The sequence below is a fragment of the Microseira sp. BLCC-F43 genome (genome assembly GCF_041929235.1).
GTDB lineage: Bacteria > Cyanobacteriota > Cyanobacteriia > Cyanobacteriales > Aerosakkonemataceae > Microseira.
This window is the reverse complement of sequence record NZ_JBHFNP010000251.1, coordinates 1-42,689: the sequence shown is the minus strand read 5'-3', so window position 1 is coordinate 42,689 and position 42,689 is coordinate 1. Positions and strand designations below refer to the sequence as shown.

Here is a 42,689-nt window from a genome sequence, read left to right as displayed (position 1 = left end):
TATGAGTAAGGGAATAACTATGAAAGCTTTTAGCGATAAAAACGCCACAGGGCAACCAACTGGAGATGCTCGGATAAAAAAACCCCTACTTCGACGCGGTGCTTCTGGTCCAGCGGTTATAGAACTACAAAAACTCTTACTGGGTTTTGCAGCCGTACTTCATACGGTTTTTTTGTTGTTGCGCCACACTAATGGTTCCCGCTACACAAACAAAGCCGAGTGGCTCTACCTCAATCATTTGCAATCTGCTATATCATTTCCCATCTCTGGCGGCGCTCAGTTGTGTTTCTTCTACGGTGCTGAGTCTAGTTTTACTCACTACTCCCATTGCTGTTTTAGCCCACGCCGGACATGGAGATGAGTTTCATAGCGGTAGCGAAGCAACTCAGGTATCTGAGGCAATTCAGGTAGATACTGAAACCGCCAAAAGACTGGGGATTAAAGTTGAGCCAGTCACTCGTCAGCAACTGGCAATTGGGATTAAAACTACCGGGCAAATTGAAACTCTCCCCAGTCAAAAAGTTGAAGTTACTGCACCGATTCCAGGGAAAGTTGTTGATTTATTGGTAGAACCGGGTGCTAATGTAAAAGCGGGTCAAACCATTGCGGTTATCGCTGCACCCGAGTTGGTGGAATTGCGGGTTAATTCCGAGGAGAAAAGGGCAGAAGCTCGCGCAGCTTTACAACAAGCACAAACCAACTTAAAACTCGCTCAAGAAAACTACGGGCGTCAGCAAACAATCGCCGCGTCGGAAATAGCGCAAGCGAGAATTCAACTCGCAGTCGCTCAAAAACAATATGACCGAGAGCGAGAGCTAGTAAATCAAAAAGCTGTTTTAAAAGTTGCCCAAGAAAACTATCAGCGTCAGTTGCAGATTTCGGAAGCAGAAATCGCCAGAGCGAGAACAGAATTAGCTGTGGCTCAGGAACAGTACGATCGAGATCGAGAATTAGTGGCACAAGGAGCGTTACCGCGCAGGCAAATGCTGGAATCTGGGGCGCATTTAGCAGCAGCGAAAGCATCTCTTGCTAAGGCAGTCGGACGCCCAGAAGTTATCCAAGCTGAAACTGAAGTCAAACGCGCTGAAGTAGATTTACCTTGGCGGGATTTGCGGGAATCAGAAAGTAAATTGGCAGAAGCAAAAGCTTTATTAACAAAAGCGCTGAGTCGGCGAGAAGTTTTAGAAGCAGAAGCGGAATTAAAACGCGCTACCTCTGCGGTTGAAGTGGCAAAATCTCGGCTCAATTTAAGTAACGAGATTTATCAAACTCGGCTGCAACAATTAGGAACCCGCGCCAATAATAAAGGAATGGTAACCGTAACGGCTCCCATTTATGGCAAAGTTGCCGCTCGAGAAGTGACTTTGGGTCAATCATTTCAAGATGCAGGGGGCAAGTTAATGACAATTGTCAATGACAGTCGGGTTTTTGCCACTGCGAATATTTATGAAAAAGATTTAGGCAAAGTTAACCCGGGTCAAAAAGTAAGCGTGAAGGTTGGTAGTTTTCCCAATCAAACATTTAGCGGAAAAATAACTGTTATTGGTTCGGTTGTAGAAGGCGAAACACGAGTCGTGCCGGTAAAAGCAGAAGTGGAAAACTATAGCAACGTACTAAAACCGGGGATGTTTGCCGAATTAGAAGTTTTGACGGATAAGACAAGTGCAATTTTGGCGATTCCTAGCTCAGCAATTATTGATGGGAATGGCAAAAAAATTGTTTATCTTCAAAATGGCAATGCTTATCAACCAGTTGAATTAAATTTGGGTCAAACTTCCGGGGATATGGTTGAAGTTAAAACTGGGTTATTTGAGGGAGATTTAATTGTTACCCAGCGTGGGATTCAACTTTATGCCCAATCGTTGCGCGGTGGTAGTAAAGCAGGAGAGAAGGGGAGCAAGGGAGCAGGGGAGAAAAAAGTTAATTTTTCCCTGCAAAATGGTCTACCTTGGTGGTCTTTTATACCAATTGGGGGAGCGATCGCATCTGCCACATTTTGGGCGGGTACTGTTTGGGCGCATCGTAAAATTAAGCCAAATCCGGTGGCGATCGCTTATATTGAATCGGACATTCCTAGCTATCAAATACCCAATTCTAAACATCCAACTTTGTCTCGTTCAAGTGTAGGAGGCGAACATCAAGAACCTCACCAACCTAACTAATTTCAGATGGCAAATTGCCGATTTGAGATTTTTTAAATCTCAAATCTTAAATCTTAAATCTCAAATCTTAAATTCCCATGCTTAGTGCCATTATTAAGTGGGCGATTGCGCGTCGCTGGCTAGTTATATTCGCTACCATTATCCTGACGATTTGGATATTTCGCACGATTATCCAAATGCCCCTAGATGTGTTTCCCAGCTTTGCACCTCCCCAAGTAGAAATTCAAACCGAATCCCCTGGACTCGCTCCCGAAGAAGTCGAATCTTTGGTGACTTTACCGATAGAAAGTTCGATAAACGGCACTCCTGGAGTAACAGCAGTCCGCTCTTCCAGTGCATCGGGAATTTCTGTTGTCAAAGTTATCTTTAACTGGGGAACCGATATTTATCAAGCTCGTCAGTTAGTAACCGAAAGATTGCAACAAGCTCAAACTAAACTTCCAGAAGGCGTAGAAACCCCGCAAATTTCCCCCACCAGTTCGCCAATTGGAACCGTATTACAATACGCTTTCACATCAGAAAGTACTTCTTTAATGGAAGTGCGGCGCATTGTTGATTGGCAAGTTACAAACCGCATCTTAGCCGTTCCTGGCGTGAGTCAAGTTGTAGCCTATGGCGGCGATGTTCGTCAGTATCAAGTATTAGTAGATCCGGAAAAATTGCAAGCTTTTAATATCACCTTAGAAGATGTTGTAGAAGCAGCAAAAGCGGCAAATGTCAATGCTCCAGGTGGATATTTAATAACTCCAGATCGAGAAAAGTTAATTCGGGGAATTGGGCGGATTGAATCGATCGAAGAATTGCAACGATCGGTTATTACTGCGCGCAATGGCACGCCTGTAAAAATATCCGATGTTGCTGATGTCCAAATTGGTGGCGCGATTAAACGCGGGGATGGAAGTTTTAACGGTCAAAAAGCTGTTATTGTGATGATTAATAAACAGCCTTCTGCTGACACTCCCACCGTTACCCGCGCCATCGAAGCGGCAATGGAAGAAGTGAAAGCAGGTTTACCTAAAGATATTAAAGTAACTCCAACTTTCCGGCAAGAAAACTATATCGACTCTTCGATTGAAAATGTTAGAGAAGCTTTATTTGAAGGCAGCATTATCGTTGCAATTATTTTAATTCCGTTTTTAATGAATTGGCGCAACTTGGCGATTTGTTTAACCGCGCTGCCTTTATCTTTACTCGTCGGCGTTATATTACTTAATTGGGTAGGACAAGGATTAAATACGATGACATTGGGAGGATTAGCTGTCGCCATTGGTTCAGCGGTTGACGATGCGATTGTTGATGCTGAAAATGTCTATCGATGTTTGCGAGAAAATAAATATTCTAAGCATCCGCGTCCGGTTTTAGATGTGGTATTTGATGGTTGCCAAGAAGTGCGAGATTCGGTATTTGGAGCGACAATTATTACTATTGTTGTCTTTTCTCCAGTGTTTGCTTTAACTGGCGTAGAAGGAAGTATTTTTATCCCAATGGGATTGGGATATATGGCGGCAGTAATCGCTTCTAGCATCACGGCATTGACGGTAACTCCAGCTTTATGTGCGATTTTATTACCCCACGGTCACTTGCCAGCAAAAGAACCTTGGGTAGCAAGATTTTTTAAGCGGCTTTATTATCCTTTATTAAAGTTTTCCATGCGCTGGTCTGGAATTATTTTAGTTGTAGCTGCTGCGAGTTTAGTAGCAGCAACTGTCATGGTTCCTGCGTTTGGCAGAGTGTTTTTACCAGAGTTTCAGGAGCAAACTTTAGTTAATACTTTAATGCTTTATCCGGGGGTATCTTTAGAAGCAACAAATGCAGCAGGTGAAGCAATACAAGCGGCGCTGAAAGATGACCCTAGATTTCCTTACGTGCAGTTGCGATCTGGACGCGCGCCTGGAGATGGAGATGCAGCGGGAGTGAATGCGGCACATTTGGATATTGAGTTAAGTGAAAGCGGGATGAAAGATAGGGAAAAAACTATTGAAAAGCTGCGGGAGGAATTTAATAAATTACCAGGAGTTGCACCGAATATTGGCGGTTTTATCTCGCACCGGATGGATGAGGTATTATCTGGAGTACGGAGTGCGATTGCTATCAAAATCTTTGGTGCTGAATTAGACCAACTTCGCACCTTGGGAAGTCAAGTTAATCAAGTCATGAAAACCGTTGATGGCATTGTCGATTTACAACTCGAACCTCAAGTTCCTGTCGAACAAATCCAAATTAAGTTTAACCGATTGGCGGCTTCTCGATACGGTTTAACCGTTGGGAAATTATCCGAAATTATCGAAACGGCACTCAACGGACGAGTAGTATCTCAAGTGTTGGAAAAACAGCAAACTTTCGATTTAATTGTCTGGTTAAAACCCGATGCGCGTCAAAACTTAGATGCCATTCGCAATTTATTAGTTGATACTCATAACGGAAATAAAATTCCTTTAGCACAAGTTGCGACGATTGACAACAGTACAGGCCCCAATACGATTAATCGAGAAAATGTTTCCCGTTTGATTGTGGTTTCGGCGAATGCTAGCGGTAGAGATTTGCGCTCTATTGTGAATGAAATTCGAGATAAGGTAAAGCAGCAAGTGGAAATTCCTGCTGGGTACTATATCGAGTATGCGGGGCAATTTGAGGCGCAAGAACGGGCGACTCAGAATATCTTGATTTATAGCGCGATCGCATGTGTCGCGATTACGGTAATTATGTACCTTTCTGTTAAATCGATTCCCTCAACTGCAACGATTATGATTAACTTACCTCTGGCATTAGTTGGGGGAGTTATCGCAGTAGCTTTGACGGGAAAAATTATTTCGATTGCTTCCTTAGTTGGCTTTGTTACTTTGTTTGGCGTCGCCACTCGAAACGGGTTGTTATTGGTAGATAATTACAACACAAAATTGGCCGAAGGAATGCCGTTTAAAGATGTCATTATTAAAGGTTCGATGGAAAGATTGAACGCTATTTTGATGACTGCTTTTACTTCAGCTTTGGGTTTAGCACCCTTAGTAGTAGAAAGTGGCGCCGGGAAGGAAATATTGCAACCGCTATCGGTTGTTGTGTTGGGAGGTTTGTTTACTTCTACGGCTTTAACATTGCTGGTTTTACCGGCATTGTATGCCAAGTTTGGCAAGTTTTTAGTGCCAAAGCGGGTGACTGCTGAACCTGTCATGGAAAGCGTTGAATTATACGTCGCGCCCAGCAATTAGCCGCCAGAGAATAAATTTTCTGGCTGATAGGGGAAGTTTTCTCAAGAGGACTATAAAACAAAGTGCGATTTTCAATAGATACAAGGAGAAAAAATCATGCGATCGCTCAAATCAAACTTGCTCGTTATCGGTGTCCTATTCTTATCAGCTTGTAGTAGCAACACCCCCACCACAACTTCAACTAACACCCCAGCAGCAACTAAGACAGAAACTGCTACAAAATCAGAACATTCCAAACCTAAAAAAGGCGGTCAAGTAGTTGAAACAGGTGCTTACCATTTAGAGTTTGTGCCTGAAAAAGAAGACAGTGGTACGCACCTAGATTTTTATTTACTAAAAGGCGAAGCTCACGAAACAGTTCCTAATGCTAAAGTAACAGCTCAAGTTCAATTGCCAGATGGAACGCAGAAAAATTTAGATATGAAATACGATGCAGAGGGCAAACATTACGCAGTTTTACTTCCAGAAAAAGCAGCCGGTCAATATCAGGTTAAAATCCTGGCGGATATTGCCGGAGAAAAAGTTAACGGTCGTTTTTATTTCAATAAGTAAAGTGGGGCAATTATGAATAAGAAATTGGCGATTTACGGTATTATTGGCTTACTGGCAGGTAGCGCCGTTACCGCAGTAGCGATCGCCCTTAGCCCAAAAATGCAACCCAAACAGGAAACTCATCATTCCCAGGAACATCACATGGGAATGGGAGAAAATAGTCACAACCACCACCATCGCGAACAAGGGCAAATAATCGAAAGTTACCAGGCTAAACTTACCGTTCCAAAAGCAATTGCTGCAAATCAAAATGTGACGTTGGGGATTGATATTCAAGACAATAGCGGGAATGGGATCTCTAAATTTGACACCTTTCAAGAAAAGCTGATGCACCTAATAGTCGTCAGCGATGATTTGCAAGTTTTCGCTCACCTTCATCCCACTTACAAAAACAACGGACATTTTGAAGTCGATGCTAAGTTTCCCCAACCAGGAAATTACACTCTTTTCAGCGACTATAAACCCTCTGGACAATCCGAACAAATTTCGCTTCTAAAAGCACAAGTCCCTGGAAACAGTCCAGCCACACCCATTATTAACTTTAATCGCCGCCAAATTTTTGGGGATACTAAAGTCAATTTTTTCCTTTCTCAACCGCAACCTAAAGTGGGTAAAGAAGTCACTCTAATATTTAACTTACAACAGACTTCCAACAACCAATCCATTGCAGATTTACAACCTTACTTGGGTGAAAAAGGACATTTAGTTATCATCAAACAGTCATCGCCATTGACTAAAGCCGATTATATTCACGCCCATGCTGTAAAAGATAGTCCTTCCCATCAAGTGCAGTTTATCACCAGATTTCCTCGCGCGGGGATATATAAACTCTGGGGACAATTCAACCGCAATGACAAAATTATCACCGCTGATTTTTGGGTAAATGTTGTTGAGTAGCAATTGTCTAACCTCGCCAGGACTTACGCCAAGTTTCTATATGTAGGGTGCGTTAGCGAAGCGCGTAACGCACCGATTTGATCCACCATATTTAGTGTCGTTGCGTAAGTCCTGCTCGCTCAGAGACCGGGTTTCTATCAAAATTTACACAGAAACCCGATTTCTAAAATCTAAAATCCAAAATCTAAAATCTAAAATCCTATTATGCGAGTGCTGCTAGTTGAAGATGAACCCGATTTAGGAAAAGCGATTAAGCGAACTTTGGAACGGGAAAAATATATCGTTGATTGGGTAAGTGATGGAAATGAAGCTTGGGAGTTTCTAGAAAACCAGTGGACGCAGTATACAGTTGCTATTTTCGATTGGTTATTGCCAGGAATATCCGGATTAGAATTATTGCGTAGATTGCGAGCCAAAAATAATCCGCTACCCGTATTGATGCTAACTGCAAAAGACCGAATGGAAGATAAAGTAACCGGACTGGATGCAGGTGCAGATGATTATTTAGTCAAGCCTTTTGGCATGGCAGAATTGCTGGCGAGATTGAGGGCATTGCAGCGGCGATCGCCTCAAATTCAACCCCCACAATTACAGGTAGGTAACCTGACTCTAGACTACGGCACTCGCACGGTTTATTTTGATCGTAAAAATGGCGAAAAAGAAGATATTTCATTAACTACTAAAGAATTCCAGTTGCTAGAATATTTAATGAAACATCCTAATCAAATTATCACCAGCGACCAAATTAGAAATCAAATTTGGTCAGCGAGTTCAGATACTTTTAGTAATGTAGTAGCCGCTCAAATGCGTCTGTTACGCCGCAAATTAGAACCGATTGGCTGTGCCAATATAATTGAAACAGTGCATGGTGTCGGCTATCGTTTAAATTCGGTAATGGGTAATTGGTAATAGGTAATAGAAAAAACCAATGACCAATTAGCAATTAGCAATTAGCAATTAGCCAAATAATATGAATCAAAATAAGCTATTTAATCAAACTCGGTGGCGATTGGCTTTCTCCTATGCTGGGGTGATGGGTTTGATTTTAAGCTTGTTGGGGTTTGGGGTTTATCACGCGATCGCCCACGCCCATTGGGTAGCTATAGACAATGAATTAAAATCAGTCGCGGGGACGCTACACGACAGTTTGGAACTAAAATTAAAACAACCAGGACGCTTAGAACCAACAGTCAACGAACTGTTACCAAATCTCTGTATAGTTGGGGTTAGCTGCGTTAAATCACCATCCAATTCTTCCCGCCATACCCTCAGCGCAATTAACCAAGGACACTACTATATTCGATTATTTGATATATCGGGACGATTGATGGCGATCGCCGGCGCTTATCCAGAAGGAATACCCCAAAAATTTAACCCAGAAACTTGGCAAACTCTCACCGATAGCCAAGGCAACATCTATCACCAAATTTCTGTTTCTCTGCACACTAAAACTTCCCAAGATTGGGGTTACTTCCAAGTCGGGCGCAGTCTCAAAGACTTTGAAGATTATCTCAATATCGTAAAATGGTCTTTAAAACTTGGCTTGCCAATCTCTTTAATTTTGGTAGGTGTTGCTAGTTGGTGGTTAGCTGGTTTAGCGATGCAACCAATTTACAAATCTTACCGACAAATCGAACAATTTACCGCCGATGCTGCTCACGAATTGCGAACGCCTTTAGCAGCAACTCAGGCAACTGTAGAATCGGCATTAATGCATAAGGTAGATGAACAAGAAGCGCGGGAAATACTAGAAACAATCGAACGCCAAAATAAACGCCTGACCCAGTTAGTCGCCGATTTATTGTTGCTATCGCGGATGGATAAACAATCTGCCTCCGCGCGACGCCAAATCTGTTGTTTGAACGATTTGGTAAGCGATTTAATCGAAGAATTAGCAGCATTAGCTATCCCACACCAAATCGACCTCAAATCCAACATCCGGTTATCAACGCCACTCAAGGTTTTAGGCAATGCCGATCAGCTTTATCGTTTGGTTGCCAATCTAATCGTAAATGCCATTCAATATACCCCATCAGGTGGAAAAGTTATCGTGATTTTAGAGCGCAGCGAACGCGAGGCAATTATTCAAGTTCAAGACACAGGAATTGGCATCCCCATTGCAGATCAAAAACGAATTTTCGATCGGTTTTATCGCGTCAATAGCGATCGATCTCGCCACACCGGCGGCGCGGGATTGGGATTAGCGATCGCAAAAGCGATCGTTGAATCGCATAAAGGTAGCATCCAAGTGCAAAGTGAATTAGGCAAAGGTAGCACATTCACAATTCGATTGCCTTGTGTTTCTCCTACTAACCCAAGTTGCTAATTGCTAATTGCTAATTGCTGCTAATTGGGAGATGTGAAGATCGCAACACTAATATCCTGACATTAGCCATTAGCCATTAGCTATTACCATTTCTTCAAACAATTCCCTTTCGCAGCGCTACAACAGCAGCTTGCACTCGGTCATCCACCGATAATTTATTCATAATCCCCCGCACGTGGGTTTTAACTGTATTGGTACTCAAATAAAGTTCAGCAGCAATTTCCGGATTACTTTTGCCTTCTACCATGAGTTTTAAAACTTCTAATTCCCGCTGGGATAATTGACCGATATTATCACTAGCTGCGGGTGGTTTTAAATGTTCAATTACTCGCCGCGCAATTTGCGGATCGAGGTAGGTAGCGCCTTCAATTGCAGCGGAGATCGCATTCAACAACCGATCTATACTCGCACCTTTCACACAATAAGCATCCGCACCGCTAGAAAGCGCCGCAATAATTTCCGTTTCCGCCGTGTGGGAAGTTAGCATTACTACTCGCACATCCGGAAGCGCTGCCTTAATTTCCTGGGTCGCCGCTATTCCATCTTGGCGCGGCAAACCAATATCCATCACCACCACATCTGGTTTGAGTCTCAACGCCGCTTGTACACCCAAATAACCATCTTCCGCTTGTCCGACAAGGGTGTATTGGGGTTGCGCGCTTAACGACTGTTCTAACCCCAATTGCATCATTGGATCGTCTTCCACGATTAAAATCCGAATTGATTTTGACTCGGTTTCGGGTGCCATAAGTTGCGATCGCAGATAGCTTGGCTTGCATCCAGTATAGGCAAACGCGCGATCGCCTGGGATAGTTTATCGCTCCAGCGTCAAATTCCATATCATATTACTGTTTCAATGTCAATATCTTTAGTCGCCTACCACTGTTGATAGATGACAAAAACCTTGTTTTAGCTATCTTTCGACTTTTGATAGAAAGTCCTATCATAAATAACGGTATTATGAGCTGGTGAGCTTGTGCATGAGTTCGCCAGCGAAAAGCTTTTAGAGAGGATCGAACACAATGGCATTTACACTTCCCGATTTACCCTACGCCACCGACGCCTTAGAACCCTACATGTCGGCGAATACCTTTTCATTCCACCACGCCAAGCACCACGCGGCTTACGTGACCAATCTCAACAACTTGATCAAGGATACGGAACTCGCCGATAAGTCCTTGGAAGAAATTGTCACCACCAGCTTCAAAGATCCAGCCAAAGCAGGCATATTTAACAACGCGGCGCAAGTCTGGAACCACACCTTCTTCTGGAACTCGATGAAACCGGGTGGCGGTGGCGCTCCTACAGGTGCGATCGCTGATAAAATTAACGCCGACTTCGGCAGCTACGACAAATTCAAAGAAGCCTTCAAAACCGCTGCTGCTACTCAATTTGGTAGCGGTTGGGCTTGGTTGGTATTAGAAAATGGCACCCTCAAAGTCACCAAAACCCCCAACGCCGAAAACCCAGTGGTTCACGGACAAACCCCCCTGCTGACTTTGGATGTTTGGGAACACGCCTACTATCTGGACTACCAGAACAAGCGCCCAGACTTCATCGCCACCTACCTCGACAACTTGGTTAACTGGGACTTCGCCAACCAAAATATGGCAGCTGCGTAAGTAGCTTTCCATCCCGTTTGTGCTAGTAGCACGGCGTCAGTAAGTTTTGTCGCCAGCACAAAGTTCTTCCTAACTCAACAGAAACCGGGTTTCTTTAAGAAACCCGGTTTCTTGTCTAATTGTGTAACAATTTGTAAAAAAGCTGAGAAACATGCGATCGTGAATAGCAAACAACTTGCACAATACCTAGAAGCGACCGACAGCATTCACAAGCCTTGGCTGTTGGTGCAACTCCGTCTGAAGAAACTGCAAGAACGTCGCGCCACCCTTTCCCCTGAAGAATATGCCAACGAGTTAGCCGACATTCACCAAGATTTGATGAGCTTAGGTGAATGGTGGATTGGCATCGAAGATGAAGTATTTGGTTCGTGAACGCTTGCACCAGGGACTGGGAATGCGATCGCATCCCCGGATTTATCTTGGGAAAATCCAAAACTTACTGACAGCGATGTTCCCTACAGTGTGGTGGTGCAATTTTTTGACCACACAAAACAGGCGATCGCACCCGTAGGGGCACGGCATTCAAGATCTTCGCCCTCAAACCGAAATCCTACCGCCGCCGTGCCCCTACGGTCGGGTGATGCAATTTTTTGGCGATGGCATAAAGCCAGTAGGGGCACGGCATCCAAGATCTTCGCCCTCAAACCGAAATCTTATCGACGCCGTGCCCCTACGATGCTATTCAGCCTCCTCCTCTATTTGATCGAGCTGTTCAATAATCTGCTGTAAGCTTTCCAGCTCTTGTTGCAACTCAGCAATTTTTTTATCGTAAGTAAGAATACGCTCAACTGCTTTTTCACGCGATAAAGTATATTCAGCCAACTGAGACTCTAAAGTTGTTCTCAGTTGGCGAGCGAGTTTCCCATTAAGTGCGATGCCGACAGGGGAGGAATTTGACCCCTTAAAAGCTGTTCTGGCGCCTCCGCGTCGCTGGTTGCTTGCACTGTTTGCTTCATCTTCTTGAGCGCTGCATAGGCAGTCGGAGTAATCCGAATCGCTATCTGAACCGTTTTCTTTTCCCCGTGGGCTGCGTGTTTCGCTTTCGCCATATATTTTTATTGCCATGCAATTAATCTCCTATTTTGTCATGCAATATCTTGACCAAACATTGTAATGCAATTTAGATTGTGAAAATATTGCATGACAAATTGCTGGTTTCCCTGTTACCAAGGGGCTGCCCCGAACTCAGTGGCGGTGAATCAGGAGTAATCCACGTTGCAAAGGAGGTGATGCCTAAAGAAAGGCGTTTTGTTTGTGTAAACCATTGAACTCTAAAGGCTTTATGTTTCTATAGCGATCGCGAATTGTAATGGCTTTGGCGATCGCTATTACTTGCGATTGAGAGCAAACAATAAATATGAACCAAAAAATCGAGGAAATCATCGCCCGCTTTGGGCAAGAAGGTTGGCTGGTACAGAAAACAAAAGAAAGCATTTGGGCGCTGCGACCCAAGGGAGTTTTTAACTACAAAGTCTTCGTTTTGACCTACAATCCCTTTGATGACAAATTCACAATTGTTAAACCCCCCAATCCCAACGATCCCCATTACAAGCAAGCGGTGAATATTTTAGAAGCGATCGCAACCAAACCCTCCTGCTTGCAGCGTGCGATTGCTCGCCCAAAAAATAGCAAATCCTTCAATTATGATAGAGGTAACATGGCTAGTATTTTCCAGATTTCTGCCGAGATATTTCTGAATTTTGACGACATTCGCCAAGTGACAGCTAACATCGACAATCGGGAATTCAAAGTGACAGTTTGCTGGCGAGATGGAGAAAGCAGCGACGTTTTCCACGACGAGCAAGCTAAAAAGGTTATTCAACTTGTAGAGCTTTATGCCGTGGCGAACTTAAAACGATTGCAACCCGATGGTGGCGAAGATTGACCGCCTGACTCGCTGGCTTGACTAGGTTAGGGAAATCCCACTCGTCTTGGGTGCGATCCAAGTGAAATAGCAGATTGTAAAATTCAGCTTCAATTCAACTGAAAAACTACAACTTTCCATCTACAATCGAGAATGGCTGACTACCTACTCCCTAAGCATACGCCGATCATGCCTAAAACTAAAAAAACCCTCACCGATGTTAACCTCAGGGATTCCCAATATTACTTTAGCCGCGAATTAAGCTGGTTAGAGTTCAATCACCGGGTTTTGCAGGAAGCACTCGACCCCAAGACGCCGCTTTTAGAACGTCTGAAGTTTCTGGCAATTTTTAGCGCCAACCTGGATGAATTTTTCATGGTGCGCGTTGCTGGTGTGAAGAAACAGGTCGAAGCCAGAGTAACCCAGGTGACACCGGATGGTAGGACGCCCCAAGAACAGCTAGAAGCCATCTGCCATAAACTGCGCCCTTCTGTAGCGCTTCAGCATCAACATTTTGATAAAGTCCTGCGGTTTGAGTTGGCACAAGTAGGAGTTTATATCCTAGATTACATGGACTTGAACCAGGAACAGAAAAATTATCTGCAACAGTATTTTGAAGATCAGGTTTTTCCCGTACTCACGCCTTTAGCTGTTGACCCCAGTCATCCTTTTCCTTATATTTCCAATCGCAGCCTAAATTTGGCGGTGGTAATTCAAGACCCGGAAACAAAAGAAGAATTTTTTGCCAGAGTTAAAGTTCCAAAAGTCTTACCACGATTTATATCATTGCCGCTAGAAAATTATCAATTGTCAGGGAATAACAACAGCAATAACGAAGAGAATTACTTGTTAGAAACGGCTCTAAAAAATCAAAATTCAAAGCAGAAAACGATTTGGCAGGGCGTGCCGATAGAACAGGCGATCGCTCACAATTTGGCAGCCTTATTTCCAGGAATGAATATTCGGGAATGCCATCCGTTTCGGATTACGCGCGATGCGGATTTATCGGTGCAAGAAGATGAAGCCGATGACCTACTGTTGGCAATTGAACAGGAACTCCGCAAGCGTCGTTTGGGGGGTTCAGTTGTGCGGCTGGAAATTCAAGGGACGACTTCTGAAACGGTACGCCAAACGCTGATACAAGAGTTGTCTTTGAACCAAAACGATGTTTATGAATTGGAGGGGATGCTGGGACTGGGGGATTTAATGTATTTTATGGGCTTGCCTTTGCCAGAATTAAAAGATGTCCCGTGGAGTCCGGTCGTACCGCCGCGCTTGCGACGACTGGCGGGAATTAATCCTAGCGCTTTTGACTCGCAAGAAGAAGGAGAAGATTTTTTCAGCATCATTCGCAACGGGGATTTGTTGGTACACCATCCTTATCACTCATTTTCGGCAACGGTGCAGCGGTTTATTATGCAAGCAGCTTGCGATCGCGATGTCCTGGCAATTAAAATGACGCTCTACCGCACCTCAGGAGATTCGCCGATTGTCAACGCTTTGATTGCAGCAGCGGAAAATGGCAAGCAGGTTGTAGTTTTGGTAGAACTAAAAGCCCGTTTTGATGAAGAAAATAATATCCAATGGGCGCGCAAGTTGGAACAAGCAGGCGTACACGTGGTTTATGGTTTAGTAGGTTTAAAGACTCACACCAAGGTCGTGTTAGTAGTGCGCCGAGAAGACGACCGCATCCGCCGCTACTTTCACATCGGCACGGGAAATTACAATCCAAAGACCGCTCGTCTTTATACTGATTTGGGAATTTTAAGTTGTCGTGAAGATTTGGGGGCGGATTTGACGGATTTGTTTAACTATCTAACGGGTTACTCGCGGCAGCGGTCTTATCGTAAGCTGATGGTAGCTCCGGTGAATTTACGCGATCGCTTTCTCTCCCTGATCCGCCGCGAAATTCAACATTGCCACAACGGCGCTTCCGGGCGCATTGTCGCTAAAATGAATTCCCTGGTAGACCCGCAAATCATTGCCGCCCTCTACGAAGCCTCGCGGGCAGGGGTTAAAATTGACCTGATCGTGCGCGGTGTTTGCTGTCTGCGTCCGGGACTCGAAGATATAAGCCAAAATATCCGCGTTATCAGCATTGTGGGTCGGTTTTTGGAACATTCTCGCATTTATTATTTCCAAAATGGCGGTTTAGAGGAAGTTTATATCGGCAGTGCCGATTGGATGACGCGCAACTTGGATCGCCGCGTCGAAGCGATCGCTCCCGTAGAAGACACAAATTCAGCCAAAGATTTGCAAGAAATTCTGGGAATTATGCTCGCAGATAACTGCAAAGCTTGGGAATTACAACCGGATGGCAGTTACATCCAACGCCGTCCTCCTGAGAATGCCAAAGAACAAAGCGCCCAGAAAATATTGATGGATATGGCACTACAATCAGCCGGTTTGGCTTGAAAAACCCAGACGCACATCTGATATCATGTCCTTAGGTATCGGTAGTGTATGGATGGCTAATTGCTAATTGCTCGCAATTCAATTGCCTCCAGAGCAGCCATTAGCGATTAGCTATTAGCAGTTACACAACCGTTGCCTAAGGACATGATATGAGCAACAAGATGGGGAAAATGAGGCAGAAAAAACGATTGAAGTCTGCCTCATCCTTCCCGATGTAAGCTTACCCCCAGCTAGAAGCGCGGGATCTTTCGCCACACCCCATATCCTAGAGCGTGGTCATCACCAGTCTGATTACTACCAGTGACGCAGAAAAACTAGCTAATCCCAAGCATTTTAATCGCGTTCGTAAGAAGCTTAAACGAGTCCAGAAAGCTTTGTATCGTACTCAAAAAGGCTCTAATAATCGAGAAAAAGCGCGGGCTAAAGTAGCTAGAGTTCACGCTAAAATTGCTGATTCTAGAAAAGATACCAAACGATAGTAGTCGAGGATCTGTCGGTGCGGAATCTGGTCAAAAATCCCAAGTTTGCCAGGGCAATTTCTGACTGTGGTTGGTCGGAATTCGTCGGACAATTGGAATATAAATGCCAGTGGTAAGGCGTTTGAACTGGTAAAGATTGACCGCTTGTAAACCTTGTGGGAATTGTGGTCACGTTGTTGAGAAACTGCCTTTGAGTGTTAGGGAGTGGACTTGTCCTGAGTGTAGGACAACCCATGACCGTGACATCAACGCCAGTAAGCAGGACTTACGCAGGACGAACCTATCACCTTTGTTTCAAGCTGCGATCTATGGTTCCAAAGCGACGATTTTTCATAGAAACTTTGGTGTTTGCGTAAGTCCTGTAAGAATATTTTGGCCGCAGGACTTGCGGTGACAGACTCCGTCGCGAACATAAGACCTGATAGGCATGAGTCTAAAGGGCAGTTGCGAAAAACCCGTAAGGGAAAAAATCAGAAACCCCGCATCGTGAGGTTTGGGAATCCCCCGTCTTTCAAGCGGGGGAGGATGTCATATTAAACGCTTACCACGAACCAAAGCCGACAGGGATTTTAATCGCTCGTTCAGTGTTTCATCCCCCGGATAAATCGCGGTTGCTCTCCAACTCCCAGAGGTTGATGGTGAAATGGGCAGAAATTTAAAGATTGTGTGAAGCTGGCGATCTCGCAGCCTGTCCGCCGCAGGCTTGCAGTATAATCGCTTTTTGCCATCAATCAACTGAGAATTTACTGAATCGACTCAAGTTTGTACTTAAATATTTTTCTGATAAATTTCTGTAAATAAAAAATATTTTATGTTTATATCCGGCATCAGCCCGAATTTACTTGCATCTTTGGTTAACTAATCGCTCTGATGGTAGAGGCGAACCGCATTTAATTTTACTAAATTAGATGGATCAATTACTGCTGGGAATCATCTGAGGACATAATGTTATCTTGCGAGCGTTCTAATTTACGTGTGCTGGTGGCAGATGACCACGAGTTAACCCGTTTAAGCTTAAAGTTAGCTTTAACTAGCCAGAGCAATATCCAGCTAGTTGGCGTGGCGAAAAACGGTAAAGAAGCCGTAGAAATGGTAAAAAATCACGTTCCTGATGTAATTATTCTAGATTTACAGATGCCGGTGATGGACGGTTGGCTTGCCTCCAGCCAAATCAAACAGATTAATCCTCAAACTCAAATCATCGCTTACTCGGCAATGGAAGAAGCGCAGGCTGCCGCAATGAACCCCGCCGCCTGCGTAGATGCATTCTGCCGCAAAGACACCAATACCCAAGATCTGATTTCGCTGGTCAAGGAGTTAGGCACTAAGAGCAGCAGTGAATGTTAATTCAACGGCTTTTGGAGTAAACAGGCAAGCTTGATGTTTTATTGGGTGTCGCTTTCACCAAAAGTGCGTTTAAACTCCTCGATCAGATCGTCCATTTCTTCCAGTGCCTGGTTTACGTCTATTCTCAGGGTGCCCAAGTCTGGTTGCTCCAACAGCCGCAACAAAGTATCGCGCTTGCTTTCGATCGCGGCAACTCGTTCGCGTATCGTTTTTGGGTCTATCATATTTTTGCTCAACTACACTAACCATCAGTGTAATTGACTAGCTCTGGTTGAGCGCAACATATATCATTTTTAAGTTTATTTGTCAAGATTTGGCTCCCAGGAAGCTTTTAGCGTAAAAATGGCGGTCTTTGAGTTTCTTGAGGTTTATTCTTCACAGATTCGGCGATAAATCGCTTCAGCGCCTTTTCGCGATTTTTCATGAAAGCAGTCCAAAACCCTGGTTGAAACTCATCCATCGTTTTGGCTAAAGCCCAAACATCGACAGCCAGGATGTTATACAGCGTTTCATCTTCCCTCTTAAGCGAGTTGATCTGCTCGATTAAGGCACGCGCCCCATTAGGTTGCCGATCTTCATTAGAAGTCATGTGTAGGCCCTTTGATAATAATTAAAGTTAGCGCTGCTTTGGCTTGCTACCAGTATTTTTCCCAATTTTTCCCAACACAGACATAGTACCCTTCCACCAAGGATAAAATTTATGACCAAAGTCAGCGTACAGGAGAATCGCGTTCGCGCCAGCGTTGCGGAGGCATATCGCACCGTCGCCGCCAGTATTGGGCACTGTTTGAATCGCTACGGGTGCGTGTTGCCTATATCTTGTCACCGATACAGGGAAAATAATAAAGATTGCTAATTTTTGTATCTATCCAACATGTTACGTCAAATTTCTTTGGCAACTTTAGGCTTGGGGCTGGGTTTCGTTTTAACCTCCGTGGGAGTGTACGCCTACGTTGCCGATTACGCCACCCTGAACTTGGCAGGATTCTTCTACGGGATTCCACTGATTTTGGGAGGACTGGCGCTGAAAACAGCGGAACTCAAGCCAGTGCCATTTTCTCAACCTACCACTCCAGAGGTGCTGGCGCTGAGGGAGCAACAAGCAACTACAACTCAAAATAAAATCCGCAAAGACATTACCCGCTTTTGCTACGGTCAAGTCGCTCATTTAGATCGAGCGCTTGCCTACTTGGGTTTGGGTTCCTCAAACGAAGAACTACCCCTGGTTGTGGGCATACGCGAAACCGCAACTGAAGGTGCTTACACTGTGGTGCTGGAATTTGAATCCCCGCAGGTTCCCTTTGAAAGCTGGCAAGAAAAGCAGGAGAAAATGGAAAAATACTTTGGCCCCAATATCAAAGTAGAGTTGACCCAACCGGATACCGATCGGGTGGAAATGGCGCTAATTAAAACCGAGGCTTAAAGAATTACTAGCCCAAGTTGCTGTTACTAGCATTGTGGGTACGTAGTTGCGCTAGAGCGCTCTTATCCAAAGTTGCTATAAGAGCGCTTTAGCGCAACTACGTACCTAATACAAAACTAGGGTTGTATAACTAGCAACTTGAGTTAGTTATTCAAAAGCCCGGTTTCTTTGCGTCATTCCTGTTGATATTAGAAACCGGGTTTCTGCGTAGATTTCTGTCATAGAAACCCGGTTTCTTTGCGCCAGTCCCGATCTTACCGTCCCGACTTCGGAGTCGATGAATCGGTAGATCCTGGTTTCCGATAGCGAATTAAGATGCTCATCATCCGATCCGAATTGGGTAATGGCGTCACCGGACTCCATTCATCTACTTCCGCAAATCCCTTTCTGTAAAACTTGCGGATTTCTGCCATCACCCCCTCGCGAGTACCGATAATCAAAAACTCGATGCGTTCTCGTTCCGGTTCTCCTGCGTCAGAATTTGGACGCACAGATCCGCTAGAGTCCGACAAAAACTCTTCTGCCATGAGATATTCTCCTGTTTTTTGGATGGAAAACCAAAAAATATAGCCTCCCCGCAGGCAGCGCAAAGCAGGGCGGCTACAGAGAAATGTTAAAATTCTCCATTAGCCTCCAGGCTGCGTTCACAGTTTGGGGGTCAAGCTGTCCATTGCCGTTGGCTGCGGCTTTGGGCAGCGTAACTAGATTTTTGGGTGGACAAGGGTTGCTGTCGTTGAACTCGAGCAACCTTAAAGAGAGACAATAGCGGCATTGGGGACAAATGTCAAGATCTCGATGGCGTTGCGTTACCAAACTTGATTAATTTTAGATTTGAGATTTGAGATTTGAGATTTGAGATTAAATCTGCAATCTGCAAGTCTCTTATCTGCAATTACCAATTACTTTTCCAATCGCACCGCATACCACTGCAAATACTGTCCTGGACCGACATCGAGTTCGCAGGAAGTTTCGAGTAAATACTGAGCTTGTGCTTCAACCGAAGTATATTTTTGCAGATCGCGGGGTAAATCATCCTGCCTCTGCGCCAAAATCTGCTTGAGCTTTTCTAACAATTCCTCCGGCATCAGGAATTGTTCGGTTTGGTTGGGTTCGAGGACGACAAAGGCATCCTGGTTATACATTAACGGGTCTGGCATTTTTGGTTTTTATTACTTGGGATAGTCGCGAAGGGTGACGAGCCGCTGTTAGTTTAGTGGCAGTAAACGTCAGATGCAAGGGTTATAGGCTGCTGACATTAACCGCAGCGCTTGAGAAAAAACAGCGCTGTCACTTTTTATCATCTAATATCTGAAATTGATTATGACCCGTTCTGCTTGCCTAATCTTTAATCCTGTAGCAGGTCAAAGCGACCCAGACCAAGATTTAGCCCAAATTCGCAAAATTTTGGCGCCAGAGATCGATTTAGAAATACTTCTGACCACAGAAGAAGTGGACGCTGACGAATTGGCAAAAGCTGCGATCGGGCGCGAAGTGGAGGCGCTGATCGCGTCTGGCGGGGATGGCACCCTTTCTGCCGTTGCTGCTGCTTTGGTGGGAACCAATATTCCTTTAGGAGTAATTCCACGAGGCACTGCCAATGCTTTTGCCTCTGCTTTAGGTCTTCCCGATACGATCGAAGCTGCCTGCGAGACTATTTTAGGCGGAGCGACGCGCCAAGTCGATGCCGCTTTCTGTAATGGCAAACCGATGGTATTGTTAGCTGGGATTGGGTTTGAAGCAGAAACGGTGGAAAAAGCGGACCGAGAAGCCAAAAATCGCTTTGGTTTGCTCGCTTATATTTTGGCTGGTTTTAAACAGCTGCAAGAAATGAAAGCATTTGAGGCCGAGATCGAAACCGAGGATAGAATTATCACAGTAAACGCCGTTGCCGTCACGGTTGCCAATGCTGCACCGGCTACCTCGATTTTGGCGCAAGGCCCTGCTGGTGTTATTTTTGATGATGGTTTGCTCGATTTGACCGTCGTAGCACCAGCGAATGTAGCAGGAGCGATCGCAGCTTCGTATCATTTATTCCGCACCGCACTTACCGGCAATGCTACCAATCGAGATGATATCGGTTATCTGCGCGCCAAACGCTGCAAAATTACCGCAAATCCGCCCCAAAAAGTTGTTTTAGATGGAGAAATTATCGGTACGACTCCCCTGGAAGTTGAGTGCATTCCTAGAGGATTAACTATTTTAGTGCCGCCAGTAACCGTAGAAATGCCACTTGAAGAAAAACTAGAGGGACTGCCAGGATTAACGGTTGAATATAAACTCGAATCGTTTGAACAAGCTTTATAACCATAGTTGCTAATTGGTAATTGCTAATTGCTAATTGCTAATTGCTAATTGCTAATTGGTGATGGGAATATTTGGCAGTTATACCATTAGCCATTAGCTATTAGCCATTAGCTAAACATAACTTGGGAAAGAGGAATCGCGCCAGAATATTGTCTACATTGAAAAGCGATGAATCAAGAAACACGAAGGGGTTTTGCATGAATATAATCCGGCTAATTCGCCAAGTTTTAATCGTGACTACCTTGATAAATGGGCTTAGTGCGATGGCGTTGGCGCCAATTGCAACAGCTAATACCAATCTGGGCGAGCAAATCAAGGCAACTACTGAAAAGGCATCTGGTAAAGTCGAAGAAACGATTGGGAATATTACGGGCGATCGCGAAACTCAGATTGAAGGTAAGGTTAAGCAAGCTGAGGCTAATATTCGCGCGTTTCCCAGCGATTTTGGCGGTCACAAAACCGATGGACTATCAGAATCTGAAATAGTCGGCAAAACTCAGCAAGCAGAGAGCAACATCCGGCGGTATCAAGCACGGGATTAAACCAGCTAACATGGCTTAAATGTTTAAGAACTTACGCAAACACCAAAGTTTCTCTGAAAAATTGTTGGTTTGGGAACCAGAGAGCGTAGCAAGAAACTTTGGTGATAGGATCGTCGTGGGTAAGTCCTGTGTTTAAGAAACCCGGTTTTTTGCAAAAAACCGGGTTGGTGCGCTTCTCGCTAGTTTAAGATTGTTTAAAGGTGGGCGCGGAATCTGTTAAAACCAAGTAATTAGTAGTAGAGAATATGCATTAGACGATTAATGCTACAGCTAGATATCGTTGACCAACTGCCAACCTTAACCAAGACCGAGATCGTACAGTACCTATGCAACCGATACAAACGGACATGATATTACGCAAAGAAACCGGGTTGCTTTGAAAAATCGTTGCTTGGGAAACTAGAGATCGACGGTCGAAACCCGGTTTCTGCGACCTGCGTAAGTCCTGGTGTAATTTTGTTGACACTAGCAACCCGGTCAGCAAAATTTCGTCTTTTGGAAACCTTAGATTGGAGAGAAAACTGCTAGTAATGTCACCGAATATTATTGAACTCGAAGGTCAAACTTTTGTCCCCGCCGAGGAATTGCCCACCCCAGAGTGGCCTTGCGTCGTCAACGAAGAACCGCAACCGACGCTGACACTTAAAGACGATGACATGTTTTTAGTCACGGATACCCTGGGCAACATTGCTTGTAATTTTAATTTAAGAAATGACATATCAGCCAGCATGGGGCTGTTTTGCAACGATACGCGGTTTCTTTCGCGCCTAGAGTTGCAAATAGAAGGTCGCGCGCCGGTTTTACTCAACAGTACCGCCGATAAAGGGTTTATGCTTTCGGTTTTGTGTACCAACCCGAAAATTGAAGGGCGTATCAATGCCGACACCTTGGGAATTCGGCGCGAAATCGTTCTCAACGGCGCGCTGTTTTCAGAAATAGAAATATCTAATTACAGTACAGGTGCCGTCAGCTTTGAACTCAGCCTCACGTTTGACGCCGATTTTGTCGATTTATTTGAAGTCCGGGGATTTTCGCGGCAAAAGCGGGGTCAACTGTTGCGGGCGGTGCGCGAGGGTAAACCAGCTCAAGAAGAAACCGGCAATCTAACGCTAGCTTACCAAGGTTTGGATGGCTCGGTGATGGAATCGCGCATCGAGTTTCACCATCGCACGCCAGACTCGTTTAAGGGATACACGGCAATTTGGCAGCTGGAGTTGCAATCCCATGAAAGCATTAAATTGGGTTATCGGCTGCAAATGTTGATGAATAACCGCCCCGTTTCGCGAGTTGACGCACCCGTTACTTTGGTGCAAGCGAAGGCGGCGGAGTTAATGGAGGAGCAACATTGGGTGCATCAGAGTACGCGGATTAGTTCGGATCGGAGTATGTTTAATCAAGCGATCTCGCGTGCGGAACAAGATGCTTACTTGCTGCGGCAGACTTTTGGTAAGGGAAAGGTGCTATCTGCTGGAGTGCCTTGGTTTTCCACGTTGTTTGGGCGCGACTCGATTATTGCGGCGTCGCAAACTTTGATGCTCAATTGTGCGATCGCTCGCGAAACCCTCACCATCCTAGCCGAATACCAAGGCAAAACCGACGATGATTGGCGCGACGAGCAATACGGTAAAATCTTGCACGAAATTCGCTTTGGCGAAATGGCGCGCTGTCTGGAAATACCCCACACGCCTTACTACGGTACTGTAGACGCGACGCCGTTGTGGTTGATGCTTTATGCCGAGTATTATGCTTGGACTGCCGATATTGAAACTTTAGATCGGTTGTGGCCCAATGCGTTAGCGGCAATGGATTGGATCGATCGCAATTGTGCTGAAACTGGTTATCTCAGCTATGCCTGTCGTTCTAATCGCGGTTTGGTCAACCAGGGGTGGAAAGACTCTGGTGATTGTATTATCAATCGCAAAGGACAGCTGGCATCGCCGCCGATTTCGTTGTCCGAAGTCCAGGGTTATGTTTATGCGGCGAAAGTGCGTCTGGCGGAAATTGCGCGGCTGAAAAAGCGAATCGATTTAGCAGATCGGTGGCAAGAAGAAGCAAGGGATCTTAAAACCCGGTTTAATCGCGATTTTTGGCTGGAAGACGAGGGTTTTTGCGCCTTGGCGTTGGATGGCGATCGCCAGCAAGTTGATAGCATTACATCTAATCCAGGGCATTGTTTGAACTTGGGCATTCTGACGCCAGAGCGTGCTTATAGCGTCGCCGAACGATTGCGCGCGCCGGATATGTTTAACGGATGGGGAATTCGCACGCTGAGCAGTTTATCCCCCGCTTATAATCCGATGGGGTATCATATCGGTTCGGTATGGCCTCACGATAACGCCCTGATCGCGATGGGGTTGCGTAGTCTGGGATTGATCGATCAAGCTCTAGAATTGGCGCAGGGGTTGATAGATATGACCCTGTATCAGCCTTATAACCGTCCGCCAGAACTATTCTGCGGTTACGAACGTAATGGTGACAGTACTCCGGTGCGGTATCCCGTCGCTTGTTCCCCCCAAGCTTGGGCAACGGGCAGCATTTTTCAGCTACTGCACATGATGATTAATTTGGTTCCCGATGCGCCAAATAACTGCTTGCGAATTATCGATCCGGCACTGCCAGAATCGATTTCATCTTTACGGCTGGAAAATTTAAAAGTTGGTGCTACTTTGTTGGATTTGGAGTTCCAGCGGACGGGCAATACAACTTCTTGTCGCGTCGCTAAAAAGCGGGGAAATTTGCGCGTGGTGATTGAAGCTTAGTTGTTTTGATCCCATCGTAGGGGCGCGGCAGAGGTAGGATTTTGGCCTGTACCACAAGACTTTTGATGCCCAGGACACGGGTTTCTTTCATAGAAACCCGGTTTTTTTGCGTAATATCATGTCCTCTGGCAACGGTTGTGTAACTGCTAATAGCTAATCGCTAATGGCTGCTCTTGGAGGCAATTGAATTGCGAGCAATTAGCAAGCTTGCAATTAGCCATTTTTCATAGAAACCCGGTTTCTTTGGGTAATTCCTGGCAATGTTACCGCGTAAAGTGTTTTTGATAAAAGCTTCTAATCACTGCCGTTGCCGCTTGAGTATCGAGGGGTTTATATAACAAATACCCTTGTACCCAATTACATCCAAGTTCTCGCAGTTTTTCTAATTGAAATTCTGTTTCTATACCTTCTGCTACTACTTCTAATCCCAGGTTTTTAGCCAGCATTAAAATTATTTTTATCGTCGCCGTATCCCGGTCTTCTGGAGTTAATTGAACTACAAAAGAACGGTCTATTTTTAAAGTATGAATTGGTAATTCATGCAAGCGACTCAACGAAGAGTATCCCGTCCCAAAATCATCTATACATAACTCTAAACCCATGCTTTTCAATAAATTTAAGTCGAGGTTAGGATTGTTTAACAAACAACTTTCGGTAATTTCTATTCTGATGCAATTCTGAGTCACACCTGTTTCTTGCAAAATTTCTGCGAGTTTTTCAAACAGATTGGCTTGATTAAACTGTACCGGGGAGAAATTGATGTTAAGGCTGAGGGGAAAGTCGGGAAATTCAGTTTGCCAACGTTGTAACTGGCTGCAAGCTTCGCGCACAATCCACCAGCCTAAAGGATTGATTAAACCTGTTTCTTCTGCCAGGGGGATAAATTGAGCGGGGGGGATTCTTCCCTTGGGATGATTCCAACGCAAGAGGGCTTCAAAACCTTTAAGTTCTCTGGTTTTTAAAGATAAAATGGGTTGGTAGTGAAGGCAGAATTCTGCAGATGCAATCGCTTTACGTAAATCGTGTTCCATCTGCATCCGGGCGAGAGCGGATGCTTGCATTTCGGGTGTAAATACCTGATAGCTACAGTTGCTTTCTTGTTTGGATCGATACATGGCAATATCTGCATCTCTGAGGGCATCCATAGGGTTTTGGTAACCCATTTTACTGGAAGTAATCCCGATGCTAGCCCCAATAACAACTTCGTAATCGTTGAAGTTAAATGGCAGACTTAATTGTTCGAGCAATTGTCGCGCAACTTCTGTAGCTTCTCCTGTTTCTAACAATATGACAAACTCATCCCCACCCATCCTGATTGCGGTATTGGGTGCTTTCAAACAAGCTTGCATTCTGACTGCAACCCATTTTAAAAGTTCATCTCCGGTTATATGTCCCAGACTATCGTTAATCACCTTAAACCGATCCAGGTCAACAAACAGCACGGTATAACTTAAATTCGCTTCAATTAAGTTTTTTAACCGCTTAATTAACCAGACGCGATTCGGTAATCCCGTCAAAGAATCGTGGAAGGCATCGTATTCTAATTTTTCTTGACTTTTGCGTAATTCATCGAGTGCTTGAGAAAGTTCTGCGGTTCGTTCTTGTACCCGTTGTTCTAATTCTTCGGTGAGTTGTTGCAAGGCGGCGCGAGCTTTTTGATGCGCGTCAATTTCTTCTTTTAAACGCGAATTTTGCCGTGACAAGGTTAGATTTAAACGTCGTAGTTCTAAGTGAGTTTTAACGCGGGCTAAAACTTCTTCAATTTGAAAGGGTTTGGTAATATAATCTACAGCTCCAAGGGACAAACCTCTAACTTTATCAACCGTATCGGTTAAAGCGGTCATAAAGATAACCGGAATGTCTTTTGTTGCGGGATTGGATTTGAGGCAATCGCATGTTTCAAAACCATCCATTCCCGGCATCAGTATATCTAGCAAGATCAGCGCTGGTGGTTTATATTCGATTTGTTTAATCGCCGTTTCGCCACTCTTTGCGACCGCAACCGTATAGCCAGCATCAGTCAAAGCTTGGGATAAAACTTTCAAATTGTTGGGAGTGTCGTCAACGATTAATATAGGTTCTTTTTGTGGCGATTGATTCATAGTTCTGCCCCCGGATTTTTACTCAATTAAAGTTCTGGGATTGAACCCAACCCTTCTAATTTAACCGGGGTTGATATAAGATTCAAGAAAATTTAAGATTTTTTCTACTTCAAAGTCTTGGGCGAATTGTAAAATTTTTCTACAGAATGGAACAAATTCTTCATTTTCTTGTTCAAGTCTTGACGCTTCTTCCTCTACCTCGAAAATCAGTCCTTGTCGCACTAGATCGTACAGTCGGGCGAGTGCTTCTGGGGGTGGTGGTACGATTGTAGCGATCTGGTGTGCATTTTCTATCTCTGGTGGGAGTTGAGGATTTTTTTGTTCATAAATCCATTCGAGTCCTAAATGCAGTTGTAATTTTTCTAACAGATTTTCTAGGACGACTGGTTTAGAGAGAAAATCGTTGCTACCTGCTTGGATGCTCTTTTGCCGATCGATATTATAAACGCTGGCAGAGCAAGCAATTATCGGAACTGCTTGAAATTCCGGTAACCGCCGCAACTGGCGCATCATTTCAAAACCGTCTAATACTGGCATGACGAGGTCGATAATTATTAGGTTTGGTTGTAGCGCGCGAGCAATTTCTATACCTTCCTCACCGTTGGCAGCTTCTGCAATAATAAAACCCAGGGGTTCGAGCATATTTCTCAAAACGGCGCGGTTTTGCCATTTGTCGTCCACTACTAAAATTTTCTGCTGTTTTCCCTCGTAGCCAATAATCATTTCATTGTGCTTAGATTGACTTGATTTTGTGCTACCGACGATGACTGGTAAATCTAAATCTATCCAAAAAGTGCTGCCTTCTCCCAGCTGACTTTTAACGTTGATAGTAGACCCCATCATGTTAACGATTTTTTGGCTAATTGCCAGTCCGAGTCCAGTTCCTTCTACCAAACGAGCTCGATCGCCTACCCGTTCAAAAGGTAAGAAAATTTGTGCTATTTCCGACTCACTCATGCCAACGCCAGTATCTTGAATTAGGAAGCGAATTTGACAAATTGGTAATGGGTAATCGGGAATCGGTAATTGGTTATCGTTTGCTGCGTTACCTATTACCTCTACCTTAAAAGTTACTCCCCCTTCTTCAGTAAATTTGATGGCATTACCCAGGAGATTAATTAAAACTTGACGCAACCGCTTTTCGTCAGTATAAATGCTCTTTGGTAGTTGCTTTGAAGGTTGGTAAGTAAACGAAATGTTTTTGGTTTCGGCTTTGATGCGGCAGATTTCTACAACGCATTGCAGGAAGAAATCAAAATCAATTTCACTGGGACAGAGTTCCATTTTCCCGGCTTCAATTTTGGAGAGGTCGAGAATGTCATTAATTAGAGTTAACAAGTGCCCGCCGCATTGATGTATAATATTAATCGCTTCTTTTTGTTTATTTTTTAAACTGCTGTCTCGTTGCAAAATTTGGGTATAACCCAAAATGCCGTTGAGGGGGGTTCGCAGTTCGTGGCTCATATTGGAGAGGAATTCGGTTTTAGCAAGGCTAGCAGCTTCAGCGGATTTTTTAGCCGTTGCTAATTCCTGGGTGCGTTCTTTTACTTTAACTTCTAGGGTGCGGGAATAGTGTTCTAATTGCTGCTTGGTATGCTGCAAGTTGCTGTATAACAAAGCATTTTCAATCGAGATAGCAGCTTGAGCGGTAATCAGGTTGATTACTTCGATGCGATCGCTTGTAAATGCTCCTGTCGTTAAGTTATTCTCCAAATAGATCGCACCGCTCAGTTGACCTTTATTTATAATTGGCGCACACAAGATAGATTTAGACTGATAAGTTTTAATATAGGGGTCATCGGTAAATCGTCCCATATTAGCAGCATCGTGGTTCACGACTATTTCTTTAGTCCGCGCTACATAATTAATAACCGAAACAGGCAGACAGTTTTCAACGGGAATAGATTGCAAAACAGCGATGTTTTCATTATCCACTGAACCGGAAGCTTCTATCAGCAATTGCCCTGAATCGTTCGCTGGATCTGCCTGGGAATGTAAAATTAAATAGCCAACTTGCGCCGCGGCATTCTCGAGCATAATTTTCATTAACTTAGCCAGTAACTTTTCTAGGACGATTTCGCCATAAATCGCTTGAGATGCTTTAATCACCGTCGCTATATCTAAAATTTCCGTTGAGCTAGTGCTAGTAGTTATGTGACTGGTAATTGAATATTTAACGCTATTTTTAGTCCAATTTTCAGTTATTAAATGCGGATATTTATCTGACAACTTTTTGACTTTTGCCTGACTTCCCCAGCAGGTATAGCAGTAGCAAGCATCCCGCATATAAACTTGGGCAATTTTTTCTTTTCTCCTACTTAAATAAAGTTTAGCTGCCAGCTCATTGCTAAGTGCTTCTTCTTGGATGTATTCGTTTTTTTTAGCACCGGCGATCGCGCGATCGCAATAGTCCATCGCTTCCAGATATTGCCCTAAAACTCGATGCCTTTCTGCCTCGACTAGATCGTATTTATGTAAATAGTTCATCGGCGCGATATTCGCCCAATATTTCATTTTTTTCTGATTAACATTGACTTTTTTGATAATCTTTGCTTGCTCTTCACTTGCCAACTCTGGGTATACCATCAGTCGCGCTAGAGAATCGTAAAAATAGAAGACGGCAACTAGAGCTAACCCGGTTCCCCCATCCAGGTAAGTTTCTGCTAGGTTAGCGTAGGCGATCGCTTGAGAATACTCTTCAAATAAATAGCTAAGTATTAATTTGTTTAAATATAAAAATAACAGTCCGTAATAATCGTTTGCTTGCTCGTAAATCGGTAATTTTTCCCACTCATCATAAACTTTCCCCGTCAAAACACCTGGCAAAAGAGAACCTTCGATTAAATTCAAAATAGCCTGTCTATCTCGTTCGAGATAATTAACGGCTGTCAATTGCTTATGTTGCTCTAAAACCTCACTGTAGGTTTTCATTTCTTGTTCTAGCTCGTTCAAAGGCTGTCCAGTTAAAAAAGAATAATAGCAATATTTTACAATGCTATACCCGGCATATTCAAAACAGCCGTTATCTTTGCCAATTTCATAGGCATTATGTAAAGGTTTTAAAGTTGACTTCAGATGAAATTTCCAACCTTGGATAGTTCCATAAACTAAATCGAGCGTCCGAGATAATACTTGCTTATTGTCTAATTTATCTAAAAGTTTTAAAGCCACCTGACCAAATTTATAGCCGGACTCAATCGATACCACCGAACCACAAAGGATAGCACCGTAATAAGCATAACTCAAGGGAGATACATCAGCATTACCATACTCAAGCGATAAGTTAACCTGCTGCGATATAATCAGCGGCAATAGTTGAGGATTGGCGGTATAAGCCGCAGCATTAGCACTCGCTAACAGCCGCATCACTGCCAGCGCAATTGGCTCGGACATGGGGGGCAATTCTATTAAATCTAAAAATTCTTTTCCTGTTAATTTCGCTGCGGTTTCTAACAAAGCTTCATCCAAGTCTGCACGACTTGGTTGCTTGGGAATATTTACCCCCAGTAACGAAACAGTTTGCCAAGCTATCTCAACTGCTTCTGGCAATTGTGTCTGTGCTATGCAAGCTTTAATTTTAACTTGAGAAACTTTCACTTTATCGAGTTGAGTTTTAGCTTTTTGCAGCACCACTTCAGTTAACTTACTCTGCTGTTGAAAGTCGCCATTGAGGTAGGCTGCCTCTACGGCTGATTCATAAAGTGCTAGTGTTAGATCGTAGGCAAGCAGCCAGCTATTTTTTGCCAGCAGTTCTATCCCTGCATTCAAATATTTGGATGCCACCCCATAAGCAGAAGCTGCTAAAGCTTTTTGACCTGCAATTAAATTAAGAAAGGCAATTTCATTGAGTGGGATAGGCGTCCTCGCCTGTCTTTCTTTTCCCTCAGGTATCGCCTGTCTTTCTTTTCCATCAGGTAAAGATAAATCTCGCCAGACTCCTATACCCAGATTGAGATGAGGGACAATTTCAAATATTTTGTCTGATAAAGTTTCTGGCGGACTATTCTGCAACAGCAGACGACCAATTTGTAAGTGAACGGCTGTTTTCTGCGTTTGATCGATCGAGTTATACGCCGCCTGTTGCACGCGATCGTGGGTAAATTTATAATCTTGCTCAGGTTGGATTAAACCCCATTCAACTGCTATAACTAAGTCTTGGACAACTTCCCTCGGTAATTTATGGCAAATTATAGACAGGGTATTTAAGTCAAAATTGGTACCTACACAAGCAGCTAAGCGTAAAATATTTTGGGTTGATTCGGGCAGTTTTTTCAACTTATCAATCAATAATTCTACAACATTATCGGTGATGTTCATCGCTGCAATTTTAGCCATATCCCATCGCCAATTCAGACAATCTAAATCAAATACGAGTAGGTTTTCTGCGTAGATCTGTTTCAAAAATTCATTAACGAAGAAAGGATTGCCTTCGGTTTTACGATGCACTAATTTTGCCAATTCTTTAACCGCTTCAGTAGGACTGTGCAAGGTATCGGCAATCAGTTGTGTCACGGATTTTAGACTTAAAGGTTCTAAGGTAATCTGGTTGATAGTGACTCTTTTTTTTCCCAATTGATTAACCGCGAGTTTCACCGGATGATTCGGGTTAAATTCTTGCTCTTGATACGCCCCAATTAGCAACAGGTATTGCAGAGCGATATCGGTCACTATCAGTTTGATTAACTTGAGCGTGGCGGTATCAGTCCAATGGAGATCGTCCAGAAAAATTACTAATGGATGTTCGGGTTGGCAAAACACCCGGATGAAGTTTTGGAATGCGAAAATAAAGCGATTTTGCGACTCGATTGAACTTAATTCTGGGACGGCTGGCTGTTTACCTATAATCAGTTCCAATTCGGGTATCGCATCGATAATCACCTGACCTTGCTGATGCAAAGCTGCTAATAATTTTTCTCGCCATTGCTGGAGTTGCCCTTCGCTTTCTGTTAGCAATTGTCGCACCAATCCCTGAAACGCACTGACGATACCGCTGTAGGGAATGTTCCGCTTCAATGGGTCGAATTTCCCTGTCAGAAAATAACCGCGTTTTTTGGCGATCGCTTGATAAATTTCTTGCACCAGTGCTGACTTGCCAATCCCGGAATAACCCGTTACTAACATCAATTCAATTTTGGATTGAGGACTCTTCCCCTCTCCCCCTGCAACTCGTTCAAATGCTGCTAGTAAAGTTTTGACCGCTTGTTCCCTGCCGTAAAGTTTTTGCGGTATTTCAAATTTGTCGTAAATATCGTTTTGACCGGGAATTATATCTTCAATTTCACCATTGGCTTCTAACTGCATCAAGCACATCACTAGATCTGCTTGAATTCCCCAGGCACTTTGGTATCGATCTTCAGGATTTTTTGCTAACAATTTCATGATAATTGCTGAAATATCCTGGGGAATATCTGAATCGATTTCATGGGGCGGTATCGGCTGTTTGGCAATATGACAGTGTACCAACTCGATTGGGTCGGTTGTTTTAAAGGGTAGCTGGTTGGTCAGCAGTTCGTAAAACGTGACTCCCAAAGAATAAAAATCAGTTCTGTAATCTAGAGAACGGTTCATTCTGCCGGTTTGTTCCGGCGATATATAAGCTAAAGTTCCTTCTAACAGATTGGGATTGTTTAGCGTTGGGTTTTGACGGCTTAAGATTGTAGCAATACCAAAGTCGATCAGTTTTATCTGTTCGGTTTCTCGGTTGTAAACAATGTTGGATGGGTTGATATCTTTGTGGATAATATTGGCAGCATGTATTTCCCCGATAATTTCGGTAAGTTTAATCGCAATCTCCAAAAATTCAACCAGGGTAATCTTTTGGCTTGATTTAACCAGCCTTTTTAAAGATTCTCCCCCAAAATCCTCTAAAATCATTACCAGCGTATTTTGATATTTTTCCAAGCTATAAGCTTTGATAACTCCTGGCAGCTTCAATTGCTGGGTGATTTCATATTCTTGTTTGTATTGGTTCAGTTCCGCTACACTGGGATAATCTGACTTTAGAACTTTTAGAATCGCCGGTATCTGTTTTTGCTCATAGATTCCCCGATAAACTATAGACTTTTCACTTTCGTAGATTTTCGCTTGAACAACAATACCAGGAAGGATAATCATACTCAGTCGCTCCTTTCAAGTTGTAGATGCAGTTTCTTCTCTCGGCAACAAAAAACCTAGCACGAACGATAGGGTTAACCACAAATTAACCCGAATTCATTATCCAGGCAGGGGGAAGAAAGTGGGGTTGGACAAGATGTTAAAGATTTATTGTTAACTTTTTATTCATATGTAAGTATATATTTTTTATCAGACCACCGCAATCGTGTAATCGGGAAACGAGTAAAGCATTGGTTGACTGGATTTGATGGATATCGCTGCAATGCTGACTCGAATGCTTCACCGTAAGGCATACGGGAACGGCTGTCTTCGAGACAGGAAACGCTTGGGGAGAATGAACTTCTATCTTGATTGGTTGGGACCTTTCAGGACAAGTTCTCTCTACTCACATCTTGCACCTTTCTCAATCAGGCTGGAGAAACCGGGTTTCTAGACGCAAAAGAAACCCGGTTTCTAACCCTGGTGCAAGATGTGAGTCTATGAACCAAGAATCCCCGTCGCTGTCAGAGCTGGGAGTGTCAAATTGCTGGTAATGTAAACCAAAAAGTTGCTCCAGCGCCAGGACTGCTCTTGACACCAATTTCGCCGCCGTGAGCGATAATAATTTGACGGCACAAATATAAACCCAACCCAATGCTAGTTGAGCGTCGGTTGTGGGAACCTCTGACATAAATTTCAAACAGATGATCGCAGGTTTCTTGACTCATGCCAACGCCATTATCTTGCAGCGTAATGCGAATTAGAGAATTGGTAATGGGTGAGTTGGGTTCAGTCTCGACGGTGGCGCTGAGTGTGAGGCAAAGTCCGGGTGGGTTATGGTTTAAAGCATTGGCGATCAGATTCTCAAAAACGCGCCATAGCTGATTTGGATATGCATTAATAATTGGTATATTATTGGGGACTAAATTTGTCAGCGTGGCTTGATTTTTTGCTAACAATGGCTCTAATTCTGCCAGAATTGATGCAATAAGCTGGCTCAGTTGTACTGGTTCGCGGTGCAGGACAATCCCGTGGATTTCGCTTGAGTGAAGTTCCAAGAGCGAGTTAATTAAGTGGAGTTGGCGATCGCTACTTTGCACCATGCGTTCTAAAATCGATCGAGAAACTGGAATTGCTAATTGTTCGTTGCCATTAGCTAGTAAGTTTTTTAACACCATTAACCAACCCATTACGGGGGTTCGCAAGTCGTGGGTAACCCCATGTAAAAATAAATCTTTGATCTGGTTTAATTCTTGCAATTCTTGCATTTTTTGTTCTAGTTGCGCCGTGCGTTCTTGAACTTGACTTTCTAAGTTAGTATTGAGTGCTTGAACTTGTTGATAGAGTTCAGCTTGCTGGATTGCGATCGCCACCTGAGTCGCCAGCTGCTTTAGCAAGTCAATTTCAAATGACCGCCAGTGACGCGGTGCAGAACATTGGTGCGCCGCTAACACTCCAAACGCTTCGTCCCCCAGCATAATCGGCACAACTAAACCAGCTTTGATGTGATATTGCTGATAAAATTCAGCGATAAATTGGGGTAATTTTATACTAAAAGTATCGTCGATAACACGGATGCAATTTTCGTCAAATAGTGCAGTCGCTGCAATTTCCGTTGCGTTTTCGCTCCGCCATCCCCGAATTGAAGGCCATTGAAAGTCTACAGATTCGGCGACAACTTTGGCAATTCCTGTGGGAGTTCCTTGGTAGATATAAACGCGGTCGGCGTGCAGAAATTGCCGCACTTCTGCGACGGTGGTGTTGAGAATTTGGTCGAGATTGAGACTGCGGCGAATGCGGAGGGCAATTTGAGCTAATAAGCGATCGCGTTCTGCTGTTATTTTAATCTGTTCTCGATCTCGGATGCGATCGCTAATATCGGTGACAACCAGCAGAATACATTCTTGACCGCCTAAAACAATCCGTTCTGCTGAATACAAACCCACCACAATTTCCCCCGACTTTTTGCGAAACTGGAATTCAAAATTGCGAATTGCCCCCTGATTTTGCAACATTTGAATCGATCGCAAGCGGTCTTCTAAGTTGACCCAAAAATTCAGTTCAAGCGCGGTACGACCGATGACTTCTTCCCGGTCATAACCGCTAATTGATGAGAAATTGTCGTTGATGTCGATCAGGCGTCCTTCTGGGAAACTAGCGATCGCGATGGCGCTAGGACTCGATCTAAAAGCTTTGGAAAACTTTTCTTCTGACTCGCGCAACGCTGCTTCTGTCCGCTGGCGTTCGTGCGCTTCAATTGCCAGAGAAACTAAATCTGCAATCGAACCGGCGAAATTTTCTTCCTCCAAGGCCCACTGACGCCCCGGTTCCACTTGTTCGTGACACACAACCCCCACCATTTGACCTTCTAACCAAATGGGCGCATCTAACATCGATCTCAGACCCAGACGAGTTAGATAATTTTGGGAAAATTCTTTTGTTCTCGGATCGGTATGAGCATCGTGGGCGGCAATAGTGCGATCTGTTTCTAATGCTTGAAAATAACTTGGATAAGTATCTGCTGATATTTCAAACCCTTGAGAATGACGATTTGCACTGCGTTCGTAAAGGTCAATGCAGACTAATTTTAATTTGGCATCTTCTGAAATATGCAATTTGAAATTATTGTATAACCAAACGCTCACCCGCTCAATTTCTAGAGTTTCGGCAGCAGCTTCGGTAATTTCTCGAATCGCTGCATTCAAATCGCGCTGATTGAGCGTTTTACGCCTTGCCAGTTTCATCAGGATTTGGGTTTGGCGGCGCAGGCGTTGTTCGCTTTCCCGCAAGGCAATTTCTGCCTGCTTGCGTGAGGTAATTTCTTGCGACATTACCATTCCGGCTAAAATTTCTCCTTTATCGTTTTTGACTGGTAGGGTATGGAGGCTAAAAACGCGGTTGTCGTATTGCACTTCAAAAGCATTTGTCTCCCCTGCAAGTGCTGCCCGATAATATGGCTCGATGATCTGGCAAATTTGGCGAGACCATACTTGCCAAATTGTCTTTCCTTCTAACAATTCTTTGGCAACACCGATCGCTGCTAATCCTGCGCCTTCTGCGATGCAATAGCGCAAATCCCGCTCGAACAAGAAAACGCCACCGTTGGGAAAGTTTTTAGCTAGGGTGCGGTATAAATCTTCACTTTCAAGCATAGGTGACATCCTCCCGGCGCTAACCTTGCGGTATAGCGTGGGGTTCCAAACCTCGCGATTTGGCATTCCTAGTTTTTCCCTTGCGGGGTTTTGCCTCTGACCTAGATAGAATTGCTTCCATCCCCGGCAGACCGACTGCATAGGCGTTTTCGATTCCCCAGAGTCCCTGGGTACTCAACTGTTCTAGACCACGCAATCTGATAACAAGAGCAGCAGCATAGTCTCTATCTGTTTCGTATCCACACCTATCACATTTATGCACTCGGAGCGACAGTTCCTTTTTGCCTGTATGCGTGTTGCATTTAGGGCAGGTCTGGGATGTACCATCTGGGTTGACACGGGCAAAGTAGACAAGATGTTTCTTCGCTACCCATTCGAGTAGATTGAGGAACTGTGCAAAAGCCGCCATCTTGCGGTATGCTTTCGCAGCATACCCCTAGACATAGCTTTCAGATTCAAGTCCTCAACAAATATCATTCCAATCCCATCTTTTTTACAAAGACGGTTGGCTAGCTTGAACTGCCAATCTTTCCTCACGCTGCCGATGTGGTTGTGGAATTTAGCAACCTTGATTCTTGCTTTTTCGCGGTTGGCAGAATCCTTTTTTGTTCTGGCATACTTGCGTTGCAGCAATTCAAGCTTGCGGTACAAGGATGTCAGGAATTTGGGTCTAGCAATAAATTCCTTATCGGAGGTTGTTAGAAATTTTTCCATTCCTAGGTCGATGCCCAGTGCATCCCCATGAGGGTGAGCATCTGGAATTGAAACATCAGACTCTATTGTGAATACAGCTTCCCAGCTATCAGCTTTTCTCAACACTCTAACTTGCTTAACCACAAACCCATCTGGAATTGGTCGATGTAAGTTAATCGGCATTCTCCCAATCTTGGGCAAAGTGATCCCCCCCATCCCCCCTTTAGTTCCCCCCTTGGTCAGGGGGGTTAGGGGGGATGCTTTGAACTGAGGAAAAAGCATTGACTTCAGTTGCCCAAACTTCTTGAAGCGAGGAAAGCCAAATCCTTTGCTCTGAAAATAGTTCCAAGCATCGTGCAATCTCCGAATCGTAGTTTGCCAGACCTGAGCCGGAACTTCTGCTAATGAGGGAATTTTTTTCTTGGCTTTTGGGAGTGCGTTCTGCTGGTTGTAGTAAGTTGGGAACGGCTGGGAAGCGGGAATTATATATTCTTGCTCCAACGAACAATAATCCAAACTACATTTACGCGAATTTACCCAATCTTTTATTTCTCGCAAAGCATGATTATAAACCTTGCGGGATATCTCCAACCAATCGAGCAACATTTGCTCTTGGCTGGCATCTGGGTAAATTCTGTAGCGATAGTTCATTATTAGATTCATGTCTATATTCTAACATAGAACTGCTAGTCTATAGACCTAAGCTAATTGTCAATTTTATCGGTATTGACCGAATAAAATTGACGAAAGGGGATGTCCATGTATCCCGTCGCCAAATCTTTGATTATGGCGCGGGACTTATAGCCTCCCCCAAACCCCCCACCATTAGTTAATTAATCCTCCAAAATCGGATCTTCTCCATTTTTCCCAGCTTATCTATCTTCCTGGACACCAAGGCTTCGCTAAACTGGGAGTGGAGCGCGTGCATTGCGCCCCAAAGTCAAAGTGGCGAATAGCAGGAAAGAGCGATCGCATGAACAAATCCCGCATACAAACCGGCAAAAAGCACCCAATCGCAAGAGGCAGAGCAAATCTAGGCGCGATTGCAGCCAGTTGGCTGCTCCTCCAGGGAATGCTAGCAGCCTCCCCAGCCTTAGCTAATTCTCCCCCGCAGCAGCCATCCCCCTCCCCCTCGGCGCAGCCATCCCCCCCCACCTATGGCGATCTGATCGAGAAAATCGAATCCGGTCAAGTCACCAGCCTGGAAATTGACCCAACTCAACAGGTTGTCAGAGCCAAGTTAAAGACTCCGATTGACGGCAAATCTGAATTAGTAGTCCCGATATTTCTGCAAAATCCAGAACTAATTAAAAAACTACACGAAAAAAAAATTCCCTTCGCAGTACAACCCACTGCCGATAACAGCGCTGCCTTGGGATTTGTAGTCAACCTGCTATTAATTATGGTATTAATCGCAGGATTGCTGATGATTTTGCGTCGGTCGGCAAATGTTTCTAACCAAGCGATGAACTTTGGCAAATCTCGCGCCCGCTTTCAAATGGAAGCCAAAACCGGAGTGAAATTTGACGACGTAGCAGGTATTGAAGAAGCCAAAGAAGAACTGCAAGAAATCGTCACCTTCCTCAAACAACCAGAAAAATTTAGCGCCATCGGTGCGCGCATTCCTAAAGGCGTTTTATTAATTGGACCACCGGGAACTGGTAAAACTTTATTGGCTAAAGCGATCGCAGGCGAAGCAGCCGTTCCTTTCTTCAGTATTTCCGGTAGCGAATTCGTCGAAATGTTCGTCGGCGTCGGCGCATCCAGAGTCCGAGATTTATTCAAAAAAGCCAAAGAAAACGCCCCCTGTTTGGTATTCATTGATGAAATCGATGCCGTAGGCCGTCAACGCGGCGCAGGAATAGGCGGCGGTAACGACGAACGCGAACAAACTCTCAACCAATTACTAACAGAAATGGACGGGTTTGAAGGCAATAGCGGTATTATTATCATCGCCGCTACGAACCGTCCCGACGTATTGGATGCGGCTTTATTGCGACCGGGAAGATTTGACCGTCAAATCTTAGTCGATGCCCCCGACTTTAAAGGACGCTTAGAGATATTAAACGTCCACTCCCGCAACAAAAAACTCGACCCGGAAATATCTTTAGAAACCATCGCCCGTCGCACTCCTGGATTTACCGGCGCCGACTTGGCAAACTTACTCAACGAAGCTGCAATTCTAACTGCCAGAAGGCGCAAAGAAGCCATCACAATGGATGAAATTAACGATGCCGTTGACCGCGTTGTTGCCGGGATGGAAGGCACGCCCTTGGTAGATAGCAAGAGCAAGCGATTGATAGCGTACCACGAAGTAGGACACGCCATTATCGGCACTTTACTTAAAGACCACGACCCAGTGCAAAAGGTAACATTAATTCCCCGGGGACAAGCGCTGGGTTTAACTTGGTATACGCCAAATGAAGAGCAGGGATTAATTTCTCGCGCTCAAATTTTGGCCAAGATTACTAGCATTTTAGGAGGACGCGCCGCCGAAGAAGTAATCTTTGGCGATGCGGAAATTACCACGGGTGCTGGTAATGACTTGGAAAAAGTATCATCCTTGGCGCGGCAAATGGTAACCCGTTTTGGCATGTCCGACTTAGGGCCAGTTTCCTTGGAAAATCAGTCGGGCGAAGTGTTTTTGGGGCGCGATTTTGTGGCGCGAAACGAGTACTCGGAAGAAATAGCCGCGCGCATTGATTCCCAGGTTCATAATATTATCCAGCATTGTTACGAACAAGCCAAGCAAATTATTCAGGAAAACCGTACCTTAATCGACCGCTTGGTAGAAATTCTCGTCGAGCAAGAAACGATTGATGGTGATAAATTCCGTCAAATCGTCGCCGAACACGTGCCACTACCAGAGCAGCCATTAGCATCCAGTTTTTAACCAGTAGGGGCACGGCATAGCCTAATTTTTGGTTGATATCAAAGCTTTTCTGATGCCGTGCCCCTACAGGCTGAAATTTATTTCAACGCTTCTTCCGCTGGTAAACTAGGCGGGCGAGACGCCCATCCCACAAGAGTGTTTCTGGTTTTGTGGCGTGGGCATCCTGCCCGCCTCGATTTTCATCCCGGGCGAGACCCCCATCCCACAAGAGTGTTTCTGGTTTTGTGGCGTGGGCATCCTGCCCGCCTCGATTTTCATCCCGGGCGAGACCCATCCCACAAGAGTGTTTCTGGTTTTGTGGCGTGGGCATCCTGCCCGCCTCAAATATTTTTGCCAGAGGTGTCCTGAAATTTATCGCATCCGCCACCGCTTCACAGACTCTTGCAATTCAACAGATAACCATTCATCGTACTGGGGATAAACGGGTAAACGGGGCATTAATTTCCACCCAGCAGGCTGTAAAATTTCTTGTAATCTCTGATAGTGAGGATGGGGATAATCGGGATTGACTTCATCTTTTGGTCCAATTCCGCCTAAATCTCTCGCACCCGCCTCTAAACAAGCTAATAACCAATTGTCATCTTGCACTAAATTGGGAGGAATTTGTATCGTAATATCTGCTGGCAGAATTGCACGGGCAGTTGCGACGATTTCCGGTAATTGAAGCAAATCAAAACCAGGTGCATCCCAACTCTGCCGTTCCCCTGGACTATAAGGTTGTAAAATAACTTCTTGTATGTGTCCCCAGCGTTGGTGAATGCTTGCTATTGCTTCTAAACTTTCCCACCAATCTTGCTGTGTTTCTCCAATTCCCAACAGCACTCCAGTAGTAAATGGAATTCGCAATTCTCCCGCCCATTCTAACTGTTGCAACCTCACTTCTGGTAACTTACTCGGTGCGTGGCGGTGAACGGTTTGCAACAGTTTGGGCGTTAATTGTTCTAACATTAACCCCATTGATACATTAACCTTTTTCAACTGAGCCATTTCTTCATAACTTAATGGCCCCGCATTTGTATGGGGTAAAAATCCAAATAAAAGTGCTAATTTACACATATCATATATGCGCTGGAACCAGAGCGTACGCCTCGAAGACCGTGGATGCACCTCGCCGCTGAGGATGAGAATCTCGCAAATTCCACGATGAAGCGATTGCAGAATTCCCTCAGCCTCTGGCAGCGTCAGCCAAGGACTTTGACCAGGTTCGGCGCGAAAGTTACAATAAGCACATTGATTAAAGCATTCATAAGTGGGAACTACCGTATAAGCCGGACTATAACTAATAACGCGAGAAGGTATCATAGCAAAGATTCTAAACGTAGTGCGTTAACGAAGTGTAACGCACCGCTACCACCATATAACTCCAGAATCCCGGTTTCTCCAAGCAACCGGGATTCTCAAACAGAACTATTTTCACTTGATTTACCTACCTGCACTTACAGCACAAGCCAAGGCACCTTTAAACATCGCTCTCACTCCCAAAATCAAAAATTAGATCGTGCACCCTGATGAATCTCGGTTTAACCCTCAACTCACCAGATTTTTTTCCCCACCCTGATTCCAACGTTTCTTGGCATAGATATTTTTAACGTGGGTTTTGACCGTATTGAGACTAATATGCAACGTCGCGGCAATTTCTTGATAGCTATAATCCTGGCGCAATAAAGACCATATTTCCATTTCCCGGTCGGTAAACTGGTATTTTTGCTGCTCGAACTGCAATTCTTCTTGCAGGATTTCGTTGCGGTTTTCCAAGAATACTAAAATATACTGGGCGCGCCCTGTCCCTCTAGAATCGTCACTTGCATATGAGTTTAGCCAACTCGCCCGGACGCGAATTGTTTGTCCTCCAGCAGCTTGACACTCTAAAATCACAGGTTGATCGCTACCGTTGCCGTTTTTGATTAATTTGTGGCAAATTTCAGAAACTACTTCCGGTAAACCTGCCCAGGAGGGATCGTTCTCCGCTAAAGTTTGGCACAGTTCCTTAGCTTGTCGATTCACGTAGACGGGTTTAACGTTGCGGGAGATAATCATCAAACCTTCGCGCAACGACTCAGCCAGAATCTGCCAAGACCAATCAAACGTGGCTGGTTTGGGTTGGGAGACTTCCTCGTTGAAGTTGTGCCGATCCCACCTTGAATTTAAGATCCATGTTCCTTCTGAGGCAATAGGCAGTGTGTGGACTGTCATCTGTATAATCCCTTAACTCCTGATGCCATCTTCGTGTGGGCGTTGGTGAAGTCGCAATGAGCAAGCTGTAACCCTCACCAATTCCCTGAAGTCAAACCCCATCAGTAGAAACAGGGTGAATCGCCCTGAAGTAGGGTGAAGTTTTTTGGAGAAATCAGCTTTTCCAGTTGCGGCTGCGAAATAATAAATCTCAGGCTATGCCATCGCAGCCACGAAGCCAAGTCGGAACATGGCCCAATCCCAGGCAACGTTGATGTATAGAGCAACGATTTGAGCGCAATTGCGCTCAAAAAACAGTAAAAGTTGGATTTGGCAACCGATTCGTAGAATAGAGCGACCCGTGACGACAAAACTGGAGGGGGTGAATCGGTTTGTCCTTTACAGCACCCTCTCTACTTATATTCCAACGAGCGATCGCAAAACGCCTCACCCGTTTGGGTAGTTCTTCAGACTATCACCTGAACATCTTATGAACCCAATCAGCTTAAACCAGTGGTTTTCCCTCGACCAACAGCGTAACTACGTCTCAAAGCTAACGGGGCGGAATGGTTTAACTCGTCGTCGGGCGGAGTACTTTGTCAAGTTGTGGGCGTACTTACTGCTGAAGCAGCAACAAGAGATGGGGAACGGCAAGGTGCAACCTTTGAGGGAACTTTCCCCATTGATCGGGGCGATGCCCTGTACCCATCGCGAGGCGGCAGAACTATTTTACTCGGACAAAGAAAGGGGAAGCGATCGCGCTGCCGGAATGATGATCGACCAGCTGGTGTACCTCGGTTTAATTAAGAAAAAATTTGACGGTAGCACAATAAGCATTGAAATCCGCCCTCTACCAGAACTTAACCCACGACCCCAACCAGAACAACCCATAAGGGTTAAAACCGATGCCTTCAATCCCAGCAACGATGCCGTCCTCGCCGCCAATCTAATTGTCCGCAACTACAGCTGGTTGAATCCAGAAGGGACGCCTACCTACAGGATTGTTAGGTTACTGCGGGGTTGGGCGCAGCAATACCCGATGGGGATGCGGGTGCTGCGTCGTTGCGATGATGAAAATGTGGTTGGATTTTACATGCTGTATCCAACTGCAAGGGAATCTGAGGAAAACTTTTTTCTGCCGCCCAGCAAAAGCCTCTACGTGACAGTCAATCTTGAAACCGATCCGATGGCACTCGCGACTCCAGGCGATCGCGATTGTACCGTTGCCTTTGTTCGGTCTTGGACTGTTGATGCTGCTTTTCTGCAAAAAGACTACCTGACTCAATTTGTACAGGACGTGCAGCAGACGCTTCGCCAGATGCAGCAAGAATTTCCCAACCTCTGCGACCTCTATGCTATGGTGTTCCATCCGGAACACGACGAACTGCGAATAGCTTTGGGTTTCCAAAAAACCGTTGAAGATACTCAGCTACCCCTCAGCTGGATCTATCAACCAGTCGATCGATTTTTAGCCTTGGATGTCCCTCAAGCACTGGCGAACCTTAAACTATCTCTGCCTGAATAATTGTGAACCGTGCAGCGCCTATAAGCTGCGCTAATACCATTGATAACTACTACCAATCAAAAATAAATGCAACAGATATTTACAAAACTAAATAAGTGGGTTAATGTATATACATCGGAAGGCAAAACCGACCGACAACCTTGAAAAATAAATCATTCCAG

The 42,689-nt window shown here is 44.6% G+C and carries 36 protein-coding genes; 21 read left to right on the top strand and 15 right to left on the bottom strand.

All coding sequences use genetic code 11. The features are described from left to right. From ACE1CM_RS33930 to rppB, 7 genes are all read left to right on the top strand, one after another. Positions 1 to 361: hypothetical protein (locus tag ACE1CM_RS33930; protein WP_374883286.1), on the top strand; the 361-nt coding region annotated here is incomplete at its 5' end. Continuing rightward, positions 297 to 2,162, top strand: coding sequence for an efflux RND transporter periplasmic adaptor subunit (locus ACE1CM_RS33925; protein WP_374883285.1), 1,866 nt, complete (start codon positions 297 to 299; stop codon positions 2,160 to 2,162). The genes ACE1CM_RS33930 and ACE1CM_RS33925, both read left to right, overlap by 65 nt. A gap of 77 nt (positions 2,163 to 2,239) precedes the next feature. Then, positions 2,240 to 5,368, top strand: coding sequence for an efflux RND transporter permease subunit (locus ACE1CM_RS33920; RefSeq protein WP_374883283.1), 3,129 nt, complete (start codon positions 2,240 to 2,242; stop codon positions 5,366 to 5,368). A 96-nt stretch (positions 5,369 to 5,464) separates the two neighbouring features. After that, positions 5,465 to 5,920 (top strand): hypothetical protein, encoded by a 456-nt coding sequence (locus tag ACE1CM_RS33915; RefSeq protein WP_374883281.1) that lies wholly within the window; start codon positions 5,465 to 5,467, stop codon positions 5,918 to 5,920. A gap of 12 nt (positions 5,921 to 5,932) precedes the next feature. Next, positions 5,933 to 6,817, top strand: a complete 885-nt coding sequence (locus ACE1CM_RS33910; RefSeq protein WP_374883280.1) for a hypothetical protein — start codon at positions 5,933 to 5,935, stop codon at positions 6,815 to 6,817. Between the two features lie 204 nt (positions 6,818 to 7,021). Next, complete coding sequence (rppA, locus tag ACE1CM_RS33905; RefSeq protein WP_374883279.1) at positions 7,022 to 7,726, top strand: two-component system response regulator RppA; 705 nt, start codon at positions 7,022 to 7,024, stop codon at positions 7,724 to 7,726. 61 nt (positions 7,727 to 7,787) lie between these two features. Then, positions 7,788 to 9,143 carry a two-component system sensor histidine kinase RppB gene (gene rppB, locus ACE1CM_RS33900; RefSeq protein ID WP_374883278.1) on the top strand — a complete coding sequence of 452 codons (1,356 nt, stop codon included), beginning with the start codon at positions 7,788 to 7,790 and terminating at the stop codon, positions 9,141 to 9,143. A gap of 94 nt (positions 9,144 to 9,237) precedes the next feature. Here rppB and ACE1CM_RS33895 read toward each other — a convergent pair whose 3' ends face one another. Further along, entirely contained in the window at positions 9,238 to 9,864 is a 627-nt protein-coding gene (locus tag ACE1CM_RS33895; RefSeq protein WP_374883288.1) for a response regulator, read from the bottom strand. Between the two features lie 301 nt (positions 9,865 to 10,165). Here ACE1CM_RS33895 and ACE1CM_RS33890 point away from each other — a divergent pair, with 301 nt between their 5' ends. Continuing rightward, positions 10,166 to 10,765: a superoxide dismutase gene (locus ACE1CM_RS33890; RefSeq protein ID WP_374883277.1), complete on the top strand. Its 600-nt coding sequence runs from the start codon at positions 10,166 to 10,168 to the stop codon at positions 10,763 to 10,765. Positions 10,766 to 10,924: 159 nt separating this feature from the next. Continuing rightward, positions 10,925 to 11,137: a hypothetical protein gene (locus ACE1CM_RS33885; RefSeq protein ID WP_374883276.1), complete on the top strand. Its 213-nt coding sequence runs from the start codon at positions 10,925 to 10,927 to the stop codon at positions 11,135 to 11,137. 83 nt (positions 11,138 to 11,220) lie between these two features. Here ACE1CM_RS33885 and ACE1CM_RS33880 read toward each other — a convergent pair whose 3' ends face one another. Further along, a complete protein-coding gene (locus ACE1CM_RS33880; RefSeq protein ID WP_374883275.1) occupies positions 11,221 to 11,394 on the bottom strand; it encodes a hypothetical protein in 174 nt (57 codons plus the stop codon). A 49-nt stretch (positions 11,395 to 11,443) separates the two neighbouring features. Further along, a complete protein-coding gene (locus ACE1CM_RS33875) occupies positions 11,444 to 11,830 on the bottom strand; it encodes a hypothetical protein (RefSeq protein WP_374883274.1) in 387 nt (128 codons plus the stop codon). 292 nt (positions 11,831 to 12,122) lie between these two features. Here ACE1CM_RS33875 and ACE1CM_RS33870 point away from each other — a divergent pair, with 292 nt between their 5' ends. From ACE1CM_RS33870 to ACE1CM_RS33850, 5 genes are all read left to right on the top strand, one after another. Next, positions 12,123 to 12,650 (top strand): hypothetical protein, encoded by a 528-nt coding sequence (locus tag ACE1CM_RS33870; RefSeq protein ID WP_374883273.1) that lies wholly within the window; start codon positions 12,123 to 12,125, stop codon positions 12,648 to 12,650. A gap of 168 nt (positions 12,651 to 12,818) precedes the next feature. Next, a complete protein-coding gene (ppk1, locus tag ACE1CM_RS33865; protein WP_374883272.1) occupies positions 12,819 to 15,044 on the top strand; it encodes a polyphosphate kinase 1 in 2,226 nt (741 codons plus the stop codon). Positions 15,045 to 15,316: 272 nt separating this feature from the next. Continuing rightward, the gene (locus ACE1CM_RS33860; protein WP_374883271.1) at positions 15,317 to 15,523 is read left to right on the top strand and encodes a transposase; all 207 of its coding nucleotides are present in this window, start codon (positions 15,317 to 15,319) and stop codon (positions 15,521 to 15,523) included. Positions 15,524 to 15,659: 136 nt separating this feature from the next. Beyond that, positions 15,660 to 15,917, top strand: coding sequence for a zinc ribbon domain-containing protein (locus tag ACE1CM_RS33855; RefSeq protein ID WP_374883270.1), 258 nt, complete (start codon positions 15,660 to 15,662; stop codon positions 15,915 to 15,917). 551 nt (positions 15,918 to 16,468) lie between these two features. Further along, positions 16,469 to 16,870: a response regulator transcription factor gene (locus ACE1CM_RS33850; protein ID WP_374883269.1), complete on the top strand. Its 402-nt coding sequence runs from the start codon at positions 16,469 to 16,471 to the stop codon at positions 16,868 to 16,870. 38 nt (positions 16,871 to 16,908) lie between these two features. On the opposite strand, the gene ACE1CM_RS33845 is transcribed toward ACE1CM_RS33850, so the two are convergent. After that, positions 16,909 to 17,091 (bottom strand): hypothetical protein, encoded by a 183-nt coding sequence (locus ACE1CM_RS33845; RefSeq protein WP_374883287.1) that lies wholly within the window; start codon positions 17,089 to 17,091, stop codon positions 16,909 to 16,911. A 110-nt stretch (positions 17,092 to 17,201) separates the two neighbouring features. Further along, positions 17,202 to 17,459: a hypothetical protein gene (locus ACE1CM_RS33840; RefSeq protein ID WP_374883268.1), complete on the bottom strand. Its 258-nt coding sequence runs from the start codon at positions 17,457 to 17,459 to the stop codon at positions 17,202 to 17,204. A 111-nt stretch (positions 17,460 to 17,570) separates the two neighbouring features. Between ACE1CM_RS33840 and ACE1CM_RS33835 the strand changes: the two genes are divergently transcribed. Next, positions 17,571 to 17,726 carry a hypothetical protein gene (locus ACE1CM_RS33835; protein WP_374883267.1) on the top strand — a complete coding sequence of 52 codons (156 nt, stop codon included), beginning with the start codon at positions 17,571 to 17,573 and terminating at the stop codon, positions 17,724 to 17,726. Positions 17,727 to 17,744: 18 nt separating this feature from the next. Next, the gene (locus ACE1CM_RS33830) at positions 17,745 to 18,293 is read left to right on the top strand and encodes a DUF2854 domain-containing protein (RefSeq protein ID WP_374883266.1); all 549 of its coding nucleotides are present in this window, start codon (positions 17,745 to 17,747) and stop codon (positions 18,291 to 18,293) included. Between the two features lie 254 nt (positions 18,294 to 18,547). On the opposite strand, the gene ACE1CM_RS33825 is transcribed toward ACE1CM_RS33830, so the two are convergent. Beyond that, complete coding sequence (locus ACE1CM_RS33825; protein WP_374883265.1) at positions 18,548 to 18,820, bottom strand: hypothetical protein; 273 nt, start codon at positions 18,818 to 18,820, stop codon at positions 18,548 to 18,550. 372 nt (positions 18,821 to 19,192) lie between these two features. Further along, entirely contained in the window at positions 19,193 to 19,450 is a 258-nt protein-coding gene (locus ACE1CM_RS33820) for a chlororespiratory reduction protein 7 (RefSeq protein WP_374883264.1), read from the bottom strand. A gap of 163 nt (positions 19,451 to 19,613) precedes the next feature. Here ACE1CM_RS33820 and ACE1CM_RS33815 point away from each other — a divergent pair, with 163 nt between their 5' ends. The 3 genes from ACE1CM_RS33815 to ACE1CM_RS33805 all read left to right on the top strand — a co-directional run bounded on the left by ACE1CM_RS33815 (position 19,614) and on the right by ACE1CM_RS33805 (position 23,898). After that, entirely contained in the window at positions 19,614 to 20,597 is a 984-nt protein-coding gene (locus ACE1CM_RS33815; RefSeq protein ID WP_374883263.1) for a YegS/Rv2252/BmrU family lipid kinase, read from the top strand. Positions 20,598 to 20,794: 197 nt separating this feature from the next. Further along, positions 20,795 to 21,139, top strand: a complete 345-nt coding sequence (locus ACE1CM_RS33810) for a CsbD family protein (protein WP_374883262.1) — start codon at positions 20,795 to 20,797, stop codon at positions 21,137 to 21,139. Between the two features lie 530 nt (positions 21,140 to 21,669). After that, on the top strand, positions 21,670 to 23,898 hold the full coding sequence (locus ACE1CM_RS33805) for a glycogen debranching N-terminal domain-containing protein (protein WP_374883261.1): 2,229 nt from the start codon (positions 21,670 to 21,672) through the stop codon (positions 23,896 to 23,898). A 263-nt stretch (positions 23,899 to 24,161) separates the two neighbouring features. Here ACE1CM_RS33805 and ACE1CM_RS33800 read toward each other — a convergent pair whose 3' ends face one another. From ACE1CM_RS33800 to ACE1CM_RS33780, 5 genes are all read right to left on the bottom strand, one after another. Further along, entirely contained in the window at positions 24,162 to 26,000 is a 1,839-nt protein-coding gene (locus tag ACE1CM_RS33800; RefSeq protein ID WP_374883260.1) for an EAL domain-containing protein, read from the bottom strand. Between the two features lie 60 nt (positions 26,001 to 26,060). Continuing rightward, complete coding sequence (locus tag ACE1CM_RS33795; protein ID WP_374883259.1) at positions 26,061 to 32,114, bottom strand: AAA family ATPase; 6,054 nt, start codon at positions 32,112 to 32,114, stop codon at positions 26,061 to 26,063. A 518-nt stretch (positions 32,115 to 32,632) separates the two neighbouring features. Continuing rightward, positions 32,633 to 35,245: a GAF domain-containing protein gene (locus tag ACE1CM_RS33790; protein ID WP_374883258.1), complete on the bottom strand. Its 2,613-nt coding sequence runs from the start codon at positions 35,243 to 35,245 to the stop codon at positions 32,633 to 32,635. Between the two features lie 19 nt (positions 35,246 to 35,264). After that, on the bottom strand, positions 35,265 to 35,654 hold the full coding sequence (locus ACE1CM_RS33785; RefSeq protein WP_374883257.1) for a zinc ribbon domain-containing protein: 390 nt from the start codon (positions 35,652 to 35,654) through the stop codon (positions 35,265 to 35,267). Next, the gene (locus ACE1CM_RS33780) at positions 35,612 to 36,589 is read right to left on the bottom strand and encodes an RNA-guided endonuclease InsQ/TnpB family protein (protein WP_374883256.1); all 978 of its coding nucleotides are present in this window, start codon (positions 36,587 to 36,589) and stop codon (positions 35,612 to 35,614) included. Before ACE1CM_RS33780 ends, ACE1CM_RS33785 begins: the two co-directional genes overlap by 43 nt. Positions 36,590 to 36,911: 322 nt before the next feature. Here ACE1CM_RS33780 and ftsH point away from each other — a divergent pair, with 322 nt between their 5' ends. Beyond that, positions 36,912 to 38,831, top strand: a complete 1,920-nt coding sequence (gene ftsH, locus ACE1CM_RS33775) for an ATP-dependent zinc metalloprotease FtsH (protein WP_374883255.1) — start codon at positions 36,912 to 36,914, stop codon at positions 38,829 to 38,831. A gap of 82 nt (positions 38,832 to 38,913) precedes the next feature. Here ftsH and ACE1CM_RS33770 read toward each other — a convergent pair whose 3' ends face one another. From ACE1CM_RS33770 to ACE1CM_RS33760, 3 genes are all read right to left on the bottom strand, one after another. Continuing rightward, entirely contained in the window at positions 38,914 to 39,105 is a 192-nt protein-coding gene (locus ACE1CM_RS33770) for a hypothetical protein (RefSeq protein WP_374883254.1), read from the bottom strand. A gap of 77 nt (positions 39,106 to 39,182) precedes the next feature. Continuing rightward, positions 39,183 to 40,133: a 7,8-didemethyl-8-hydroxy-5-deazariboflavin synthase subunit CofG gene (cofG, locus tag ACE1CM_RS33765; RefSeq protein WP_374883253.1), complete on the bottom strand. Its 951-nt coding sequence runs from the start codon at positions 40,131 to 40,133 to the stop codon at positions 39,183 to 39,185. A gap of 225 nt (positions 40,134 to 40,358) precedes the next feature. After that, positions 40,359 to 41,024, bottom strand: a complete 666-nt coding sequence (locus ACE1CM_RS33760) for a LuxR C-terminal-related transcriptional regulator (protein ID WP_374883251.1) — start codon at positions 41,022 to 41,024, stop codon at positions 40,359 to 40,361. 469 nt (positions 41,025 to 41,493) lie between these two features. Here ACE1CM_RS33760 and ACE1CM_RS33755 point away from each other — a divergent pair, with 469 nt between their 5' ends. Then, a complete protein-coding gene (locus ACE1CM_RS33755) occupies positions 41,494 to 42,528 on the top strand; it encodes a hypothetical protein (RefSeq protein ID WP_374883250.1) in 1,035 nt (344 codons plus the stop codon). The last annotated feature ends 161 nt before the right edge of the window (positions 42,529 to 42,689 follow it).

Excerpts from the sequence above, each read along its gene's own strand:
- ACE1CM_RS33835 (WP_374883267.1), top strand. The coding sequence starts at position 17,571 with ATGACCAAAGTCAGCGTACAGGAGAATCGCGTTCGCGCCAGCGTTGCG.
- ACE1CM_RS33755 (WP_374883250.1), top strand. The coding sequence starts at position 41,494 with ATGAACCCAATCAGCTTAAACCAGTGGTTTTCCCTCGACCAACAGCGT.
- cofG (WP_374883253.1), bottom strand. The coding sequence starts at position 40,133 with ATGATACCTTCTCGCGTTATTAGTTATAGTCCGGCTTATACGGTAGTT.
- rppA (WP_374883279.1), top strand. The coding sequence starts at position 7,022 with ATGCGAGTGCTGCTAGTTGAAGATGAACCCGATTTAGGAAAAGCGATT.
- rppB (WP_374883278.1), top strand. The coding sequence starts at position 7,788 with ATGAATCAAAATAAGCTATTTAATCAAACTCGGTGGCGATTGGCTTTC.
- ACE1CM_RS33770 (WP_374883254.1), bottom strand. The coding sequence starts at position 39,105 with ATGGGTCTCGCCCGGGATGAAAATCGAGGCGGGCAGGATGCCCACGCC.
- ACE1CM_RS33795 (WP_374883259.1), bottom strand. The coding sequence starts at position 32,114 with ATGATTATCCTTCCTGGTATTGTTGTTCAAGCGAAAATCTACGAAAGT.
- ACE1CM_RS33760 (WP_374883251.1), bottom strand. The coding sequence starts at position 41,024 with ATGACAGTCCACACACTGCCTATTGCCTCAGAAGGAACATGGATCTTA.
- ACE1CM_RS33785 (WP_374883257.1), bottom strand. The coding sequence starts at position 35,654 with ATGGCGGCTTTTGCACAGTTCCTCAATCTACTCGAATGGGTAGCGAAG.
- ACE1CM_RS33820 (WP_374883264.1), bottom strand. The coding sequence starts at position 19,450 with ATGCCAGACCCGTTAATGTATAACCAGGATGCCTTTGTCGTCCTCGAA.
- ACE1CM_RS33890 (WP_374883277.1), top strand. The coding sequence starts at position 10,166 with ATGGCATTTACACTTCCCGATTTACCCTACGCCACCGACGCCTTAGAA.
- ppk1 (WP_374883272.1), top strand. The coding sequence starts at position 12,819 with ATGCCTAAAACTAAAAAAACCCTCACCGATGTTAACCTCAGGGATTCC.
- ACE1CM_RS33875 (WP_374883274.1), bottom strand. The coding sequence starts at position 11,830 with ATGGCAATAAAAATATATGGCGAAAGCGAAACACGCAGCCCACGGGGA.
- ACE1CM_RS33920 (WP_374883283.1), top strand. The coding sequence starts at position 2,240 with ATGCTTAGTGCCATTATTAAGTGGGCGATTGCGCGTCGCTGGCTAGTT.
- ACE1CM_RS33800 (WP_374883260.1), bottom strand. The coding sequence starts at position 26,000 with ATGAATCAATCGCCACAAAAAGAACCTATATTAATCGTTGACGACACT.
- ACE1CM_RS33805 (WP_374883261.1), top strand. The coding sequence starts at position 21,670 with ATGTCACCGAATATTATTGAACTCGAAGGTCAAACTTTTGTCCCCGCC.
- ftsH (WP_374883255.1), top strand. The coding sequence starts at position 36,912 with ATGAACAAATCCCGCATACAAACCGGCAAAAAGCACCCAATCGCAAGA.
- ACE1CM_RS33850 (WP_374883269.1), top strand. The coding sequence starts at position 16,469 with ATGTTATCTTGCGAGCGTTCTAATTTACGTGTGCTGGTGGCAGATGAC.
- ACE1CM_RS33810 (WP_374883262.1), top strand. The coding sequence starts at position 20,795 with ATGAATATAATCCGGCTAATTCGCCAAGTTTTAATCGTGACTACCTTG.
- ACE1CM_RS33915 (WP_374883281.1), top strand. The coding sequence starts at position 5,465 with ATGCGATCGCTCAAATCAAACTTGCTCGTTATCGGTGTCCTATTCTTA.
- ACE1CM_RS33830 (WP_374883266.1), top strand. The coding sequence starts at position 17,745 with ATGTTACGTCAAATTTCTTTGGCAACTTTAGGCTTGGGGCTGGGTTTC.
- ACE1CM_RS33825 (WP_374883265.1), bottom strand. The coding sequence starts at position 18,820 with ATGGCAGAAGAGTTTTTGTCGGACTCTAGCGGATCTGTGCGTCCAAAT.
- ACE1CM_RS33840 (WP_374883268.1), bottom strand. The coding sequence starts at position 17,459 with ATGACTTCTAATGAAGATCGGCAACCTAATGGGGCGCGTGCCTTAATC.
- ACE1CM_RS33870 (WP_374883273.1), top strand. The coding sequence starts at position 12,123 with ATGAACCAAAAAATCGAGGAAATCATCGCCCGCTTTGGGCAAGAAGGT.
- ACE1CM_RS33790 (WP_374883258.1), bottom strand. The coding sequence starts at position 35,245 with ATGCTTGAAAGTGAAGATTTATACCGCACCCTAGCTAAAAACTTTCCC.
- ACE1CM_RS33910 (WP_374883280.1), top strand. The coding sequence starts at position 5,933 with ATGAATAAGAAATTGGCGATTTACGGTATTATTGGCTTACTGGCAGGT.
- ACE1CM_RS33780 (WP_374883256.1), bottom strand. The coding sequence starts at position 36,589 with ATGAACTATCGCTACAGAATTTACCCAGATGCCAGCCAAGAGCAAATG.
- ACE1CM_RS33815 (WP_374883263.1), top strand. The coding sequence starts at position 19,614 with ATGACCCGTTCTGCTTGCCTAATCTTTAATCCTGTAGCAGGTCAAAGC.